This window comes from Deinococcus koreensis (genome assembly GCF_002901445.1).
Lineage (GTDB): Bacteria > Deinococcota > Deinococci > Deinococcales > Deinococcaceae > Deinococcus > Deinococcus koreensis.
Map to the genome: position 1 here is coordinate 1105001 of NZ_PPPD01000001.1, position 55642 is coordinate 1160642.

At 70.7% G+C, this 55642-nt stretch carries 55 protein-coding genes and 2 tRNA genes (2 of these 57 cut by a window edge); 32 read left to right on the top strand and 25 right to left on the bottom strand.

Annotated features, from left to right (window positions below):
- Positions 1–123, bottom strand: the beginning of a protein-coding gene (locus CVO96_RS05195; protein WP_103311096.1) for a GlsB/YeaQ/YmgE family stress response membrane protein. It extends 141 nt beyond the left edge of the window; only the first 123 of its 264 coding nucleotides appear in the window; the start codon lies at positions 121–123; its stop codon lies beyond the left edge, outside the window.
- Between the two features lie 680 nt (positions 124–803).
- Between CVO96_RS05195 and CVO96_RS21010 the strand changes: the two genes are divergently transcribed.
- The 10 genes from CVO96_RS21010 (at position 804) to CVO96_RS05245 (ending at position 10466) form a co-directional block, all read left to right on the top strand.
- Positions 804–950: a hypothetical protein gene (locus tag CVO96_RS21010; protein WP_165795210.1), complete on the top strand. Its 147-nt coding sequence runs from the start codon at positions 804–806 to the stop codon at positions 948–950.
- 136 nt (positions 951–1086) lie between these two features.
- Positions 1087–1995 carry a homoserine kinase gene (gene thrB / locus CVO96_RS05200; protein WP_103311098.1) on the top strand — a complete coding sequence of 303 codons (909 nt, stop codon included), beginning with the start codon at positions 1087–1089 and terminating at the stop codon, positions 1993–1995.
- Between the two features lie 218 nt (positions 1996–2213).
- Entirely contained in the window at positions 2214–3368 is a 1155-nt protein-coding gene (locus tag CVO96_RS05210) for a heparan-alpha-glucosaminide N-acetyltransferase domain-containing protein (protein WP_103311103.1), read from the top strand.
- A gap of 139 nt (positions 3369–3507) precedes the next feature.
- Positions 3508–4596 (top strand): hypothetical protein, encoded by a 1089-nt coding sequence (locus CVO96_RS05215; RefSeq protein WP_243398171.1) that lies wholly within the window; start codon positions 3508–3510, stop codon positions 4594–4596.
- Positions 4593–5792, top strand: coding sequence for a polysaccharide deacetylase family protein (locus CVO96_RS05220; RefSeq protein ID WP_103311106.1), 1200 nt, complete (start codon positions 4593–4595; stop codon positions 5790–5792). The genes CVO96_RS05215 and CVO96_RS05220 overlap by 4 nt, the downstream gene beginning before the upstream one ends.
- Before the next feature lie 44 nt (positions 5793–5836).
- Entirely contained in the window at positions 5837–6505 is a 669-nt protein-coding gene (locus tag CVO96_RS05225) for a response regulator transcription factor (protein WP_103311109.1), read from the top strand.
- A 17-nt stretch (positions 6506–6522) separates the two neighbouring features.
- The gene (locus CVO96_RS05230; RefSeq protein WP_103311112.1) at positions 6523–7923 is read left to right on the top strand and encodes a sensor histidine kinase; all 1401 of its coding nucleotides are present in this window, start codon (positions 6523–6525) and stop codon (positions 7921–7923) included.
- 92 nt (positions 7924–8015) lie between these two features.
- Positions 8016–8531 carry a cupredoxin domain-containing protein gene (locus tag CVO96_RS05235; RefSeq protein ID WP_103311115.1) on the top strand — a complete coding sequence of 172 codons (516 nt, stop codon included), beginning with the start codon at positions 8016–8018 and terminating at the stop codon, positions 8529–8531.
- A gap of 146 nt (positions 8532–8677) precedes the next feature.
- A complete protein-coding gene (locus CVO96_RS05240) occupies positions 8678–9322 on the top strand; it encodes a phosphatase PAP2 family protein (RefSeq protein WP_103311117.1) in 645 nt (214 codons plus the stop codon).
- Positions 9323–9425: 103 nt separating this feature from the next.
- Positions 9426–10466, top strand: a complete 1041-nt coding sequence (locus tag CVO96_RS05245; protein ID WP_103311120.1) for a PIG-L deacetylase family protein — start codon at positions 9426–9428, stop codon at positions 10464–10466.
- Here the strand turns inward: CVO96_RS05245 and CVO96_RS05250 are convergent.
- From CVO96_RS05250 to CVO96_RS05260, 3 genes are all read right to left on the bottom strand, one after another.
- On the bottom strand, positions 10420–11025 hold the full coding sequence (locus CVO96_RS05250; RefSeq protein WP_243398172.1) for a GNAT family N-acetyltransferase: 606 nt from the start codon (positions 11023–11025) through the stop codon (positions 10420–10422). The genes CVO96_RS05245 and CVO96_RS05250 overlap by 47 nt on opposite strands.
- Before the next feature lie 69 nt (positions 11026–11094).
- Positions 11095–12066, bottom strand: coding sequence for an aldo/keto reductase (locus CVO96_RS05255; protein ID WP_103311126.1), 972 nt, complete (start codon positions 12064–12066; stop codon positions 11095–11097).
- Positions 12067–12582: 516 nt separating this feature from the next.
- Positions 12583–12659, bottom strand: a tRNA-Pro gene (locus CVO96_RS05260).
- Positions 12660–12747: 88 nt separating this feature from the next.
- On the opposite strand from CVO96_RS05260, the gene CVO96_RS05265 reads away from it, so the two are divergent.
- The 3 genes from CVO96_RS05265 to CVO96_RS05275 all read left to right on the top strand — a co-directional run bounded on the left by CVO96_RS05265 (position 12748) and on the right by CVO96_RS05275 (position 15784).
- Complete coding sequence (locus tag CVO96_RS05265) at positions 12748–13536, top strand: AIM24 family protein (RefSeq protein WP_103311129.1); 789 nt, start codon at positions 12748–12750, stop codon at positions 13534–13536.
- Between the two features lie 140 nt (positions 13537–13676).
- A complete protein-coding gene (locus CVO96_RS05270) occupies positions 13677–14585 on the top strand; it encodes an AEC family transporter (RefSeq protein ID WP_103311132.1) in 909 nt (302 codons plus the stop codon).
- A 59-nt stretch (positions 14586–14644) separates the two neighbouring features.
- Positions 14645–15784, top strand: coding sequence for a DNA cytosine methyltransferase (locus CVO96_RS05275; protein WP_207795277.1), 1140 nt, complete (start codon positions 14645–14647; stop codon positions 15782–15784).
- 284 nt (positions 15785–16068) lie between these two features.
- Here CVO96_RS05275 and CVO96_RS05280 read toward each other — a convergent pair whose 3' ends face one another.
- Positions 16069–18486 (bottom strand): ATP-binding protein, encoded by a 2418-nt coding sequence (locus CVO96_RS05280; protein WP_103311137.1) that lies wholly within the window; start codon positions 18484–18486, stop codon positions 16069–16071.
- Between the two features lie 348 nt (positions 18487–18834).
- On the opposite strand from CVO96_RS05280, the gene CVO96_RS05285 reads away from it, so the two are divergent.
- The gene (locus CVO96_RS05285; protein WP_103311140.1) at positions 18835–19257 is read left to right on the top strand and encodes a bleomycin resistance protein; all 423 of its coding nucleotides are present in this window, start codon (positions 18835–18837) and stop codon (positions 19255–19257) included.
- On the opposite strand, the gene CVO96_RS05290 is transcribed toward CVO96_RS05285, so the two are convergent.
- Positions 19247–19717 (bottom strand): hypothetical protein, encoded by a 471-nt coding sequence (locus CVO96_RS05290; RefSeq protein WP_133161748.1) that lies wholly within the window; start codon positions 19715–19717, stop codon positions 19247–19249. The two genes, CVO96_RS05285 and CVO96_RS05290, sit on opposite strands and share 11 nt — an antisense overlap.
- A gap of 79 nt (positions 19718–19796) precedes the next feature.
- Between CVO96_RS05290 and CVO96_RS05295 the strand changes: the two genes are divergently transcribed.
- Genes CVO96_RS05295 through hemW form a run of 3 tightly spaced genes read left to right on the top strand, consistent with a single transcriptional unit; the run spans position 19797 to position 22273 of the window.
- Positions 19797–20540, top strand: a complete 744-nt coding sequence (locus CVO96_RS05295) for an SAM-dependent methyltransferase (protein ID WP_103311144.1) — start codon at positions 19797–19799, stop codon at positions 20538–20540.
- Between the two features lie 22 nt (positions 20541–20562).
- Entirely contained in the window at positions 20563–21051 is a 489-nt protein-coding gene (locus CVO96_RS05300) for a hypothetical protein (protein ID WP_165795211.1), read from the top strand.
- Positions 21052–21109: 58 nt separating this feature from the next.
- Positions 21110–22273 (top strand): radical SAM family heme chaperone HemW, encoded by a 1164-nt coding sequence (gene hemW / locus CVO96_RS05305; RefSeq protein ID WP_103311146.1) that lies wholly within the window; start codon positions 21110–21112, stop codon positions 22271–22273.
- A gap of 8 nt (positions 22274–22281) precedes the next feature.
- Here hemW and CVO96_RS05310 read toward each other — a convergent pair whose 3' ends face one another.
- Complete coding sequence (locus CVO96_RS05310) at positions 22282–22872, bottom strand: NADPH-dependent FMN reductase (RefSeq protein ID WP_103311148.1); 591 nt, start codon at positions 22870–22872, stop codon at positions 22282–22284.
- A 223-nt stretch (positions 22873–23095) separates the two neighbouring features.
- On the opposite strand from CVO96_RS05310, the gene CVO96_RS05315 reads away from it, so the two are divergent.
- Positions 23096–24328, top strand: a complete 1233-nt coding sequence (locus CVO96_RS05315; RefSeq protein WP_103311150.1) for a cytochrome P450 — start codon at positions 23096–23098, stop codon at positions 24326–24328.
- Here the strand turns inward: CVO96_RS05315 and CVO96_RS05320 are convergent.
- A complete protein-coding gene (locus CVO96_RS05320) occupies positions 24300–25421 on the bottom strand; it encodes an alpha/beta hydrolase (protein ID WP_103311152.1) in 1122 nt (373 codons plus the stop codon). The two genes, CVO96_RS05315 and CVO96_RS05320, sit on opposite strands and share 29 nt — an antisense overlap.
- 276 nt (positions 25422–25697) lie before the next feature.
- On the opposite strand from CVO96_RS05320, the gene lon reads away from it, so the two are divergent.
- Complete coding sequence (lon, locus tag CVO96_RS05325; protein WP_103311154.1) at positions 25698–28151, top strand: endopeptidase La; 2454 nt, start codon at positions 25698–25700, stop codon at positions 28149–28151.
- Positions 28152–28228: 77 nt separating this feature from the next.
- Positions 28229–28756 (top strand): YqgE/AlgH family protein, encoded by a 528-nt coding sequence (locus tag CVO96_RS05330; RefSeq protein ID WP_103313312.1) that lies wholly within the window; start codon positions 28229–28231, stop codon positions 28754–28756.
- Between the two features lie 158 nt (positions 28757–28914).
- Here the strand turns inward: CVO96_RS05330 and CVO96_RS05335 are convergent, their stop codons facing one another.
- From CVO96_RS05335 to CVO96_RS05360, 6 genes are read right to left on the bottom strand one after another with little or no spacing between them, the layout of a single operon-like run.
- Complete coding sequence (locus CVO96_RS05335; protein WP_103311156.1) at positions 28915–30342, bottom strand: alkaline phosphatase family protein; 1428 nt, start codon at positions 30340–30342, stop codon at positions 28915–28917.
- A 1-nt stretch (position 30343) separates the two neighbouring features.
- Positions 30344–31210 carry a UbiA family prenyltransferase gene (locus CVO96_RS05340; protein WP_103311158.1) on the bottom strand — a complete coding sequence of 289 codons (867 nt, stop codon included), beginning with the start codon at positions 31208–31210 and terminating at the stop codon, positions 30344–30346.
- Positions 31200–32399, bottom strand: a complete 1200-nt coding sequence (eboE, locus tag CVO96_RS05345; RefSeq protein WP_103311160.1) for a metabolite traffic protein EboE — start codon at positions 32397–32399, stop codon at positions 31200–31202. The genes CVO96_RS05340 and eboE overlap by 11 nt, the downstream gene beginning before the upstream one ends.
- 1 nt (position 32400) lies before the next feature.
- Entirely contained in the window at positions 32401–33231 is an 831-nt protein-coding gene (locus CVO96_RS05350) for a TatD family hydrolase (RefSeq protein WP_103311162.1), read from the bottom strand.
- On the bottom strand, positions 33228–33554 hold the full coding sequence (locus tag CVO96_RS05355; RefSeq protein ID WP_103311164.1) for a hypothetical protein: 327 nt from the start codon (positions 33552–33554) through the stop codon (positions 33228–33230). Before CVO96_RS05355 ends, CVO96_RS05350 begins: the two co-directional genes overlap by 4 nt.
- The gene (locus CVO96_RS05360) at positions 33524–34762 is read right to left on the bottom strand and encodes a 3-dehydroquinate synthase (RefSeq protein WP_103313313.1); all 1239 of its coding nucleotides are present in this window, start codon (positions 34760–34762) and stop codon (positions 33524–33526) included. The genes CVO96_RS05355 and CVO96_RS05360 overlap by 31 nt, the downstream gene beginning before the upstream one ends.
- 226 nt (positions 34763–34988) lie before the next feature.
- Between CVO96_RS05360 and CVO96_RS05365 the strand changes: the two genes are divergently transcribed.
- A tRNA-Asn gene (locus CVO96_RS05365) sits at positions 34989–35063 on the top strand.
- Between the two features lie 170 nt (positions 35064–35233).
- Positions 35234–36235 carry an MBL fold metallo-hydrolase gene (locus CVO96_RS05370; RefSeq protein ID WP_103311166.1) on the top strand — a complete coding sequence of 334 codons (1002 nt, stop codon included), beginning with the start codon at positions 35234–35236 and terminating at the stop codon, positions 36233–36235.
- Between the two features lie 61 nt (positions 36236–36296).
- Here the strand turns inward: CVO96_RS05370 and CVO96_RS05375 are convergent, their stop codons facing one another.
- On the bottom strand, positions 36297–39209 hold the full coding sequence (locus tag CVO96_RS05375; protein ID WP_103311168.1) for an insulinase family protein: 2913 nt from the start codon (positions 39207–39209) through the stop codon (positions 36297–36299).
- 554 nt (positions 39210–39763) lie between these two features.
- Between CVO96_RS05375 and CVO96_RS05380 the strand changes: the two genes are divergently transcribed.
- The 7 genes from CVO96_RS05380 (at position 39764) to CVO96_RS05410 (ending at position 45785) form a co-directional block, all read left to right on the top strand.
- Positions 39764–40714 (top strand): Ig domain-containing protein, encoded by a 951-nt coding sequence (locus CVO96_RS05380; RefSeq protein ID WP_103311170.1) that lies wholly within the window; start codon positions 39764–39766, stop codon positions 40712–40714.
- On the top strand, positions 40711–41193 hold the full coding sequence (locus tag CVO96_RS05385; RefSeq protein WP_103311172.1) for a hypothetical protein: 483 nt from the start codon (positions 40711–40713) through the stop codon (positions 41191–41193). The genes CVO96_RS05380 and CVO96_RS05385 overlap by 4 nt, the downstream gene beginning before the upstream one ends.
- Positions 41190–41933, top strand: coding sequence for a hypothetical protein (locus CVO96_RS05390; protein ID WP_243398173.1), 744 nt, complete (start codon positions 41190–41192; stop codon positions 41931–41933). Before CVO96_RS05385 ends, CVO96_RS05390 begins: the two co-directional genes overlap by 4 nt.
- Before the next feature lie 40 nt (positions 41934–41973).
- Positions 41974–42180 (top strand): RNA-binding S4 domain-containing protein, encoded by a 207-nt coding sequence (locus CVO96_RS05395; protein ID WP_103311174.1) that lies wholly within the window; start codon positions 41974–41976, stop codon positions 42178–42180.
- Entirely contained in the window at positions 42181–42717 is a 537-nt protein-coding gene (locus CVO96_RS05400; RefSeq protein ID WP_103311176.1) for a DUF1684 domain-containing protein, read from the top strand.
- A gap of 177 nt (positions 42718–42894) precedes the next feature.
- Positions 42895–44634, top strand: a complete 1740-nt coding sequence (locus CVO96_RS05405) for an HD domain-containing phosphohydrolase (RefSeq protein ID WP_103311178.1) — start codon at positions 42895–42897, stop codon at positions 44632–44634.
- Between the two features lie 68 nt (positions 44635–44702).
- Positions 44703–45785, top strand: coding sequence for a PP2C family protein-serine/threonine phosphatase (locus CVO96_RS05410; protein ID WP_103311180.1), 1083 nt, complete (start codon positions 44703–44705; stop codon positions 45783–45785).
- Between the two features lie 290 nt (positions 45786–46075).
- On the opposite strand, the gene CVO96_RS05415 is transcribed toward CVO96_RS05410, so the two are convergent.
- The 8 genes from CVO96_RS05415 to CVO96_RS05450 form a co-directional block, all read right to left on the bottom strand.
- Entirely contained in the window at positions 46076–47380 is a 1305-nt protein-coding gene (locus tag CVO96_RS05415) for an ammonium transporter (protein ID WP_423739359.1), read from the bottom strand.
- Positions 47381–47388: 8 nt separating this feature from the next.
- Positions 47389–47769, bottom strand: coding sequence for a P-II family nitrogen regulator (locus tag CVO96_RS05420; protein WP_103311184.1), 381 nt, complete (start codon positions 47767–47769; stop codon positions 47389–47391).
- Positions 47770–48049: 280 nt separating this feature from the next.
- On the bottom strand, positions 48050–49354 hold the full coding sequence (locus tag CVO96_RS05425; RefSeq protein WP_165795212.1) for an ammonium transporter: 1305 nt from the start codon (positions 49352–49354) through the stop codon (positions 48050–48052).
- 22 nt (positions 49355–49376) lie between these two features.
- Positions 49377–49748, bottom strand: a complete 372-nt coding sequence (locus tag CVO96_RS05430) for a P-II family nitrogen regulator (protein ID WP_103311188.1) — start codon at positions 49746–49748, stop codon at positions 49377–49379.
- A gap of 272 nt (positions 49749–50020) precedes the next feature.
- Positions 50021–50578, bottom strand: a complete 558-nt coding sequence (locus tag CVO96_RS05435) for a DUF4126 domain-containing protein (RefSeq protein WP_103311191.1) — start codon at positions 50576–50578, stop codon at positions 50021–50023.
- Positions 50579–50818: 240 nt separating this feature from the next.
- Positions 50819–51880, bottom strand: a complete 1062-nt coding sequence (locus CVO96_RS05440) for a M42 family metallopeptidase (RefSeq protein ID WP_243398174.1) — start codon at positions 51878–51880, stop codon at positions 50819–50821.
- A 5-nt stretch (positions 51881–51885) separates the two neighbouring features.
- Complete coding sequence (gene pth, locus CVO96_RS05445) at positions 51886–52557, bottom strand: aminoacyl-tRNA hydrolase (RefSeq protein ID WP_103311195.1); 672 nt, start codon at positions 52555–52557, stop codon at positions 51886–51888.
- Positions 52557–52976 (bottom strand): hypothetical protein, encoded by a 420-nt coding sequence (locus tag CVO96_RS05450; protein ID WP_103311198.1) that lies wholly within the window; start codon positions 52974–52976, stop codon positions 52557–52559. The genes pth and CVO96_RS05450 overlap by 1 nt, the downstream gene beginning before the upstream one ends.
- Positions 52977–53287: 311 nt before the next feature.
- Here CVO96_RS05450 and CVO96_RS05455 point away from each other — a divergent pair, with 311 nt between their 5' ends.
- Positions 53288–53560 (top strand): hypothetical protein, encoded by a 273-nt coding sequence (locus CVO96_RS05455; protein WP_103311201.1) that lies wholly within the window; start codon positions 53288–53290, stop codon positions 53558–53560.
- Positions 53561–53614: 54 nt separating this feature from the next.
- Here CVO96_RS05455 and CVO96_RS05460 read toward each other — a convergent pair whose 3' ends face one another.
- Positions 53615–54118 (bottom strand): DUF427 domain-containing protein, encoded by a 504-nt coding sequence (locus CVO96_RS05460; RefSeq protein ID WP_103311204.1) that lies wholly within the window; start codon positions 54116–54118, stop codon positions 53615–53617.
- A 90-nt stretch (positions 54119–54208) separates the two neighbouring features.
- Between CVO96_RS05460 and CVO96_RS05465 the strand changes: the two genes are divergently transcribed.
- Together CVO96_RS05465 and CVO96_RS05470 are read left to right on the top strand one after the other, a co-directional pair.
- The gene (locus tag CVO96_RS05465) at positions 54209–55348 is read left to right on the top strand and encodes an alpha-hydroxy acid oxidase (protein ID WP_103311205.1); all 1140 of its coding nucleotides are present in this window, start codon (positions 54209–54211) and stop codon (positions 55346–55348) included.
- Positions 55345–55620 (top strand): hypothetical protein, encoded by a 276-nt coding sequence (locus tag CVO96_RS05470; RefSeq protein WP_103311207.1) that lies wholly within the window; start codon positions 55345–55347, stop codon positions 55618–55620. The genes CVO96_RS05465 and CVO96_RS05470 overlap by 4 nt, the downstream gene beginning before the upstream one ends.
- A gap of 4 nt (positions 55621–55624) precedes the next feature.
- On the opposite strand, the gene CVO96_RS05475 is transcribed toward CVO96_RS05470, so the two are convergent.
- Positions 55625–55642: the 3' end of a DoxX family protein gene (locus CVO96_RS05475; RefSeq protein ID WP_103311208.1), read on the bottom strand. Its footprint extends 405 nt past the window's final position; only the last 18 of its 423 coding nucleotides appear in the window; its start codon lies off the right edge, out of view; it ends in the stop codon at positions 55625–55627.

Sequence of the window (55642 nt, forward strand, 5' to 3'; positions counted from 1 at the left end):
GACCGCGCCCACGATACCGATCAGGATGTTGGCGATGGCGCCCTGCTGACCGTCGGTCTTCATGATGAGGCTCGCGAGCCAACCACACAGTGCGCCGACCAGAATAGTGATGATAATACCCATGATTTCTACCTCCGTGTCTTGCTTTGTTGAGTGGCAACGATGCCTGTTGCTTGCTCGTTGTAGGGGCAGCATGAAACTGGGCCTGATCCCCTATTGTGCATATGCGTACATTCTCAAGGGCCGGCGAAGATGGGATGGATGTCCCGCAAACTCCATTTAAGAGCCGGATTGGAAAAGAGCCCGCCAGCTCTCATCTCTGACGCGCTCAGGCACCTTGGCCTAGCGCGGAAGCGCACGGAGAAGATGAGACCGCTTCGGGGTGAGCGGGCGCCAATGCGCCAGTCTCCGGGGGTCGGCCTCCACTGTCGAGACCGTCTCCACGACCTGTCGGCGTCCATCGCGCCGGTCTCCTGCCCCAGTCTCCGCGGTGGTGAGCCTGCCCGCGCTCCTTCTCAGGCCGGCCCAGGCCCCAGGATCGGGGAGTTGTCTTGATTTCCGGTTCCGACCACCGCCCCCCGGTCGCGTAGCATGACCCCCAGCCGCCCTGCGGGGCTCTCCCAAGGAGTGTGTATGCCTGGCATCATCGAAGCGGATCGAGCGCCCCTGCCTGTCACCGAATGCACCCCCGCGTTCACGCTGTACGAGGGGAAAACTTCTCTGAGCCATGCACCGGAACCGTCGGCGCTGCTGTTCCCGACCCACGAGGGCCCGAACCCATCCGCAGTTTCAGGGATCGGGGCATGCTGATGGCCGTGTCCAGCGCCGCCGAGAACGGCGCCGCCCCGGTGATCTGTGCGCCGATCGGCGGTACCTGCGCCATGCGCCACAGGCAGCCCCCAGTCGCCGTGGAGACCACCCTGGATGCGGTGAGGAAGAGCAGTCTGTGAGCGGCCAGATGGTCGAGGGCAAAGAGCTGAGGGCTGAAACGCACAGGCGTTCTCCACTTCGCCCTTGGCCTTCCACCTTTCGCCTTCTGCCCTCTACCCTCTGCCCTCTGACTCCAGCCCCCCGCCAGGGCCACCCATGACCTTCACCGTCCGCGCGCCGGCCAGCTCGGCCAACCTGGGGCCGGGCTTCGACAGCCTGGGCCTGAGCGTGCCGCTGTTCACCACCCTGCGGGTGACGCCGCAGGACACGACCGAAGTGGTGCCGCTGGGCGCGGAGCTGGCGGGCACGGCGGCCGACGAGAGCAACTACGTGTACCGCGCCATGCTGCTGGCGGCGAGGCGGGCCGGACGCGAGCTGCCGCCCGCCCGCATCGAGATCGAGACCGAGGTGCCGCTGGCGCGCGGCCTGGGCTCCAGCGCCGCCGCCCTGGTCGGCGGCATCGTGGCGGGCAACGAGCTGCTGGGCCGCCCGCTGGACGACGAGGCCGTGCTGGACGTGGCCGCCCGCGAGGAGGGGCATCCGGACAACGTGGCCCCGGCGCTGTTCGGCGGCATCGTGGTCGCCACGCTGGACAAGCTGGGCACCCACTACATCCGGCTGGAGCCGCCCGCGCACCTGGGCGTGACCGTGCTGGTGCCGGATTTCGAGCTGAGCACCAGCAAGGCCCGCGCCGTGCTGCCCAAGGAGTACAGCCGCGCGGACGCCGTGCACGCGCTCTCGCACTCGGCGCTGCTGGCGGCGGCCCTCAGCGTGGGGCGGCTGGATCTGCTGCGCCACGCCATGCAGGACTACATCCACCAGATCTGGCGCGCGCCGCTGGTGCCCGGCCTGAGCGACATTCTGGACGACGCCCACAAGCACGGCGCCCTCGGGGCCGCCCTGAGCGGCGCCGGCCCCAGCGTGCTGTGCTTCCACGACCGGCGCGAGGACACCGGACGCCTGCACACCTACCTGCACGGTGTCATGGCCCGCAACGGGCTGAGCGGGCGTGTGATGGACTTTTCCATCGACACCGCCGGCACCGTGGTCGAGCGGCTCACCTGAAGAAGGGCCTGGCCGCCGCCGGCGTGGGTGCCGCTGGCGGTTGCCCCTGGAGGGCGTGCGGGAGCTGCTGCGAGTGCCCGGCCACCTCTGGGCCCGGAATCCACCTCAGCCGCGAATACCCCTGAACCGCGGCGGCCATCCAGCGCGCCGCCAGCAGCGCAGGCATTTCATGTGTGCCTGAGCTGGTCTGCCTAGAGTCTGGGTGGAGCGCCCTGCCCATGACGATCCCCCGCCCCGATGCCCTGAGCCCCGCCCGCCTGCCCGCCTCGGGCGCCCTGTCCACCGGCGTTCCGGCCGGCGCCCGGCTGAGCGCCCTGGACGCCTGGCGGGGCCTGACCGTGCTGCTGATGCTGCTGGTGAACAACGTGGCTCTGGGCAACTTCACCCCGGCGCAGCTGCGGCACGCTCCCTTCGGCGGGGTCACGCTGACCGACCTGGTGTTTCCCTGGTTCCTGCTGTGCGCGGGCGCCGCCCTGCCCTTCTCGCAGGCGGCGCTGCAGCGCTCGGGCGTGCGCGGCTGGCCCCGGCTGCGCCGGCTGCTGACCCGCGCCGCGCTGCTGTATCTGGCCGGCGCCTTCCTGACCAGCGTGACCCAGCACGCCCTGACGCTGGGGCTGGGCGTGCTGCAGCTGATCGCGCTGGCCAGCCTGGGAGGTGCGCTGATGGCGCCGTGGCGGGGCCGCTGGCAGCTGCTGGCGGCGCTGGGGCTGCTGGCGGGCTACGCCGTGTTCCTGCGGGTCACGCCGCACGCCGGGGGCATCGGGGTAGTCAGCGAGACGGCCAATCCGGTGCAGCACGTGAACAACACGCTGCTCTCGGCCTGGGGGCTGCGCGGCCTGCTCTCGGTGGTGCCGACCACGGCGCTGGTGCTGCTGGGCAGCGCGGCCGCCCGGCCCCTGCAGCAGAAGTCGCCGCGGGCCCCGGCGCTGATCTTCGGGCTGGGGCTGGCCCTGGGCGCCCTGGGCTACGGCTGGGCGGCCAGCGGGCACCTGCCCCTGAGCAAAGCGCTGTGGACACCGCCCTACATCCTGTACAGCGCGGGGCTGGGCCTCCTGGGCATCGGGCTGTGCTGGCTGGTCGCCGACTGGGGCCGGGTGCCGGGCGGCGCGCGGCTGCTCTCGCCGCTGACCATTCCGGGGCGCAACGCGCTGGCCGGCTACGCCCTGCCCATCCTGGTCAAGGTCTGGGTGCTGCTGGACTGGCAGGTGACCTGGACGGGCCAGCCGAGATCCATCCTGGCCTCGCTGCTGGAACTGTCCCGCGGGGCGCTGGGGCCCCTGGCGGGCGGCTGGGTCTACACCCTGGGCTACGTGCTGGCGGTGTGGCTGGGGCTGGCCTGGATGGCGCGGCGCGGCCTGATCTGGAAACTCTGAACGCCGGGGTCAGCTGCGGCCCCCACCGGCACTGCCCACTGCTCCATACCCGCCCGCCGACACTCCCGCTCAACCCCTGCCAGCCCACACTGCCGGCCCACACTCCCAGCCCACTGGGCACCCCTGTCCCGAGGTCACGATGTCCAAGCCACCGCCTTCCCTCCTTCCACCCCCCGTCCTGCGCCGCCTCGCCGGCCTGGGCCTCGTGCTGATGCTGACTGTCCCGGTGGCCCACGGCGCCGCCGCGCCCGCCGACCTGAGCTTCGGCGGCCCGAACGTCCAGCGGCTGGCGGCCGAGTCCTATGCGCGGGCCGGCCTGAGCGGCCGCTTCCAGACCTGGCTGGAGACGGCCTACACGCGGGCCGGCGTGCCGCTGGCGGGCGGGGCCACGCTGAAGGCCGCCCTGGACGCCCGCCGGGCACAGCTGGCCGCCGCCCGGACGCCCGCGGCGCGCGACACCCTGGCCCGCGAGACCGCCGCCTGGGCGCACCGCTTCATCAAGAAGGCGGTGCCGAAGTTCAGCCTGGAACGCGGCTTCGAGTTCGCCAGCATTCCGCGCACGGGCGAGCGGCAGTGCCTGCTGCAGAGCGTGATCATCGCCGGGCTGCTGCAGCGCGCCGGGCTGGACGCCGGGCTGGTGATGGTCTGGAAGAACATGAGCGGCCAGGAGAGCAACCTGGGGCACGTGACCAGCGTGCTGCGGCTGCCCGGCGGCGCCGGCGACCTGGAGGTCGACGCCAGCGAACCCGAACCCTTCGCCACCCACCAGGGCGTGCTGGCCTGGGCGGCCGGCGGCGTGCGCTTCCTGAGCCCGGTCTTCGGCCCGGGGAACGTGATCACCGGCTACACCCGCGCCGACGGCCAGGGCCCGGCTCAGGGCACCCTGAAGCCGGCCGGGCTGAGCTTCCTGAGCCTGGGCTACGTGCGTTCTCAGTTCGACTACTACCGCGCCGAGCGGGCGCCCGGCGGCGTGCTGGGCACCGGCACGGGCCAGTCCACCCCGGCCGGACTGCAGGCCAGCGAGCGCGAACTGCGCCGGGCGCTGACCGAGGCGCCGGACAACGCGCTGGCGACCGGCGTGCTGGGCACGGTGCTCCGCAAACAGGGCCGGGTGGCCGAGGCCCGCGCCCAGTACCTGCGGGCCGCAAAACTCTATGCGGCGCAGGGGCACCTGCCGGCCGGCGTGCAGGCCAATCTGGCGTGGGCGAAAGGCCAGGGTCGCTCTTGAGAGCGCCGCTCCGTCCGCTGCTGCTGGCCCTGGCCGTGCTGGGCGCCTGCGGTCTGGCCCAGACGTCTGCCGCGCAACCTGTCCAGGTGGCGCCCGGCCAGCTGCCGCCCGGCGCGGTGCAGCCCGTGGCCCCCGGCACCCGCCCCGCGCCCGCGCCGCCGACCCTGACCCTGACGCCGGCCATCCCCGAGGTCAGAAGCGTGCAGTATCTGGGCAACGGCTTTATCGAGGTCGCTCACGCGGTGCTGACGGTCGAACCGGCCCAGCGCGGCCGGCTGCGCCCGCTGGTGCAGGAGGTGGCCCGGCGCGTGCTGGCCGCCCGGCCGGAGCTGAGCGAGGTCGATCTCAGCGTGTACGACCGGGGCGCCTACGCCAGTTTCGGGGGGCCGCTGCCGGTGCTCACCGCCTCGGTGCCGCGCCGCCGGCTGGACGACTTCACGGCCTGGGCGGGCGGCACCGGGGCCTACGAGCGGGTCTGGGTGAACCCCGGTACCATGAGCGCCACGCGCGCCCCCGATCAGGTGCGCGAGACCGGCCCGCGCCCCGCCGCCGGCCGCGAGAGCGCGCTGGAAGCGCGCGCCAGGAACCAGGGGGGCGTGCTGGATGGCCTGCTCTACCGGGGCCGCTTCCGCTCGCTGCAGGTCGCGGCGCTGACCTTCGACGACGCGCCCCACCCCCTGTACGAGCCGCTGCTGCTCGACCTGCTGCGGCGCAGCGGCGTGAAGGCCACCTTCTTCGTGATCGGGCGCAACGCCGCCGCCTACCCCTTTTTCATCCATGATCTGGCCGCGCAGGGGCACGAGATCGGCAACCACACCTACCACCATGTCCGGCTGCCGCCCCTGACCCCGGCCGAGGTCACCCAGGAGCTGCAGCTGACGAACCGCACCCTGCAGGCCCTGACCGGACAGCCGGTGCGCTATTTCCGCCCGCCCGGCGGGGACTACACGCCGCAGACCCTGGACGCCGCCCGCGCACTGGGCCTGACCACCGTGTTCTGGACGGACGACCCCGCCGACTTCGCCAACCCCGGCGACGCGGTGGTCGAGTCGCGCCTGACCTCCAGGCTGCGCCCCGGCGGCATCGTGCTGCTGCACGACAACGCGCCCGAGATGCTGGACGTGCTGCAGGGCTTCCTGAGGGTGGCCCGCCAGCGCGGCTACACCCTGACCACCCTGGGCGGCCTGCCGAAATAGGGCGCTTCCATCTGCGCCTGATCTGCAGCCCCTAAGCTGTGGCCATGCGCTTTCTGGTGGTGGAGGACGAGCCGGAGATCCGGCGTCCGCTGGTGGCGAACCTGCGCGAGGCCGGCTACGCGGTGGACGAGGCGGCCACGGCCGACGAGGCGCTGGCGCTGGCCGCCGCCTTTCCCTTCGACGCGCTGATGGTCGATGTGGGGCTGCCCGAGGGCCCGCTGGCCGGCTTCGAGCTGGTGCGCGAGCTGCGCGCCGGGGGGCTGCTGTGCCCGGTGCTGTTCCTGACCGCCCGCGACGCCGTGGAAGACCGGATCACTGGCCTGGACGCCGGCGGCGACGACTATCTGGTCAAGCCCTTCCACCTGGGCGAGGTGCAGGCCCGGTTGCGCGCCCTGGTGCGCCGGGGCCGCGCCGAGGTGCAGAGCGCCCGCAGCTGGCGCGACCTGCGGCTCGACTGGACGCAGCGCTCGGTGTCGCGCGCCGGCGTGCGGGTGGCGCTGACCGCCAAGGAGTTCTCGCTGCTGGAGGTGCTGGCCTCGCATCCGGGGCGGGTCTACACCCGCGAGGAGCTGATCGACCGGGTCTGGGACGGCCGCTTCGACGCCGAATCGAACGTGGTGGACACCTATGTCCGCAACCTGCGGCGCAAACTGGGCGACGACGTGATCCAGACCATGCGCGGCGTGGGCTACAGCTTCCCCGAGGGCGAGTAGCTGGCGGTGAGCCCACCTTGACCCTGCGCGCCCGGCTGACCCTGCTGACCTCGCTGGTGCTGGCCCTGACCCTGCTGGCCTCCCTGGGGGTGGCGGGGGGGGTGCTGTGGCGGGTCGAGCTGAGATCGATCGGGCAGCAGATCGACGCCCAGGCCGAGGCGCTGCTGGCGATCGCCACCACCACGCCGGAGCGGCTGGACGCCACCGCCCGCGACATCCTGCAGGAGAACGGCGTGACCGCCGCCGCCCGCGTCTACCGGGGCTCCACGGTCATCTGGACGGATGGGAGCCGCAGGTCGCTGCAGCCCGATCCCGGTGTCCTGCAGGGCCAGCAGACGCGGGTCGTGCGGCAGGTGGGAGATCTGCTGATCGCTTCCCAGCGCAGCGGGCCGCTGAGCGTGGAGGTCGGGCGCAGCCTGGAGCCGCTGGAGAGGCTGCTGCGGCGCTACGCGCTGATCGCCGGGCTGACCCTGCTGGCGCTGAGCGCCCTGGCCGGGCTGGTCGTGGCGCGCATGGTGCGCCGGGCGCTCAGCCCCCTGGAGGCCCTGGCCGGGCGCGTGCAGGGCCTGGAGTGGCAGAGCCTGAGATCCGCCGGGCCCCTGCCGGCCCTGACGGATGCCGGCGAGGTCGGCGCCCTGGCCCGCGCCCTGGACGGCAGCCTGAGCGCATTGCGGGCCGAGCGGGAACGCGAGACCCTGTTCCTGGCCAGCGCGTCCCACGAGCTGCGAACCCCCGTGACCGCCATGCTCGCCGACGTGCAGCACACCCTCTCGCGCCCCCGCCCCGAGGCGGAGCTGCGGAGCACGCTGGAGCGCACCGAGCGCACCGCCAGCCGCCTGCGCCTGCTGACCGGCAACCTGATCACCCTCACGCGGGCGCAGCGGCTCCCGGCGGCCCAGGACGCGCCGACCAGGGCGCTCGATCTGCTGCAGCTGGCCGGCGAGGCCGTGGATCTGCTGCAGCCCCTGGCCATGCGCCGGAGCCTGGATCTGTGGCTCGACGGCGCCGCCGTGTGGGTGCGGGGCGACCACACCCTGCTGGGTAGCATGGCGGAAAACCTGATCGGCAACGCCATCAAGTTCACGCCGCCCGGCGGGCGGATCACGGTCACGGTGCGGCCCGCCGGAGCACACGCCACGCTGAGCGTGGAGGACAGCGGGCCGGGGTTCCCCGCCGGCACCCTGACCGACGCCTTCGTGCGGGGAGCGACCCAGGTCGAGGGCCAGGTCGAGGGCTTCGGCCTGGGCCTGGCGGTGGTGCGGCAGGTGGTGGAGGCGCACGGGGGCACCCTGGAACTGGGCCGGGCCGGAGGATCGGACGGCACGGAGGAACCCGGCGCGCGGGTGGTCGTGACCCTGCCGGCGGCGCCCGAACCGGCCACCGATCGGGCGCGCAGCGGTGCTGATCCGGCGTCCTGAGTGCAGGCCGTTTCATGCGGCCTTGACCTGAGGGGCCTATCCCTGCAGGGAGCGAGGGCCCCGCAGTCGGTGGGCCGGCTCAGGAGACCCCTATGACGTTCCCCACCACCGCCAAGACCGCACTGAGCCTGCTTCCCCTGGTTCTCCTCGCCGCCGCCAGCCTGTCGGGCGCCGCTCCGGCCACCCCAACCACTGCCACCCCAACCACTGCCACCACCGCCAAGACCATCAGGATCGAGATGTCCGAGATGAAGTTCGCGCCCATGAACCTGACCCTGAGGGCCGGGCAGCCGGTGGTCATCCAGCTGTCGAACGCGGGCGTGGCGCCGCACGAGTTCCAGGCGTACGGCAAGCCGGGGGCCGCCCCGAAAGGCGAAGCCGCCTGGGACGCCTACATGGAGAAGCACACCATCTGGCTGCCCAGCAGGGACACCCGGCTGACCGTGAACGGCAAGGCCGTGAAGGGCCGTTTCATCGAGGTGCAGCTCAAGCCCGGCGAGAAGGCCACGCTGAGCTTCACGCCGACCCAGGCGGGAGCGTTCGAGATGGCCTGCGACTATCCCGGCCACTACGAATCGGGCATGAAGGGGCCCCTCACCGTCAGATAGGCTGGCCGGAGCGGGTTCGGCGGGAGGGGCTGGAGTCACGACCGTGGTTCCAGCCCCGCTGCGTGGCGTGACCCCTTCCCGCCTCCGCCTTGACCTTCCCCTTACGCTCCATCTTCTCCTGAACTCCGGGCCGCAGACTGTCCGGCATGTCTGCTCCGGTCGCCCTCCGTCCGCCCCATTCCCGCCACCTGATCCGCTGGCTGCTGGGCATCCTGGTGCCCCTGCTGGTGGTGGGATTCCTGGCCGAGGACGTGCTGGAGCGCGAGCGCTTCGCCTTCGAGACCCCCCTGATGGAGTGGATCCACGCCCACGCCGCCCCCTGGCTGACGGGCCTGAGCCTGGGCCTGCACACCTTCGGCGGCCCCTGGGTCATGACGGTACTGGCCGTGGCGCTGCCCCTGGGCCTGTGGCTGCGCGGCCGCCACCAGCAGGCCCTGTTCGCGCTGCTGGGCCTGGGCAGCGCGGTGGGCATCGCGTTCGCCATGAAGCTGATCTTTAACCGCCCCCGCCCGGAGCTGTGGACCCGCCTGGTCTCCGAGAACGGCGCCTCCTTTCCCAGCGGCCACTCCGCCATGGCGGCGGCGCTGGGCACGGCGCTGTGCGTCCTGCTCTGGCGCACCCCCTACCGCTGGCCCGTGGTGGCCCTGGCCACCGTCTACGTGCTGCTCAGCGGCGTGGCCCGGCTGGTGCTGGGGCTGCATTTCCCGACCGACGTGCTGGCCGGCTGGATGACCGGGCTGGCCTGCGTGCTGGGCGCCGCCCGCCTGACCGGTCTACCGCGTCCACGGTGAGTGATCCACTGGCTCATCCCTTCGGTGGCTGAACCCTCACTGGTCTGACCCGTGTGCTGGCCGAGGCCGACCCCGGCGGAGTCCGGTTTCCAGGACGTTCGATATGACTGCCCCTCCCCCACCCCGAAAGCCCTGGCTGGCCCAACTCCGCCGCTGGGGGCCGCCGGGCCTGCTCGCCGCGCTGATCGTGGGGCTGAGCGCCTGGATCAACCTGCCGGTGGTGGATCAGGTCTTCGGCGGCAGCGCCCGGCGCGTGGCGGGACTGCCGGCGCTGGAGGCCTTCCGGGCCGGTCAGCGGGTGCTGATCCTCTCGCCCCACCCGGACGACGAGACGCTGTGCTGCGCCGGGCTGATCCAGCAGGCCCGGGCCGCCGGGGCGCGCGTGTCTATCGCCTGGATCACGGCCGGAGACGGCTTCGAGTTCGACGCCGCCCTGACCCAGCGCACCCTGCGCCCCGGCGCGCGGAACCTGCGGGCCCTGGGCGAGACGCGCGTGCTGGAGGCCCGGCGCGCGGCAGCCGTGCTGGGGGTTCCGGCGGCGCAGACCTACATGCTGGGCTACCCGGACGGCGGCTTGCTGAGGCTCTTCACCCTGCACTACGCCACCCCCTACCGGGCGCCCCGCACCGACGCCGCCGCGGTGTATGTGAAGGGCGCCCTGAGCCCCGGCGCCCCCTACACCGGGCAGGCGCTGGAGGCCGACCTGCGCCGCGTGCTGGACAAAGTTCAGCCCGATCTGGTACTGGCCCCCGCCCCGCAGGATTTCCACAGCGACCACCGCACCGTGTCGTACCTCGCGCTGCGGCTGCTGGCCGAAACGCGTCAGGAAAACCGCCTGCGCTTCTGGGTGGTGCACGGCGGGCTGGAATGGCCGGTGCCCAAGGGCCTGCACCCCGAGCAGCCGCTGACCGTGCCCCCGCTGGCCTCGGGCCTGCCGTGGCAGCGCGCCAGCCTGACGCCGGAGCAGGTCGGGCGCAAGCTGGAGGCCGTGAACATCTACCGCACCCAGACGCGCATCCTGGGCCGCTTCATGCACGCCTTCGTGCGCCGCAACGAGCTGCTGAGCCCGGTGGCGTTGCCGCCCGATCCCGGCCACCTCACCCCTGAGCCGGAATCGGGCCCCCGTCCAGGCGCCGCGCCATAGCCAGGTGCTCGGCCTCATGCCTCAGCCAGGGCGTCCACAGCGGCGTGCGGCGCGAGGCGACCACCTCGAAGCCCAGGGTGCGGTAGAGCCCCAGCGCCGCGCGGTTCTCGGCGGTCGTGGAGAGCTGCACGCCGCCCACGCCCAGGCCCTGCAGCGCCGCCAGATGCGCCTCCAGCAGCCGCCTCCCCAGCCCCAGGCCACGCGCGGCGGGCAACAGGTTCAGGTGCAGGTGGGCCGGGAACGCCGCCCAGGAAGCGTGCGGCGAGGGAAAGCGTGCCACCCGCAGCAGGTAGCGCAGGCTGAGCAGCGTGCGCCGGGTGGGCCACGACGAACTCAGGCGCCGTGCCACCACGCGCCTCAGCGCCGCCTGATAGCGCTCATGTTCCGGCGCCCCCAGCACGTAGCCCAGCACCTCGCCCCCGGCCTCGGCGACATAGCAGCCTGCCCCCGCCCCCTGGAAGTACGGCCCGGCCCACAGGGCGGCGAACAGCTCCGAGTCCGGGAAATAGCGCGCCGCGCTGTCGCCGAAAAACCCGGTCTGATACGCGATTCGCCCCACCACCTCCTCATCGGACGGCCGGGTGGGGCGGATGACGTTCGACTGAAGGCTCGCGGGGCGGCTCACCTCCTACCAGGCGTAGGCCTCGGGCGCCTGCCCACCGGGGCCGGGCCAGATCTCGTCGAGCGCCTTCAGGGTGTCGTCCGTGAGCTTGAGCTGCGCGGCGTTCAGGGCGCCGCGGAGCTGCTCGGCGGTGCGCGGGCCGATGATGGGCGCGGTCACGCCCGGCTGGTGCAGCAGCCAGGCCAGCGCGACGTCGGCGGGTGGGTGGCCCAGCTCGCGGCACAGCGCCTCGTAGCGCTCCAGCTGCGGGCGGTGCTTCTCGATGTCCTGCTGGATGCGCTCGCTGGCGCGGCGGCCCTCCTGGGCCTTTTGCAGCACGCCGCCCAGCAGACCGCCCCCCAGCGGGCTCCAGGGGATCATCCCGACCCCGAAGGCCCGGCAGGCGGGCAGCACCTCCAGCTCGATGGTGCGGGCGTTCAGGTTGTACAGGCTCTGCTCGGACACCAGCCCCATGAAGTGCCGCTGCGCCGCCAGCGTGTTCGCCTGCGCGATGTTCCAGCCGGCGAAGTTGGAACTGCCGACATACAGCACCGAGCCCTCCCGAACCAGCCGCTCCATGGCCTGCCAGATCTCCTCCCAGGGGGTGGCGCGGTCGATGTGGTGCATCTGGTAGAGGTCGATACGGTCGGTCTTGAGGCGGCGCAGGCTGTCCTCGCAGGCCTTGCGGATGTGATAGGCCGAGAGCCGCTGGTCGTTGGGGCCCTCGCCCATCTTGCCGTAGACCTTGGTCGCGAGCACGACCCTGTCACGCTTGCCCGGGTTGGCCTCCAGCCAGCGCCCGATGATGGCTTCGGTCACGCCCTCGCCGAGCTTCCAGCCGTAGACGTCGGCCGTGTCGAAGAAATTCACCCCCTGCTCCAGCGCGCTGTCCATGATGGCGTGGCTGTCGGGCTCGCTGGCTTCCGGCCCGAAGTTCATGGTGCCCAGGCACAGCGGGCTGACCTGAAGCCCCGTGCGGCCAAGTTGGCGGTAGTCCATAGGGGTGACCCTACACCCGCCGCCCACCGCCTGACTCTTGCCGGAACCTTCAGCAACGGGTCGGCTCCGCCACTTCGGCCTCCAGGCGCGGCTGAGAGCAGCGCCAGACGGGCCCTGCCGGCCCACGTTGACGGCTCCTTCATGGAGCGGCCATACCTTCACCCGCCCTGAGGTTCAGCTCCTCGTGAGGGCCGGCCTGACATGCTCCGGCCATGTCCTATACGTCCGTTCCGCTGGCCCAGGTGCTACAGGCCCTGCCGCTGCACAGTGGCAAGCTCATCATGCGGGCCCTGCGCCGACAGATCCAGGTCGAGTGCGTGCAGCGCCAGACCCACCTGGGCGCCCGCTACACCCTGATCGGCCGCCTGGACAACGCCAACGTCCAGACCTCGCCCCACCCGGCCATCGCCCCGGCGCTGGTCGACGACCTGATGGCGCTGCTGAGCCCGCTCATCAACCCCCCGCAGCCTGGCGGGACAATAAAAAACCCCCTCCTTTCGGAGAGGGACTTTCTGCTGGTCGAGGCGGCGAGATTCGAACTCACGACCCCTACCACCCCAAGGTAGTGCGCTACCAGGCTGCGCTACGCCTCGCTGCCAGCCAGAGGACTATAGACGGTGGGGCTGGTGGGGTCAAGTGCGGGCCAGGGAACTCCGGCCGCGGGGGCACCGTATCCGGGGCATGGAATTCACCTGGCGGGCGACGATCGAGCGCGAACTGAGCGCGGGCAACGTCAAACTGGACGTACTGGAATACAGCGCCACTCCGATGGAGTCGGCCCTGAGCGGCTTTCACCAGACGCTCAACCGCCCCGAGCGCTGGCGGCAGCTCGCCGTGCATGTCGCAGGCGGCATCGCCACCCTGGAATCCGGCGCCCTGCAGTACCTGCGCGGCGAACTGGAGATGCAGGCGGTCTCGGCCTCGGGTTCCGGCGGCGGCCTGGGCGGCTTCCTGCGCGGGGCGGTCACGGCGGCGGCCACCGGCGAGGGCATGTACAAGACCGGCTTCAAGGGCTCGGGCACGCTGTACACCGAACCCACCCGCCTGCACCTGCTGCTGGGCGAGCTGCGCGGTGAATCGCTAATCGTCGACGACGGCGCCTTCGTGGCCTGCGTGGGCGACATCACCGTGGGCCGCCACGTCAACCAGGGCTTCGCGCAGATGGTCGGCTCCGGCGAGGGCCGCGTGCAGCCCAAGCTGACCGGCACCGGCCTGTTCGCCCTGCAGAGCCCCGTGCCGCCCGAGGAATTCCAGATTCTGGAGATGCAGAATGAGACCCTGAAGGTGGACGGCAATCTGGTGATCGCCTACACCGACGGCCTGCAGTTCACGGTGGAGCGCTCCGCGCGCGGACTGCTGGGCAGCGGCAAGACCGGCGAGGGCTTCGTGCAGGCCTTCCGGGGCACGGGCCGGGTCTGGCTGGCACCCACGCTGCCGCTGCACGCCGGGCCGGTGCGGGTCTCGGGCTGAGCCCCGCCTGCCCTCGGCCATCCGGCGCGAGCGAAGCGAGGGGCCGACACTCACCCTGGAGAGGCCCCTCTGCCGCGCAGGGAGAGCAGATCAGATGTGCTGCCCTGCCGCGCCCTGACCCATGACAACATGCCGCTCAGATGTTCCAGGCCCTCAGCAGCGTGTTGTTGCCCGTCATTCTCGTCGCGGGGCTGGGGGCGCTTCTCTCCTCGCGCTTTCCGGTCGACCAGGGCACGGTCTCGCGCCTGACCCTGTACCTGCTCTCGCCCGCGCTGGTGCTGGATGTGATCCTGCGAACCCCCGTGAAGGTGGGCGAGGCGCTGCACCTGGGCGGCGCGTACCTGCTGACCCTGGGGCTGTGCCTGGCGCTGGGCTGGGCCTGCGGCTGGGGCCAGCCAAACCTGACCCGGCGCTCCTACAGCGCGTCCGTGGGCATCTGGAACTCGGGCAACATGGGCCTGCCTATCGCCCTGTTCGCCTTCGGGCAGTCGGGCTTCGAGCGGGCCACGGTGCTGTTCCTGGCGTCGTTCGTGGGCATGTATCTGGTCGGCCCGGCGCTGTACAGCCTGGGGCGCGGCGGGGCGCACTGGCTGGACTCGCTCAGGGACGTGCTGCGCCTGCCCGCTCTCTGGGCGACCGGGCTGGGGCTGGCCCTGAGGCTGCTGCATGTGCCGCTGCCCGAGGGCCTGACGCGTGGGGTGAGCCTGCTCGCCCAGGCGACCCTGCCCATGATCCTGCTCACGCTGGGGCTGCACCTGGGCGCGGCCGGCTGGCCCCGGCTGACCCCCCGGGTGTGGCTCGCCAGCGCGGCGCGGCTGGTCGGCGGCCCGCTGATCGCGCTGGGCGTGGGGCGCGCGCTGGGGCTGGACGGCGCGAACCTGGCGGTGCTGATCCTCTCGGCCGCCATGCCGACCGCCGTGAACGCCCTGCTGATCGCCCGCGAATACGACGCCGACGTGGGCACCGTGGCCGACGTGATCACCCTGAGCACCGTGCTCTCGGTGGTGACCATCGCGGCGGTGGTCACGCTGCTGCCGCGACTGGGCTGAACTGGATGTGGGGCTGAACTGGATGTGGGGCTAGCCAGATGTGGGGTAGCCTGGAGCCGATGCCGGCCCCCACGCACCTCTCCCTCTTTTCCGGCGCGGGGGGGCTCGACCTGGGGCTGGAGGCGGCGGGCTTCGAGACGCGGGCGGTGGTGGAGATCGACCGGGCGGCCCGGGCGACCCTGGAGCACAACACGCGGCGGCTGGGACGCTTCCCCTTCATGGCCGCCGACATCACCGCCCTGAGCGTGGACGACCTGCTGGCCGCCACCGGCCTCAGGCGCGGCGAGGTCACGCTGCTCAGCGGCGGGCCGCCCTGCCAGCCCTTTTCCACGGCCGGGCGCCGGGAGGCCCTGAACGACCCGCGCGGCAGCCTCTTCCGCGACTTCCTGAGGATGGTCGAAGGGACTGCGCCGCGCTTTTTCATCATGGAGAACGTGCGCGGCCTGCTCTCGGCCACCCTGCGACACCGCCCCATCTCGGCGCGGAACGGCTCGCCCCCCAGCCCGGAGGAGGAACGCGGCTCGGCCTTCGCGGTGATCCTCGCGGAGTTCGGGCGCATCGGCTACAGCGTGACCGCCGGCCTGCTGAACGCCGCCGACTACGGCTGCCCGCAGGTGCGCGAGCGCGTGGTGCTCCTGGGCAGCCGCGACCACGAACGGGTGGCACTGCCGCCCCCGACGCATTCCAGAACCGGTGAACAGGGTCTCCCCCGCTGGCGCACGCTCAGGGATGGGCTGGCCGGCCTGCACGATCCGCAGCCGCAGTTCCAGCCGTACAGCGAGGCCAGGGCGCAGTACCTCCGCCTGGTGCCCGAGGGCGGTAACTGGCGCTCGCTGCCCCCCGAGCTGAAAGAAGACGCGATGGGCGGCGCGTACCGGTCGGGCGGCGGCAAGGTCGGCTTCTACCGCCGGCTGGCCTGGGACAAGCCCGCGCCCACCGTCACCACCAGTCCGTCCCAGAAGGCCACGGACATGTGCCACCCAAGCGAAGACCGCCCGATTTCCGTGCGCGAGGCCGCGCGACTGCAGGGCTTCCCCGACGACTGGACGTTCTGCGGCTCGGTGAGTGACCAGTACCGGCAGATCGGCAACGCGGTGCCCACGCAGCTCGGGGAAGCCATCGGCCGGAGCCTGACGTACACGCTGCGCGGGGACACCGAGCCCGCACCCGAAGGAATGCTGCAGAGGGTTCCGGCCTGAGGGCGCGGCCATCCGGATGCATAAGTTGACCTGGGCTGAATAGGACGCTATCTTATGCGACATCACCGCCCGTCGAGGCGGCTTTTTTATGGCCCGTCCAGTGCCGGGGCGGCTCCGCACCCCCGCCGACGGCTTATGCAGGGCATACCGGGACACGACGCGCCTGAGCCCGTCCAGGGCGACGTTTTTCAGACGGTCAGTATTGATTTGACGCCCGCCGCATAGCGCGCTATAGTTTTTCCATCACCGCCGCAGAGGGCGGCTTTTTTATTTCCTGTTTAGTTTCAGCCCTCCGCGCCCTCCCAGGCGGGGCTGAGCATGCCGTTCGCCGCCCGCCGGTACGGCAGCCACGCCAGCGCCACCAGCGGCACGCTGACATCGGTGCTCTTGGCCCGCACGTCCAGGGGCTGGATCTCGCTGCTGCCGGCATTCAGGGTCAGGGCGTCGACCTCGGTCTGCACCTGGGCTTCCAGCTCCTGCAGCTGCCGGGACAGGGCGGCGATGTCGGCCTGGGCGATCTGCACGTCCTGACCCTCGCGCATGGAGCGGCCCACGCCGGACACCCCGGCCCGCAGCGCGGTGGTCTTGCGTCCGCCGCCGAACAGGGCGCCCAGCACGCCCGCACCGACGCTCATGGCGGTCTGGAGCTGGGCCTGCTGCGCCTGCGACTGCTGCTGGCTCATCTTCAGCTGGGCACGCCCCAGCTTGTCCTGCAGGGCCGCGACCTTCGGCGCGTACTTGGCGCGCAGCTTCTGCACCGCCACGTCGCGCGCTTCGCGGCCCGCAAACGAGGCGCGCGTGCGGAAGTCGCCCTCGGACTCGCCGGGGGTGCTCAGCACGCCGCTGGCCGGATCCTGCCAGAGCGTCAGCGGCTTGCTGGCGACCACGAATTTCGCTGCCTCCTTGCCCCATTTCGCGTGGTTCTTGGGACTCAGCAGCGCGGCGGGCACCTCGGCGTAGCTTGCGCCCGCCACCCCCTCGCTGACCAGCGCGGCCGGATCGACCCGCAGCTCGGCGGCTTCCTCCCAGTTCACGGGAATCGGGCCGTCCGCGACCTCGGCGGCCAGCGGCAGGGTGCCCGCCACGTCCACCTTGTACTTCAGCGAGCTGTAGCGCACCTGCACCACGCTCAGCAGCTGCGGGTGGTACTGGACGTCCGTGGCCGACGTGGGCACGTAGACCTCGGTGATGCCGGGGGGGATGACCGGCTTCGCCGGGGCGGATGGTTGATGGTTGATGGTTGATGGAGCCGGGGTTTTTCCATCAACCATCGACTTTCCACCATCAACATCCTTCCTCCCCCCCATCAGCCGCTTGATCTGACTCCCGGTGATCGGCCCGGCCAGGTAACTCATCGTCCAGCGCGTGGTGAACAGCACCGGGCGGGATTCGTGGACGTTGTGCATGAGAAAGACGCGCTTGCCCAGGCCCGAGAGCAGGGCGTCGAGTTCGGTGCGGGTCATGGGATTCTGGCCGGAGGTGGCGCCCTCCAGCGCTTCGAGGACGCGGGCCTTGTCGTTCTCGGTCTGCAGGCGGCCGATCATCCAGGTGCCGGTATTGCTCAGGCCCTTGTAGTCCAGATCGACCGGGTTCTGGGTCGCCAGGGTCACCCCCAGGCCAAACGCCCGGGCCTGCTTGAGCAGCGTGAGCATCGGCGGTTTGGTGGGCGGGTTGCCGTTCGGGGGAAAGAATCCGGCGATCTCGTCCATGTAGAGCATGGCCCGCAGCGAACTCGTGCCCGGCTGGGTGCGCATCCAGGCCAGGGTGGCGTTGAGCAGCAGCGACACGAAGAACATCCGTTCGGCGTCGTTCAGGTGCGCGATGCTCATGATCGACACGCGCGGCTTGCCCTCCGGCGTGAACAGGAAACGGCCCACGTCCAGCGGCTCGCCCTGCGTCCAGATCTGGAAGCCCGGCGAGGCCAGCAGGTTGTTCAGGCTCATGGCGAGTTCGAAGCGCTCCTTGGGTGGATAAAACGAGTCCACCGGCATCACGCCGATCTGCGCGAAGGGCGGGCTCTGGATGCCGGCGATCATGCCCCCCATGTCCAGCGATTTCCCTTCGGCCCAGGCGCTGCTCAGCAGGTTCGAGAGCAGCACGTGCTCGCGCGAGCGCATGGGGTCGGCGTCGATGCCCAGCAGCCCCAGCAGGCCGGTCACGGTGCCCTGCACGCGCTCGCGCAGGGCGTCGGCGTCGTCCATGACCTCGGGTGGTGGGGCGTCGAAGCCCTTCAGGACGCTGACGGGCAGGCCCGCGCTGCCGCCGGGGGTATAGACCGCGAAGTCGGCCTTCTCCTTCAGGGTGCGGATACGCTCGCCGCCCTGGCCCCACTCCGCTAGGCCTTTTTGCCACGCCGCCGCCTTCTGCGCCGCCAGCTCGTCGGGCGTGACCTGCGCGCGGGTCGCCTCGGCCTCGTCCACCCAGGGACGGAAGTCGGCGGGCGCCAGATCGGGGAAGGTGAGCAGCAGGTTCGCCAGGTCGCCCTTGGGATCGACCGCCAGCACCGGCACGCCGTCCATCAGCGCTTCCTCGATGAGCCCCAGCCCCAGGCCGGTCTTGCCGCTGCCGGTCATGCCGATGATCACCGCGTGGGTGGTCAGGTCGGTCGAGTCGTACAGCAGCAGCTCGTCCGTGGCCTCTTTCGTGCCCGCGTCGACGACTTTCCCGAGGTAGAACGCGCCCAGCTTCTCGTAATCCGACATGACCCAGCATAAAGCTTTGGTAAAGAACCGTGATCTCAGGCGCCTATCCGCTTCCCCCACCGGCCCCCCCCCGCCTGACAGAACCCTGTCAGACCCCCTGTACACACTGAGGGCAATGCCCCAGCTAACAATGGTTCGGCCATGCTTTCGGAGTCTCCGGCAGGCAAAGGTCGAGTGGCGCGTCAAGTACGGCAGCCGGTGCAACGGCGGACGCACGGGCAGGCAGCGGATCAGGATTCCCAAACCGCATCGGCGCGGGGCGTAGGGGAGTGGGGCTGTGAGCTGTGAGCTCTGGGCTATGAGCAAGCAGGTTCAGAGCCCAGAGCCCCCGACCAGATAGCCTGCCCCATGACCACCGACAACCTCTCCCACGTCCCCGTGACCGAGTGGGCGCCGCTGGTGCCCGAGCTGACCGTGAGCGACCTGGCACGGTCGCTGGACATCTACACGCGCCTGTTCGGCTTCACGCTGAACTACACCCGCCCCGGCTTCGCGTACCTGAGCCTGGGGCGCGTGCAATGGATGCTGGAACAGGCGCAGGCGGACGGGGGCTGGCAGACCGGGCCACTGGAACGACCCTTTGGGCGTGGCATCAACTTCCAGATGGTCGTGCCCGACCTCGACGCGCTGCATGACCGGCTGGTGGACGCGGGATACAGGCTCTTCCGACCGCTCAGTTCGGAAACCTATATGGAGGGCGACACGCCGCACACGCAGCGGCAGGTGCTGGTGCAGGATCCGGACGGCTACCTGCTGCGGTTCACGGACTGACGCGCTGCTCCCCCACCAGGCGGCCCAGCCGCTCCAGACGGTCTCGCAGGCTGAGGATGTAGACCGCCGGGGGCACCTCCTCGCCCAGCGTCCAGGCACGCACGTCGCGCCGCCCGGCGACCTCCAGCAGCCGGTCGAGCACCCGCAGGGTCATGGCGCGGCCCTCGCGGTACTCGGCCAGCAGGTCGTCCAGCGTCATCTCGGCCAGCGCCCTCGTCTTGCGGATGGGCAGGTCGTCGATGTCAGCGCCCAGGCCGATCCGCATCTCCATCTGCGCCTTGCGCTCCATGCCGATGGCCCCGCGCAGGATCTCCTCGGCCCCGGCAGCCCAGCCCTGAGGAGCAAGCAGGGCGAAATGTCCGGCACTCAGGGTCTCCAGCGAGAGCCGGACGGCCTGGGGGGTGGTCGTCTGCGCTTCCTCGCGCAGCCGGTCGAGCGGGTGGGGATCGGGGGCGGTCATCAGGCCCTGAGTCTGCCGCATCCGGCCCGTAGGTGCTTTAGCCGATGTCGGCTGTGAAGGCTGACATTAGGCTCCAGACGTGGACTTCCTGGAATTCTTTGCGATCGTCGAGCGTGACCGCGACCTGCTCAACCCGTTCAGCCCGGAGAAGCTGGAGCGGATAGCGGGGTATGCAGATCTACAGGATGGCCTGCGGGTGCTGGATATAGGCAGCGGCAAGGGGGCGATGCTGCGCGCCTGGGCGGGCCGCTGGGCGATCACTGGGACGGGGCTGGAATTGAACCCGGCCTTTGTGCAGGAGGCGCGCGAGCGTGCTCAAAGGGAGGGTGTCGCAGACCGCCTGACCTTCGTGCCGGGCCGGGCGCTGGACTTCATTCCAGACCCGGCTGGCTACGACGTGGCGACATGCCTCGGCGCGACATTTGCGCTCGGCGGTTTCACCGAGTCTCTGGCGTGGATGCGCCCTCTGGTGCGGCCCGGTGGCGTCTTGATCGTGGGTGACGTGTTTCTGGGCCAAGCGGCCAGCCCAGATGAACTGGAACGCGAGGGCTGGAAAGAGTTACTCACCGTGGCGGAGCGCCATGCACAGATCGGGGCGGCGGGGCTGGAGGTGGTGGGTTTCGCGGCGTCCAGCATGGACGACTGGGATCACTACTCCAGCCTGATGTGGGCGGCTGTGGACGACTGGGCTGCCCAGTTCCCGGAGCACCCAGACCGCACGGAGGTGCTGGAACAGGTGCGGGCAGGCCAGGAGCGCTATTTCCGTTTCGAGCGGGCACACCTGGCCTGGGGCGTGTGGGTGACCCGACCCGCGACACCCTGAACCACGTTCTATGCTGGCCGGGATGCATCACACCCGCACCTGGACTGATATCTACGGCAGCGCCCGCGCGAGTTTCGAGGGCCGGGCCGGCGGGCACTCCTGGCTGGTGGCCGCGCCGCCGCAGCTGGCCGCCGCCGTCCCTGCCGCGCTGGAGGCCCTGGACGGCAAGGGCACGGTCGAGCTGCTGGTGCACGACGGCCTGACGCCCCTGCTGGCCGCCGCCCGGGAGCTGGCGCCGCGCGGGGTGCTGGTCGTGGCCGACCGGGCGCTGAGCGGTGGCCCGGCGGTGGACGTGGCGCCCCAGACCGTGACCGACGCGGGCGGTGTGGAATACGCCGAAGGCGGCGCGTTTCCCGCCTGGGAGGGGGCCGACGCCGCCACAGGCGAGCGCGGCGAGTGCCCGGCGGCGGGCGCGGTGGCCTCGCTCGACCTGCCCGTGGTGGTCGCGGACGCGGGCGGGCTGCGGGCGGCGCTGGAAGCCTGGCTGGATCGCACGCCACACGGCCGCTGAAGCCTCTCCGTGACCGGGGCGTCTGTCGGCCAGGGCCGGTGAGCGTAGACTTCCGCGCGTGAGTTCCGCGCCCGCCCTCGATCCGGTCATCCGGCACCTGTACGTGCATGTGCCGTTCTGCCCCAGCATCTGCCCGTACTGCGATTTCCACGTCCTGACGCGCCGGGCCGGGCTGGTCGAGCGCTATCTGGCGAAGCTGGACGAGGAGGCCGCGCGGCTGGCCGACACCTACGACACCCAGCTGGACACCGTGTATCTGGGCGGCGGCACCCCCAGCTTCCTGCGCGACGCCGAACTGGGCGCGCTGGTGGGCTCCGTGCAGCGGCACCTGGGCTGGGGCGCCCTGGAGAACACCCTGGAGGTCAACCCCGGCACGGTCAGCCCGGAGCGCGCGGCGCTGTGGCGGACGCTGGGCCTGGGCCGCGCCTCGGTGGGCGTGCAGAGCCTCGACGACGCCACCCTGAAGTTCCTGGGCCGCCAGCATGACGCGGCGCAGGCCCGGAGCGCCGTGAGCACGCTGGTGGACGCCGGCTTCCGGGTCAGCGGCGACCTGATCACCGCCGTGCCGGGGCAGCCGCTGGACGCCGATATCCACGGCTTGGTCGAACTGGGCGTGGGCCATGTCAGCGCCTACACCCTGACGGTCGAACCCGGCACCGAGTTCGCCCGGCGGGGAGTCACCGTGCAGGAGGACGACGAACGCGCTGGTTTCGAGCGCACCGAGGAGCTGCTGACGGCTCACGGCTTCGAGCGCTACGAGATCAGCAACTACGCCCGCCCGGGCGAGGGGTCGCGGCACAACCTGTCGTACTGGCAGGGGCGCACGTACCTGGGGCTGGGGCCGGGGGCGGCGGGGCATTACCCGGCTACGCCGGGTGCAGATGGTCGATGGCTGATGGCCGATGGAGAAAAGATTCTGAGCGTCCGGCGGACGAATCCGCATCTGCACGAGTGGCTGGCGGGGGCGGTGGGGGAAGATGAAGGCGTCGGCGCGGAGGACTACGTGACGGACGCGCTGTTCATGGGGCTGCGGCTGCGGTCGGGGATCGATCTGGCGGGACTGTCGCGGCGCAGTGGCATAGACGTGCGCGAGCGGTACCGCTCACCGCTCGCGCATAACGTCTCACGCGGCCTGCTGGCCCTGGAGGGCGATCAGCTGCGGGCCACACCCCAGGGCTGGTGGGTGCTCAACCGCGTGGTCACCGATTTTCTGGAGACGTAAACCTGCGATCAGTCGGCGGCGACCGGCACCGACGCCTCGCGCGCCGTCTTGAGGGCCTTCGTCCACCACGCCAGTTCGTCGAGCAGGCCCTTCACGCTGGGCTGCAGGTGATCCATGTCTTCCAGCGCCTTGCCCTGCTGCCAGGCCCCGAAGAAGTCGGCGCCCTGGATGTTCACCGAGGTGCGGATGGGGGCCATCTGCAGCTCCACCGCGATCATGCGGAGCTGTTCGATGGCGCGGGCGGCGCCGACCGAGCCGTAGCCGACGAAGGCCGCCGGCTTCTTGTTCCACTCGGGATAGGCGTTGTCCATGGCGTTCTTCAGCACGGCGGTGGGCGCGTGGTTGTACTCGGCGGTGATGAACACGTAGCCGTCGAACTCGGCCACCTTCTGCTGCCAGCGGGCCACCTCCGGGTGCTGGGTGGGGGCATACGCCGCCGAGGCCACGTCGTCGAAGAAGGGCATGGGGAAATCGCGCAGATCCACGACCTCGAAGTCCAGGTCGCTGCGTTCCCGGGCGAGGGCGTAGAACCAGGTGGTCGGCTTGTCGGCGAAGCGGGTCGGGCGGGTCGAGCTGATCACGATGGCGATCTTCGGCATAGGGCTCCTGGGCCGGGGTCGACGAGAGATGGCGGCGTGGGCGGCCGCTCCAGGCGCGAGATATTGAGGTGACCCCCGACTCTGTCCCGACGGTAGTCCCAGAGGCGACAGTTTTGTTTCTAAAGCCCTTTAGTTATTCAACATGTGGATCGATGTCGAACGGATCCGCTGCACCTCATCCCGACCTCCTGGGGACTTTCATCTGCAGGCGTCATGCTGGGGTATGACTGCTTCTGTGGGGACTCCCCAGCCGCCCGCTGTCGATCAGGCGATCCAGGCCCTCTGGCACCCGGACGCGGTGCCCGATCCCTATCCCGGCTACGAGCGGGTGCGCGCCCTGAGTACGGGCGGCGTCCTGCCGGTGACCTACCCGGACTGGCGGGGGGTGTTCCTGACAGGCCACGCGGCCTGCAGCGCCGTGCTGCGCTCCCCGGCGGCGCTCAGCGGGGGCGGGATGCCCGCCGAGGCCACCTCGGACGGCGCGCGGCTGGTTCAGTCGATGATGCTGTTCCACAACGGCCTCTCGCACCAGCGGCTGCGCGGGCTGGTGCAGGCGGCCTTCACGCCCCGGGTGGTGGAGGAACAGCGCGAACTGGTGCGGACGTTGCTGGGCACGCTGCTGGACGAACTGGCCGCCCAGGACGGCGGGGACATCGTGGCGGGGCTGTCGAACCCCCTGCCGGCGCGCGTGATCATGGGGATGCTGGGCCTGAGCGGCGAGGACGAGGCCCGCTTCGTGCGCTGGTCGCAGAGCGTGGCCGAACTGCTGGCCGGCGCGGGTCAGTCCCCGGAGCTGCTCGCCCGCATCGACGCCGACGCCCGCGAGATGAGGGCCTTTTTCCAGGGTCTGGCCGAGGAGCTGCGCGCCCGCCCCCAGCCCGGCCTGCTGAGCGCGATGGCCGCCGCCCAGGACGGCGGCGAACGCCTGAGCGGCGACGAGCTGCTCTCGAACGCGGTGCTGCTCCTCACCGCCGGGCACGAGACGACCAGCAACCTGATTCCCGGCGGCCTGCTGGAGCTGTCGCGTCAGCCGGAGGCGTGGGCGGCGCTGGTGGAGAACCCGAGGCATCCGGGCGTGGCCGACGAGCTGCTGCGCGTGGTCTCGCCCGTCCAGTTCGATGGCCGGATGGTGAGTGCCGACCTGCCCATCGGTGAACAGACGGTGCGGGCCGGCACCTTCGCCCAGCTCATGCTGGGGGCGGCGAACCGCGATCCGGGGGTGTTCGCCGACCCAGACCGCATCGACTGGGAACGCCCCAACAGCGCGAAGCATCTGGCCTTCGCCGCCGGGCCGCACTACTGCCTGGGCGCCAGCCTGGCGCGGCTGGAGATCAGCGAGACCTTCGCCGCGCTGGCCTCGCGGTTTCCTGGGCTGAAGGTCACGGACACGCGGCCGCCCTTCAAGGCCAACCCGGTGCTGCGCGGGGTCAGTCGGCTGGATGTGGCGCTGGGCTGAGTCCGGCCTCTCCCAGGCCCTCCAGCCACCACATCAGGAAGTCCGGGAAGCGCGCCCGCCACGCGGCCTCGTCGTGCCAGTGGCCTGGCGCGATGGTCAATTTCACCTCACGGACTTTCGGACGCAGGCGGGCCGCGAGGTCGTGGGTGATCGCCACGGTCTCAGCGGCCCCGGCCAGGCTGTCGCCCTCGTGGTCGCCCATGTCGAGCCAGACGCGGGTTCCCTGCGCGCTCCGGGACTCCATCCAGCGCAGCAGTTCGAAGTCGGCAGGAAAGATGGCGGGGCTGAACACGCCCAGCGTACCGTACTCGCCAGGGTCGCGCAGGCCGGCGTAGAGGGTGATCAGGCCGCCGAAGGAGGAACCGGCCAGGGCGGTTCGTGACGGGGAGAGCGGGCCGAAGCGCTGGAACAGGGCTGGTTTCAGGCTTTCAAGAATCCAGTCCAGGTACTCGTCGGCGCCGGGGTCGAAATCGTTCAGGTCGAAGGCGAAGGGCACGTAGCGGCGGCTGCGCTGCTCGTTCACGCTCAGGGCGGCGATCAGGCAGGGGTGGCCCTGATCGGCCAGCCTGGAGGCCGCGCCGGCCGCGTCCCAGCTCTCTCCGGCGAAGGTGGGCGCCTCGTCGAAGACGTTGTGGCCGTCGTGCAGGATCAGCCGGGGCAGCCCGGACGGGGCGGCACCCTGCGGCCACCACAGCCGCACCTCCTGCTCGCCCCAGGGGGCCGGCAGCGTCAGGGTCTCACGGGGCGGGGCGCTGCGCCGGGGACGGCCCTGGCCCCGCCGCTCGTCCTGCCAGCCGGCCAGTTCCAGCGTCAGTTCCGTGTCGCCCCGGATCACCGCCTGGTGCGCGGGGGCGCGGCCTCCCCACCGGTCACCCTCCTCCACGACCCGCCCATCCGGCTCCAACACGCGCACCTTCACCCCCAGCAGCGCGCCGTCGGGGAGTTCGGCGTCCAGCACGGCGCCCGGCCCCTGGAGCCGGAACGTCCAGCCGGCCGGGTCGCCGCTCCACCCCCGGTGGTCGCCGGTCAGGAACAGCGTGCCGGGGGGCGTGTGGGGCGGCCGCTCAGGGATCACGAACCGGACATGTGGCATACCGGCAGTGTGTCAGACGCGACCCCCGCCTGGGCGCGAGGTCAGTGAACATTCCGTCAGGTTGCGTGAGGTCTCTGTCAGGCCATCAGGCGTACACTTTCAGCGTGATCAACGGGTTGTAGGCCGTTTGGCGGACACCGAGAACTTGCTTGCCTCGCTCCACTAAACTTGATATACTCGCACTCAAGTTCTCCGGTAAAGCGCTTCGCTATTTAAAGCAGAACTGCTCCACCGGAAACCCGACCAGAGTTCCATCTGGGCGAAAGGAGTCCCGCGATGCCCACCGAGAATGTCACCCTCCCCAAGAATGTCCCCGTCTGCCCGGTGCGTGGCAGCGTGATCTACCCCACCATGGTTCAGCACATCGACGCCAGCCGCGCCCTGTCCATCGGCGCGATCGAGGCGGCGATGGCCGGCGAGAAGGTCATCCTGATCGTCTCCCAGCGCGACAAGGATGTCGACGACCCCAAGGGCAGCGACCTCTACGACGTGGGCACCGCCTGTAACGTGCTGCGCGTCCGCAAGAACCCTGACGGCACGGTGCAGATGCTGGTCAGCGCCGTGGCGCGCGTGAAGGCCACCGGCTACACCCGCGACGAGTTCCTGCGCGCCGATATCGCGCCCCTGGAAGCGGGGGGCGACAAGACCGTGGAGCTGCAGGCCCTGACCCGCGAACTGAAAGAGAAATTCGAGGTCATCGTGGCGGGCGGCAAGCTGAACGCCGAGAGCGTGCAGACCATCAACGGCAAGGACGACGTGGGCGAGATGGCTGACCACATCGCCTTCAACCTGGACTTCAAGCTGGAAGACAAGCAGGCGCTGCTGGAAGCCGCCAACGTAACGGCCCGTATCCGCAAGCTGCTGACGCTGCTGGACACCGAACAGGAAGTCCAGGCCGTGCAGGCCAAGATCCGCGCCCAGGTGAAGGAAGAGATCGACAAGAACCAGCGCGAATACTACCTGCGCGAGCAGATGAAGGTCATCCAGAAGGAGCTGCAGGGCGGCGAGGACGGCGAGGAGGCCGACGAGGCCGAGGCCTTCCGCAGCAAGATCGAGGCGCTGGGCCTGAAGCCGGAGATCAAGAAGGAGGTCGACCGCGAGCTGAACCGCCTCTCGCGGATGCACCCCGATGCCGCCGAGGCCTCGGTCATCCGCACCTACCTGACCTGGATCACCGAGCTGCCCTGGAACGTGCGTTCCGAAGACCGGCTGGAGGTCGAGGACGCCGCGCAGGTGCTCGACGACGACCACTACGGGCTGGACAAGGTGAAAGACCGCGTGCTGGAGTTCCTGGCCGTGCGCCGACTGCGCAAGGAACGCGCCGAGCGCGGCGAGCTGAGTGCCGAGGAAGTGAACAAGGGCCCGATCCTGGTGTTCACCGGCCCTCCCGGCGTGGGCAAGACCTCCATCGCGCAGAGCATCGCCAAGGCGCTGGGCCGCAAGTACGTGCGGATCGCGCTGGGCGGCGCCCGCGACGAGTCGGATATCCGTGGCCACCGCCGCACCTACATCGGCGCCATGCCGGGCCGGCTCCTTCAGGGCATCCGCAGCGCGGGCACCAAGAACCCCGTGATCCTGCTCGACGAGGTGGACAAGCTGGGCAGCTCCTACCAGGGCGACCCCAGTGCGGCGCTGCTGGAAGTGCTCGACCCCGCGCAGAACCAGCACTTCACCGACCATTACCTGGGCGTGCCCTTCGACCTCAGCGAAGTCATGTTCATCGCCACCGCGAACTACCCCGAGCAGATTCCGGCCGCGCTGATGGACCGCATGGAAGTCATCGAGTTCAACTCCTACATCGAGCAGGAGAAGCTGGAGATCGCCAAGCGCTACCTGCTGCCCCGGCAGCTCACCGCCAACGGCCTGAAAGCCAACCAGATCGCGTTCACCGACGCCGCGCTGGAAAAGCTGATCTCGCACTACACCCGCGAGGCCGGCGTCCGCAACCTGGAGCGCGAGATCGGCACGGTGGCCCGCAAGGTCGCCCGCCGCATCGCCACGGGCGAGGTCAAGCGCGTCAAGATCACCGACAAGGAACTGGAGCGCTACCTGGGCCAGTCGCGCCACAACCCCGAGACCGAGAACAAGGAAGACATGGTGGGCGTGTCCACCGGCATGTTCTACACGCCGGTCGGCGGGGACATCCTGTTCGTGGAGACCTCGATCATGCCCGGCAAGGGGCTGGTGCTGACCGGACAGCTCGGCGACGTGATGAAGGAGTCGGCCCGCGCCGCCCTGACCTACGCCAAGAGCAACGCCGAGCGCTTCCACATCGACAAGTCGCGCCTGGACGACTCTGAAATCCACGTCCACGTGCCGGCCGGCGCGATTCCCAAGGAAGGCCCCAGCGCGGGCGGCGCCATGGCGACCAGCCTGATCTCCGCCCTGGCCGGGATTCCCGCCCGCCACGACGTCGCCATGACCGGCGAGATGACCCTCACGGGCCGCTACCTGCCCATCGGCGGCCTGAAGGAGAAGGTGCTGGGCGCCCGGCGCGCGGGCATCAAGCACATCATCATGCCCAAGGCCAACGAGGCCGACCTGCGCGACATCCCGCTGCACCTGCGCTCCTCGATGCGCTTCCACCCCTGCGAGACCGTGGACGAGGTGCTGGACGTGGCCCTGGTCGGCGGCCTGAAGGCCCTGGAAACCCCGCGTGACGGCTCGGCGCTGGTCACCCCGCCCCCCACGCCCAAGCGCCGCGCGGCCCGCCGCAGCGCCAGCGCGTAAACCCAATCGTTCCTGAACCCCCGCCCCTGTGGTGGGGGTTTTCGTTGTACGCCCACCAGGCCGCTATCCTGTACGCCATGAGCGGGCCGCTGACCTTTCTCGTCGCCAGTCCCCACCTGCAGGGCGGGGTCTTCGGCGGCACCGTGATCCTGCTGCTGGAACACGACACGCGCGGCGCCATGGGCCTGATCGTGAACGCGCCCCTGCCCCAGACCGTCTCGGAGCTGATGGCCGAGGCCGAGGGCCAGGATCAGCCCGGCTGGCTGGGCGGCCCGGTCGACCCCACGCTGGGCTGGTGCCTGTACCGCGAGCCCACCGGCCTGGACGGCGAGGTGCATCTGGTGGACGGCTTGAACGTGAGCAGTTCGCTGGAGGTGCTGCGCGCCGTGATGAGCAGCGGCCAGCGATACATGCTGGTTCTCGGCTACGCGGGCTGGGCCGCGGGCCAGCTGGCCGACGAGGCCCGCGAGGGCGCCTGGGTCTGGGTCGAGCAGGACACCCCCGATCTGCTGTGGGACGTGCCCCCGGAGCAGCAGTGGGCCGAGGCCCTGCGTCGCCTGGGCGTGACGCCGGGGACGATCATGCCGGGAGGGGCGCAGGCGTGAGGAGCGGTGACGCTGCGGGCTAACCCCTCAGTCACCTTCGGTGCCAGCTCCCCTGGGGGGGAGCCAAGTAAACACCTTGCCTCCCCTTGAGGGGAGGTGCCCCGGAGGGGCGGACTCGCAGAGCTGCGAAGCAGAGGGGTTCACCCACAGCTCAACCGTCACCCCGCCGCTACCACTTCCCTCTCCCCCACCCCCAGGTGCGCCAGGATCACGCCGTACACATCGGTGGCGACCAGCGGGCGCTGGGGCAGCAGCTCGGGGCGGTTCGTGATCAGCAGCGGGCCGGCGGCAGGCGTCCCCGTGACCCGGCCGTGCGAGCCGCGCACCAGCGTGGCGTCGAAGCCGATCACGTCCAGCAGGTAGCGGAAGCCCAGCTTCTTCTTCAGCAGGGCCACGCCCGCCTTGAGCTTGGCGGGGCTGTGCGGGTCGAGGAACAGCTCCACCGGGTCGTAGCCGGGCTTGCGGTGGATGTCCACGGTGCGGGCGTAGTCGGGGGCGCGGGCGTCGTCGAGCCAGTAGTAGTAGGTGAACCACGCGCCGGCCTCGGCCACGACCACGAAGTCTCCGGCGCGCTCGTGCCCCAGGTGGTGGCGGCGTTTGCCCTCCTCGTCCAGCACCTCGGCCACGCCGGGCAGGGCTTCCAGCAGGGCGCGCACCTCGTCGCGGCGGGCGGGGTCGTTCACGTACACGTGCGCGACCTGATGGTCGGCCACGGCGAAGGCGGCGCTCACGCCAGCGTCCAGCTGTTCGCGGCCCAGTTCGTCGCGCACGGCGATCAGGCCCGCCTCGCGCAGGGCGCGGTTGATGTGGACGGGCCGCCACGCGCGCTCGATGCCGTATTCGGACACCACCATGACCTGCACGCCCCGCCGCTCGTAGTGGTCGATCAGGTCGCCCGCCACGCGGTCGATGTCGGCCAGCTCGGTCGCCAGCGCCTCCGGGTTGGGGCCGTGCTGCTGCAGGCCGTAGTCCAGGTGCGGCAGGTAGACCAGATTCAGGGTCGGCGCGTACGTCTCGTCGATGTGCTGCGCGGCCCTGGCGATCCAGGCGCTGGACGTGATGTTGGCGTTCGGGCCCCAGTAGCTGAACAGCGGGAAGGTGCCCAGCTTCTGCTGCAGTTCGTCGCGCAGCTCGTAGGGCTGGGTGTAGCAGTCGGGCAGCTTGCGGCCGTCGGCGGGGTACATCGGGCGCGGGGTGACGGTGTAATCGGCGCTGGAATACATCGCGTACCACCAGCAGATGTTCGCCACGGTAAAGCTGGGATCGTGCGCCCGCAGCGCGTCCCACAGCTTGGGGCTCTGGATGAGGTGGTTCGACTGGCGCCAGAATTTGATCTCGCACTCGTCGCGGAAGTACCAGCCGTTGCCCACGACGCCGTGCTCGCTGGGCCACCGGCCGGTCAGGTAGGTGGCCTGCACCGAGCAGGTCACGGCGGGCAGCATGGCTTCCACGGGCGAGACCTGTCCGCGCGTGGCGAAGGCCTGCAGCCTCGGCAGGTGCGGCAGCAGGGCGGGCGTCAGGCCGACGATGTTCAGCACGGCGAGGCGGCGGGGTTCGGGATGGGTGGAGAGAGAAGGATGGGTCATGTCAGGTTCCTTTGATGTGCCGCTGCCACCACAGGGTCAGCAGGAAGGCGGCGAGGGCCACGGGCAGCCAGGCCCAGGCACCCACGGAGGCGAGCACCACGGCGTCCAGCAGACACACGCCGGCGATCAGGCGTCCGATGGCGGCGCCGACGTTGCGCTGTTTGCCGTACACGAAGCTCAGACAGCGGGCGATCCAGGCGGCCAGCCCCAGGGCGATCAGGCCAACCGGCCAGGAAAAGGCGCCCACCAGCGCGTACACGACCGGCGCCGCCATCAGGGCGACCGGCCAGTAGCGGGCCATGCCGGGGCGGTTTTCGGTCTTGGCGAGGTAGGTCAGGCCGATGATGTAGGCGGCCAGCAGCCCCGCCCAGACGGTCAGGGCTGAACCGGGCGCAGATGTGAAAGTCAGCGCCGCCGTGACATAGACCAGCGCGCGGGTGGCGGCCATGATGACCGGGCTCAGCGGGTTGGTCTTGTGCCAGGCGTCGTACAGGACGATCAGTGCGGCCAGCACGAGGCCGCTGATAAAGGCGCCGCCCCCGGCCAGGGCCAGCAGCACGCCGCCCACGCCGAACAGCGCCGCCGTGACCACCCAGGCCTCGTTCACCGGGATCAGGCCCGAGGGCAGCGGGCGTTCGGGGCGCTCGCGGCGGTCGAGGTTCAGGTCGAGCAGGTCGTTCAGATACATGCCGGCGGTGTAGAACAGCACCATCGCCACGGCGACCAGCCCCATCCGGAGGCCGCCGCCACCGACCAGGGCGGCGCCCGCCAGCACGTTGGTCAGCACTGTGGGGGAGTTGGAGATGCGGGCCAGCGAGAGGTGCCCCCGCCAGCGGGGAGCGGACGTCCGCACGGCGCTAGAGGACATCCCGCACCCACCTCAGCTCGCGCTCGATGGAGTCCAGCAGCGGCCGTTTCAGCTCGGGCGGCAGGACGTCCCAGGTGTAGGTCTCGACCTCCAGATGCCGGCCCGCCAGCTCGGGGCGCAGCGCCTCCAGGGTGGCGCGGATGGCGGCCTGCGTGGAACCGAAGGCGCCCGCCTGCTCCAGAAAGACCGGCACGTGGAAATGCACGCGCCACTCGGTCACGTCGGGGTGGTGAATATCGACGAGCGCGGGGGGCAGGTCGGGGTACTGGAGTAGCGTCCCACCGCGCGTGCGAGCGATGACCTGATGCAGATAGGTGCCCTCGGCGTAGGGGGCGAGGGCCTGGGCGATCTGCTCCCGGCCCGCCCCATCGTCCGGCAAGGCCAGGCGCAGCGCGGAGCTGAGCTGGATCTTGCCGATCCGCAGTCCGGCGGCCCGGTACAGCTCGATGGCCTCGGCGGGTTCCTCATACATCACCGCGACGTGGCAGACGTCGAAGCAGACCTGGAAGTGGTCGCGCAGATGCTCACGAGCAGTGTCCACGCTCACGCCGAGGCTGACCGCTAGGGTCTCCGCCCCATACGTCATCAGATGATCCCGGAAGAAGCGGGCCAGGTCGTCGCTGCGCTGGAGCAGGCCGTCGGGCTCGGGCTCCATGTCGAGGTGGATGAACACGCCGCGTTCCTGGCGCAGCCGCACCAGCCTCTCCACGACCTGCACCACGTTCCCGGTGAGCTGAGTCCAAACGGTCGGGTCGGCCGCGTCCACCCAGGCGCCGTACGACAGCGGGCTGGTGCTGATGCTGCCCTCCTGGCCGTCGGGCAGCAGCGCGGCCAGGATGTCGATCAGTCGCCCGGTATAGGCCACCCGCTCCTCGTGGAGCCAGTCGGGGGCGTGCACCTGGGCCTTGACCGCCTGCCCGTGGAAGGGGCCGTAGGGAAAGCCGTTCAGGGTGAACACGTACAGGCCGCGCTCGTCCAGAAAGGCGCGGAGGTCGGCCAGGGCGGTTCCCTCCAGCACCTCCACGCTCTCGGCCCCGGACAGGCGCAGGCCCACCCCGAAGGGCGCGTCCGGCGAGAGGCGGGCTTTCAACTCGGCGGCATACGTCTCCAGGCTCTGCCGCACCTCGGCCATTCCGGTCGAGGGGTGGATGTTCGTGCAGTACGTCAGGTGGGCGCCGTGGATCTGCACGCTACACCTGCGCCAGACGCGGCTCGCGGGTCGGCGGGACGAACTTCGGCGACTGACCCAGAAAGCGCTGCGGGTTCTCCAGCACGATCTTGCGGATGGTCGCTTCCGTGTGGCCGCGCCGCCGGGCCTCGAAGATGAACTCCGGGATGGCGAGGGGCTGGCTGGGGCCCCAGTCGCAGGCCGAGGCCACGATCAGCCGCTCGGAGCCGTACATCTCGATCATGTCGATGGCGCGGGCGGGCGAGGCCTTGGTCTTGGGGTACAGCGTCAGGCCCGTCCAGAAGCCGTGGTCGAGGATCATCTGGACGGTGTGTTCCTCGGCGTGGTCGATCATCACGCGGCCGGGCTCGATGCGGCCGTCGGCGGCCAGGGCGTCGACCATCACGCGGGTGCCCTTGTACTTGTCCTCCAGGTGCGGCGTGTGGATGTGAATGAGCTGCTGGTGCTCCAGCGCCAGTTCCACGTGGTCGAGGAAGGTCGCCAGTTCGTTGCGCGTCACGCGGTTCAGGCCGATCTCGCCGATGCCCAGCACGGTCGGGCGGCTCAGGAACTCGGGGATGATCCTCAAGACCTGCCGGGTCAGCTCGCGGTCTTCGCCTTCCTTGGGGTTCAGGCACAGCCAGGCGTAGTGCGCGATGCCGTACTCGCGGGCGCGGGCGGGCTCGAAGGTGGTCAGGTGGTCGAAGTAGTCCGCGAAGGCCTCGGAGCCCAGCCGGTCGCGGCCCGACCAGAAGGCCGGCTCGGTGACCGCCAGGCAACCGCTGAGCGCCATCGCGTGGTAGTCGTCGGTGGTGCGCGAGACCATATGCGCGTGCATGTCGATGTAGTTCACTGTTCCGCTTCCTGCTGTTCGTGTGGGCGGCGCGAGGCCCCGAAGGCACTCTGCGAGTCGCGCAGGTCGAGCAGTTCCAGGTTCTGGTCGCTCAGCCGCATCTGGGCGCGCACGACCCGGCCCGGTTCGGGCGAGGTCAGCTCGTGCAGGGCGCTTCGCAGCGCCTCCAGGCGGAAGTCCTGCGGGGCGCCGGCGGCCCCCTGCGCCCGCTCCAGGCGGTCGAGAAAGGCCGCGATGGCGAGCAGGTGCGCCCGGTGCTCCATGAACGAGAGGTCGAGGAGTTGCGTCTGGGTCAGGAGACAGGTGTCAGCGTGGGCAGCCATGCGGCGTCCTCCCTGGTCGTGAGATTGCGGATCGTGAGATTGCGTGTGTGGATGTCGGCCAGAATGCCGATGCTGCGGCGCAGGGTGTCGTGATCCATCTCGTGGACTTCCGTCGCCTGCCCGATCCCCAGCAGCAGCGGGATGGTCAGGCGGCCGCCCAGATGCTCGCGGAATTCGTTCAGGCCGGTCAGCACCGAGCGGGGGTCGCGGTCGTCCTGCCGCGCCGTGCCCAGGTCGGGCACCCAGACGGGTAGCCGCAGCCCGAGCAACGTGCCCAGGACGCGGCGCCAGTCGGCCTCGGGCAGCATCCCCCTCAGCGCCGCGTAGGTGCAGTCCAGCGCGATGCCCACGCCCACCGCCTCGCCGTGCCGCAGCTCGTAGCCCGACAGGCTCTCGAGCTTGTGCGCCGCCCAGTGCCCGAAGTCCAGCGGGCGCGAGGAGCCCTGCTCGAAGGGGTCGCCGCTGCTGGCGATGTGCGCCAGGTGCAGCTCGGCGCAGCGGTAGACGGCGTGATCCATGGCGTTCAGGTCACGGGCCCGCAGCGCGGCCGCGTTCGCCTCCAGCCAGTCGAAAAACACGGCGTCCTTGAGGAGCGCCACCTTCAGGGCCTCGCTCAGCCCGCCCCGCCAGTCGCGGTCGTCCAGGGTGGTCAGGAAATTCCGGTCGTTCAGCACCGCATACGGCGGGGCGAAGGTGCCCAGCCAGTTCTTCTTGCCGAAGGCGTTCACACTGTTCTTGACCCCCACCGCCGAGTCGTTCTGAGAGAGCACGGTGGTCGGCACGCGAATGAGCCGCACGCCCCGGTGCGCGGTGGCGGCCGCGTAGCCCACCATGTCCAGCACGGCGCCGCCGCCAATGGCGAGCACGTAGGCGTGGCGGTCGATGCCGTGGGCGTGGATCGCCTCGTGCACACGCTCGACCATGCCCGGATCGCGCTTGACCTGTTCTCCACCGGGCACGCTCAGGGGCGGGGCCACCAGCCACAGGGCGTCGTCGTGTGCGGCGAAGTAGGCGCTGATCTGTGCCGCCAACTCCGGGAACGCTGCGAGCACTCCATCGTCCACCACGCACAGCACTTTGGCGCGCTCTCCCCCGCCCGCAGCCAGCGTGCCCCGCAGCAGGGGCTGAGCCGGGTCGAACAGCCCCTCGCAGAAGTGGACGGGGTAGCGGAAGGTCACCGGTACGACCTGCTGGATGGTGCGGCTCATGGTGTCCCACCCGAGGGCCACGGGCGCCTGAAATTTCTCTCTCGCATCCGGCTATCCTGCGCCCACACGCATAAAAGGAACGCTAAGCGCCTTAAGCCGCCTTCATGGAGCCCCCACGGAACCCTGGGAAACCGCGCGGCGGCCTACCCTTGCGCGCATCCGGCACCCGTGCTACTATCCCTCCTGCACTGGAAACGGTGCGCCACAGCGCTTCAGCGCACAGTATTCGGCAGTAGCTCAGTGGCAGAGCGTTCGACTGTTAATCGAATGGTCGCTGGTTCGACCCCAGCCTGCCGAGCCAGACACAGACCCCCGCCCCGCGCGGGGGTCGTTGTTTATCGGTCTTCCCTGGGCGACCTCATCAAGGTGACTTGAATGAAGTCAGGGTGAAGGTCAAACTGAGAGATCGCATCCCAGACGATCCTGGAAATCATTCAATATGGAGTGATTTAAAAATCCAGGAGGTACGGTATGAGTGATCGCAAGGACACAGGTGCTCAGGTCTCCCCCTCGTTCGGCCGACGGGACGCCCTGAGGCTGCTCGGCGCAGTGGGAGCGGTGACCGCCGCCGCGCCGCTGGCCCGGGGGCAGGCGACACCCGCCGCGCCCGCAACGCCAGCCAATCCGGCCGATACTGGGCCCATGAACGGGAACGGCTTCTACCGGCAGAAGATCGGCGACATGACGGTCACGGTCGTCAGCGACGGCACGGCCCCGCTGGCCGCGCTGCTGCCCACCTGGGGCGCCAATCCGGATCGGCAGGCGGAATTTACCGCCACGCTGGCGGAATACAGCGTGCCGGCCGCGAACACGGTGAACCACTTCAACCCGGTGCTGATCGAGATCGGCGGCAAGCGCACGCTTCTGGACACCGGACGCGGCGGCGCGAACGGACAGCTGGTCGCCAACCTGCGTCGGGCCGGAGTCGATCCGGCCAGCATCGAGACGGTCTTCATCACCCACGGACACGGGGATCATATCGGCGGGATCACCACGAACGGTCAGCTCACCTTCGCGAACGCGCGGCACGTCATGGGCGCCGCCGAGTTCCAGTTCTGGACGACCCAGGCGACCCCCAACGACGCGGTGAAAAACAACCTGATCGCGCAGAAGGACAAGTTCACGCTGATCCAGCCGGGTGCCGAGATCACCGCAGGTCTGACCAGCGTCGCCACGCCGGGGCACACGCTGAACCACCAGAGCGTCCTGGCCCAGAGCGGCGGCCAGGGCATCATGGTGCTGGGCGACGCTGGAGGGCACTTCCTGCTCTCCCTCAAGCACCAGGGCGCCTATGTGGGCTTCGACACCGACGGCGCGCAGGCCGCCCAGACGCGCCAGACCGTCTTCTCGCGGATCGTGGACGAGAAGCTGTGGGTCACGGGCTACCACTTCCCCTTCCAGGCGATCGGACACCTGCGGCGGCTGGCGGCCGGTTCCTTCGAGTACGAGCCGACGGTGTGGAACTGGAGCTGACCTGAAGCGTGAGGAAGGAGGCGGGCCACCTTGAGCGGCCCGCCTCCTCATCTCGTGCGGGTCAGATCGCCTGGACGTCGAACTCCAGGCCCAGATCCCGCACCTCGTCGTTGGGGTTCTGTCCGGCGACCAGCCCGTAGGCCGCGTTCCCGGCACTCAGCCAGGTGTCCATGACCCGGCGCAGGTCGTCCAGCGTGACGGCGAGCAGGCGGGCCTTGTACGCCTCCTGCACCTCGGGCGTGTATCCGGCCTGATCGCCGAAGAAGCGCAGGCGGCCCGCCGTATCGGGGCTGGTCAGCGGATCGAGGATCTTGCTGGACGACAGGATCGCCTCGGTCAGCTCGCGTTCGCCCAGATCGGTGTCCAGGAAGGCGCGGGCGTCCCGGAAGACCTCGAAGGTGCGGCGGACGTTCGGGTCGCGGTAGGAACTCATGGAAAAGACGCCCTCGCGGGTGTCGAAACTGGCGCCGCCCCCGTAGGCCCCGCCCTTCTCGCGGATCTCCTTGAGCAGGTAGTTGCTCCTCAGCAGCCGCGAGAGCACCAGCAGCGCCGGGCTGTCGGGGTGCGTGTAGGGCACGGTTCTGAAGGCGACCGCGTTGTAGGCCACGGGGGAATCGGTGGTGCGCGCCTGCGGGCGCTTCGCGGCCAGTTCCGGGTGCGGGCGCCCGACCGGCGCGTCGCCCTGGAAGGCGGCGGTGACCGGCTGCAGGTCGAGGCCCAGGTCGTCCGGGGTGGCGGTCAGGCACAGCACCGGCGTGCCGGCCAGCACGAGCTGACGCACCCGCTCCAGGCGCGCGAGCAGATCGTCCAGCCCGCCGCCCTCGACGATCTCTCTGAGGGCCGCCAGCGCGCTCAGGCCGCTGAACTGCTCGGTGATGAGCCCGGCCGGGCTGACCTGCGCGGCGGCCAGCCGCTCGGCGTAGGCGTTGCCGCTCTGCAGCACGCTGGCCTTCAGGCCTGCCAGACGCTGCTTGAGCAGCTGCTCCAGCCGGTCACGGGTGAATTCCGGCGTCTGGATCACGCTCCGCAGCACCTCCACCAGCGCGGGGGCGTTGCGGGCCAGCGCCTTGCCGGAGAAGGTCAGGCTCAGCCGCAGGGCCGCGAGGTCGTCCGGACGGGTGCCCACGCCCACCGAGGCGCTGATGCCGCCGGTCACGGCCTCGATGCGGCGGGCCAGCGCCGCGTAGTCCAGCCCCGCCGCGCCGCTGCGGGTGACCGCGAAGGCGTAGAGCGGCAGGGTGCCCAGCAGGTCGGCGGGCACCTCGGGCAGGCGGATCTGCACGTCCAGATAGGTCAGGCCGCCGGTGGGCTGGGGCACCCGGGCGACCGTGGCGCGCCCAGGGTGCTCGGTGCCGTACTCCACGCGCGCCACACGGGGCGGCACGTCGGACAGCGCCAGCGTGGGCAGCACGTCTGGGTCGCTCTCCTGCCCCTGCAGCTCCTTGAGGCGCAGGCTCTCGGCCACGATCCGGGCGCGGTCGTCGTCGGTGAAGTCGGCGCTCAGGCGCTCTACCAGGGCCTGCTCGTCGGCCTCGGCGCGCTCGGCCAGCCCGGGATCGGGGGCGAGTTCCAGCGTGACGCGGTGGGGGTTGGCCAGCAGCTCGCGCTCGATCATCGGCTCGAAGACCGGCCCGGCCGCCAGATCGGCGCGCAGCTTCTCCAGCTCGGCGTCCAGCCGCAGCCCGGTCAGGGGATCGCCGCCGTAGAGCCATGGCCCCAGCAGCCGGAACATGACCTGCAGGGCGTAGGGGTAGCCCGAGTTGCTGACCTCCTTCTGCCCGATCTCGAACTGGTGCAGGCTGCTCTGGATGAGTTCCGGGTCGATGCCCTGCTCAGCGATACCGCGCAGGGTCTCGAGCACCATCGCCTCGACCTCGTCCGCCTTGCCGGCGGGCAGGCCCTTGAGCCCCGCCGCGAAGGCGCCCTCGCGGAACGAATCCCGGTAGCCGCTGAGGTCGGCCAGGCCCGCGCCCAGCCCGGACTCGATCAGCGGTCTCGTCAGGGGCGCGGCCGGATTGCCCAGCAGCACGTCGCTCAGCACGCTCCAGCGCAATCCCGCGTCGGCGTTGCTGGTGTGGCCCAGCTTCCAGGCCACGCTCACCTGGGCGCCGCGCTCGGTGTCGGAGCCCGGGTAGGTGACGGTCTCGCGCCGGGGCTCGGGGAAGGCCGGCTGATCGGGAATGGAGACGTCCAGCACCTGCGGAGAGAAGCGGCTCATGACGTGCGCCTCGATCTCGTCCAGGATGCGCGCGAGCGGCAGCTTGCCGTAGGTGTAGAAAAAGGCGTTGCTGGGGTGGTAGTGCGCCGCGTGGAAGGCCCGCAGCTGCTCGTAGCTCAGCCCTGGGATGTCCGAGGGCGCCCCGCCGGAGTTGTTGGCGTAGGTCAGATCCGGGTACAGCGCCTTGCCGAAGGCCCGCCACATCACGGCGCCGGGCGCGGCCATCGCCCCCTTCATCTCGTTGTAGACCACGCCCTGCAGCTTCAGGTCGCTCTTGGGGTCGTCCGGGGTGGCGAATTCGAAGCGGTGGCCGTCCTGCCGGAACGACTCGTAGCGCATCAGCGGGAAGAAGGTGGCGTCCAGATAGACCGAGAGCAGGTTGAAGAAGTCCTGCTCGTTGCGGGTCGAGAAGGGGTAGGTCGTCCAGTCGTTGCTGGTCATGGCGTTCATGAAGGTGTTCAGTGACCGGGGCAGCATGGCGAAGAAGGGGTCGGCCACCGGATACTTCTGGCTGCCCATCAGGACGATGTGCTCCAGGATGTGCGCCACGCCGGTCGAGTCGCGCGGCACGGTCGGGAAGGTCACCCCGAAGGCGGAGTTGTCGTCGTCACGGATCACGTGCGCGTGGCGCGTGCCCAGGTCGTGGCTCAGCAGGATCAGCGTGCCCTGCATCTCGGGCAGGGCCTCGACGCGCTCGACGGTGTAGCGGCCCAGCGATTCGCCCACGCGGGGCAGGGCGGGTGCGGTGGAGGTCATGGGGCGAGTGTAAAGCAGCCTTCCAGGGATGAATGCTCCAGGCCGCACAGGGATCGCCCGGTGGAGTCGTCCAGCGTGGCGGCCCGCTCAGACCCCACGCGGATAGAGGCACTCGGGGAGGGCCCTGGCCACCTCCTGAGCTTCCGATACCTGCCAGGGCTCGAGCCCCCTGGAAAAGTTGATACGCCGGAAGAGGCGTTCCATCCCTCGACTCACCGCCGACTGCTCCCGACCGCGAAGCGCGCGGGCCTACCACGTCACGGTACTCGTGGAGCCGCGAAGCAGACGGTGGCGCCCTGGCCGGACACGTCGGCGTCTACCCCAGATCCGCCGCGCCAGTCAAAATCCTGCACTCCTCTGCTCCCTGGGGGCCTCGGATGAGCCGCGCCGAGAGGGGCTGGGGGTCGGAGGGGCTGGGGGCCGGGCCGCCCGCCGCCGGCGCCCACCCACTCCAGCCCGCCTCTCCACCGAATCCCGGCATCCACCCCCCTCCGCTCCGACTAATCATCCCTCCCTCACCGGACTCTCCTGACCTTCCGCGTACACTGCCGGGTATGTCATCCCCGCCTCTCTTGCACCTGTCGGGCCGTCCTCTGGGACGCGCGGCGCTGGCCCTGCTGCTGGGCGTGTCCCTGGCGGCCTGTGGCCAGCAGGTCACGGGCACCTCGGCGAGCACCGGCAAGGACGTGCTGTACTTCGCCGACTCGCCCACCGGCCTGCCCCCCATGTACGTGAACGAGACTTACACGGCCACCTTGCCCGTGGCCGGCGGTGTGGGTCCCTACACCCTGAGGGTGACCGGCGGAACCCTGCCCCCCGGCCTGAGCCTGAACGGATCGGCCCGGCAGCTGAGCGGGAAGCCCACCAAGACCGGCACCTACAAGTTCACGCTGGAGGTCACGGACTCCACCCTGAGCACCAAGACCAACGAGTACACCGTGAACGTGCAGGAGTTGCCCCCCCTGGCCCTCACGCCGACCCTGCCGACCGGCGAGATCCGCGGCGAGACCCGCATCCCGCTGACCATCACGGCCCCGCGGGGTGCGCGCGCCGCCCACCTGAGCTGGGAACTGCCGGAGAACGTCAAGGTGACCCGTATCCAGAGCGCCGAACAGGGCGGGCTGCTGTTCTGGCGCCAGGAAGGCCGCATGGTGCTGCTCGACGTGGGCTTCAAGACGGTGCCCCGCAGCGGATCGCGCATCGCCCTGATCAGCGTGAAGCCCAGCAAGGCCGCCACGCTGACGGCCGCCAAGTTGACCTTCGAGGCGCGTGACGCCGAGGGCAGGGTCGTGGGCGCTCCGCCGCCCGCCGTGTCCACCCCGACGGCCCCGACCGCGCCGGCGGCCCCTGCCACGCCGGCTGCCCCAGCGCCCACCAACACGGCGCCGGCCACCGCGCCCGCTCCCGCAGCACCGGCCACGGCCCCAGCCACAGCGCCCCCCACCGAGGGTGAGCCCCCCAACCCGCCCAGCAGCACGCCACCCGGGCCGGGAGGTGCGCCATGAACGCCCGGCTGCGTGCCCTGACGCTGGCTGCGCTGCTCCCCCTGGCGCTGGCGCCCGCAGCTCAGGCGACCACCGCCCCGCCCCTGACCCTGGAACAGCAGGCCAGGAAGGCGGACGTGATCGTGCGCGCCACCCTGGGCGCGGTCACGAACGTCACCGAGGGCGGGGTGAGCTATCAGGTCTACCCGCTGACCATCACGGAAACGCTGGTCGGAGACGCGGCCAGCCTCCCGCAGTCGGGGGGCCGTCCCGCCCTGTTCTTCCTGCAGGGGCTGGCCGACCTGCCCGCCCTGACGACCGGCCAGGACGTGATCGCGCTGCTGTATGCCCGGCGGCTCGACAGCCCGCTGGTGGGCTTCAACCAGGGGCTCTACCCGGTCACGAACGGCGCCGTGAAGGCCAAGACCGCCGCCGGGGCCGATATCACCGACCCCGCCAAGCTGCGGGACGCGATCCGCGCCGCCCGGGAGGCCAGATGAAACGCACCCTGATCCGCAGTGGCCTGCTGGTGGGCACGCTGCTGGCGAGCGCCACGCTCTCGCTGGCAGACGCCGCGACCATCAAGCTGCGCCCCCAGGGCGCGGCCCTGACCAAAGTCGTGCAGGACGCGGTGGCCGCGCTGAGCACCAGGGACGTGCCGGTCACGCTGGACACCCGCAGCGGCCCCCTGCTGCTGCTGGGCGGCAGCGGCGCGAGCAACGCCCCCTTCAGCCCGGACGTCGCGGCGCGGGTGGTCACGGTGGGCGCCGAACGCCGGATCGAGTTCAACCCGCAGGGGCCGTTGCCGCTGGCGGAAGCGGTGCGGGCCGAGCTGGCGCGTGAGCTGGGGCTGAGCGCCTGGACGGCCGAGGCCGCCCGCACCCGCCTGGGCGGCGCCGACCTGAACGGCGACGGCAAGATCACGCTGGCCGACCTGGCGATCCTGATGGGCAACTACGGCAAGCCCGGCGCCCTGGCCGGCGACCTGAACCAGGATCAGAAGGTGGACGACGCCGATCTGAGGCTGTTCAGCGCCCAGTATCGGCCCAGCGAGCCGGTGACCACGCCCGCGCCGGCAGCCCCGGCCCCAGCCGCTCCGGCTCCGACCGCGCCGTCACCTGCCGCGCCGTCACCTGCCGCGCCGACCCCGGCCGCGCCAGCTCCTGCCGCCCCCCCGGTGACGCCGTCGCCGGCCCCCACCCCACCCGGGCCGACGCCGCCCACTCCGCCCAACCCGTGAGGGGGCCCGGCCCGGCGCACTCGCCCCGTACACTCCTGCCATGACCCCTCCATCCGACGACACCACCATCGATCTGCAGGACTTCCTCAAGCTGCGCGGGCTGGTCGAGACCGGCGGCGAGGCGAAGTTCCGCGTGCAGGGCGGTGAGGTGCGCCTGAACGGCGAGGTCGAGACCCGGCGCCGGCGCAAGCTGCGGCGCGGCGACATCGTGGAATACGCCGGGCAGCGCCTGAAGGTGGACTGGTAGGTGGCCTACGGCGAGGCGGTCGAGGAGTTCCGGCGCCGCAAGGACGAGCACTTCGCGGCCGGCAGGGGCCCGGTCTCGCCCGAGACGTTCCGGGGGCTGAGCTACTACCCGCCCGATCCCACCTGGGTGTTCCAGGTCGAGCTGGAGGCCGGGCCGGAGTCGCAAACGGCGTTCACGCTGGACACCAACACCGGCGACACCCGCACCATGACCCGCTTCGGCAGTGTGACCCTGGACTTACCGGAGGGCCCCCAGACCCTCAGCGTCTTCGCGCCCCTGGGCGAGGAGCGGCCGCAGCGGGTCTTCATTCCCTTCCGGGACGCCACCAGCGGCAGCGAGACCTACGCGGCCGGGCGCTACCTGGACGCCCCGCTCAGCCCTGGCCCCAACGGGCTGGAGGTGCAGGTGGATTTCAACCTGGCCTACCACCCGTACTGCGCCTATGGCGAGGGCTGGACGTGTCCGCTGCCCCCCCTGGAGAACCGGCTAGCGGGCGCCGTCCGGGCTGGAGAGAGGCTGACCCCCGAACGTTCCTGAGCGCCGGGCTCCGGGAACGGGCGGCGCGGCGGGGGGAGATGGGGGCACCCGTCGGAGGGTCGCAATCGGGGCTGGACTGCGCTCTGATAGAGCCCAATGACCAGCCGGCCTGCCCCCCGCCCGAGCAGCCCACCGGGGAGTGGCTGCCCGCAGCCGGCGGCCCCAGGGTGGCCGCAGGTGCTGGACGCTGCCCGACACGCGGAAATCGAGGCCCGGCAGACCGGCGACGACCGCAACCTGGCCCTGGCGCTGTGGGAGTGCGGCCGGGCGCTGAACCACCTGGCCCGGCCCCGTGAGGCTCTGAGCGCGCTGCTGGAGGCGGTGGCCTTCCTGCCCCCCGACGACCGGGCACTGCAGGCGCGCTGCTGGCATCAGGCCGCCTGGGCCCAGCACCACCTGGCCTGCGACACCGACGCCCAGGAGTACCTGAGTCTGGCCCTGCGACTGGCCCGCGAGGCCGCCGACCACGCCACCGAACTGGACGTGCTGGAGGATCTGGCCGAGTTCCAGGTGGCCCGCGGCCACCCCCGCAGTGCCCTGGAATCGCTGGAGGTCTACGTGGCCGCGCGCCGCGCCCTGCCCGGCCAGGCGGGACTGGCGCGGGCGCTGGTGCGGCTCTCGCAGGTCAAGCTGCTGGGGCTGCGCGCCGATCCGGAGGAACCGGGCGGCCCGCAGGAGGTGCGGGGCTGGCTGACCGAGGCCCTGCGCCGATTGCCGACCGAGCGCGCCCTGAACCCGGACGAGGCGCTGGACACCCTGGCCGGCGAGGCCCACGCCTGTCTGTCGGTCACGTGTCTGCTGCTGGGCGACGCCGCCGAGGCCCGCACGCAGGCCGAGCGGGCCCTGGGCTTGCTGCGCGGCTGCGGCGCCCAGCGCGCGGCCCTGCGGGTGGTGCCCCAGCTGGCACGCGCGACCCTGGCGCTGGGAAACCCCGCCCTGGCCCTGAGCGAGCTGGACGCCGCGCTGGCTGCGGCGGCGGCCCTGGGCGCCGGGCCACGGCTTCCACAGGACGCCGGGGAGGCGCCGGGATACGGCCCCCAGGGGGCCGGCAACCAAGCGGACTACCGGGCCGAGCGCGCCGCCCTGCACCTCGCCGCCTGTGAGGCCCACGAGGCGCTGGGCCAGTCCGCCCAGGCCCTGACCCACCACCGCGCCTATCACGCCCTGGACGCCCAGCAGCGGCAGGCCCAGGTGCATGAACGCAGCCAGGCCGCCCACGCCCGGGTGGGCCTGGACGCCACCCGGCAGGAGGCGCGGCTGCAGCGCGAACGCGGCGACGCCCTGGAACAGCTGGTGCAGGCCCGCACGGCCGAGGTGCGCCGCAACCAGCGGGCCGTGATCGACCTGCTGGCCGGGGCCGCCGAGTTCCGCGACGCCCCGTTGGGCCCCCACACCCGCTGGGTCGGCGAGGCCGCCGCGGCGCTGGGCCGTGAGCTGGGACTGGACACGGTGCAGTCCGCCGAACTGGGACTGGCGGCGCGCCTGCACGATGTCGGCAAGATCGCCATTCCAGACTCCATCCTGCTCAAGGAGGGGCCACTGTCCGAGGAGGAGTGGAGCGTCATGCGAACCCACGTGGCCCTGGGCGCCCGGCTGCTGACCCAGCCCGGAGCCACCGAGGGCGGCGGGCCGCTGCTGGAACTGGCTGCCCAGATCGCCCTGACCCACCACGAATGCTGGGATGCCAGCGGCTATCCGGCGGGGCTGAGCGGCGAGAATATTCCGCTGCCGGGCCGGATCGTGCGGGTGGTGGACACCTTCGACGCCCTGCTCACGCACCGCCCCTACAAATCCGCCTGGAGCGAGGCCGAGGCCCTGAGCTACCTGCGCGCCCACGCAGGCACCCTCTTCGATCCGGCCTGCGTATGCGCCTTTGAGGCGCTGTACGGGCGCAGGGCCCTTCCGGAGCGACGGTGAAGGTGGGGAGGCAGACAGCTTGAAGATGATGTGGAGAGCTGTAAGAGAGCTTGACTTATATTGACCTCATGCGCGCCCAAGCGACGCCTTCCATGTCGTCAGGTCTCCTGACGGATGTGGGTCGTCAGCGGCAGGGGGGGGTCAACCAGGATGCAGCTCTGGCCCTCGATCTGCCGCAGGGCGGTCTGTATGCCGTGGCAGACGGCATGGGCGGCCACGCGGCCGGCGAGCTGGCGGCGAACCTGGCCCTGGACGCCCTGAGCCAGCACTACCTGGAGGGCCGCAGCCCGCCGCCCACCCGGCTGGCCGAGGCGGTGCAGGCCGCGAACGTGACCGTGCTGCGCCACGCGGTCGGTGAATACGTGGGCATGGGCACCACGCTGCTGGCCGCGCTGATCGACCGCGGCGCCGTGACCATCGCGCACGTGGGCGATTCCCGCGCCTACCTGCTGCGCGCCCACGAACTGTTCCGCCTGACCGAAGACCATTCCTGGGTGGCCGAACAGGTGCGGCTGGGCCACATGACCGAGGCCGAGGCCCGCGACCACCAGTGGCGCAGCGTGGTCAGCAACGCCCTGGGCGGCGAGGAACGCGTCCGGATGGAGCTGTTCGGGCTGCCCCTGCGGGCCGGCGACCGGCTGCTGCTGTGCAGCGACGGCCTGAGCGGGGTGATCGGCGATCAGGAGATGCTGGAAATGCTGGCCCGGCCCCTCGATCCTGAGGCCACCGCGCGGGTGCTGGTCAATGCCGCCAACGACGCGGGCGGCCCGGACAACATCACCGCCCTGGTGGTCGATGTCCACCGCGACGCCCGGCTGCCCAGCTACACTCTCCCGCAGCGCCAGGAGGAAGGCCCCACCTACGTGGACGTGCTGCTCAGCGCCCAGCGCGGCAACAGCCTGATCACCTACCTGCTGCTGATGATCGCCTACTTCACCCTGCTGGGGGTCATGCTGATCCCCGAGCGCCGCGCCCTGATCGGGCTGGTGGGCACGACCCTGCTGGTGGTGATCCTGATCTCCCAGCGGGTGAACGTGACCCGCCGCGCCGGCACCGTGCTGAGCCGCCCCAGCGCCGTGCTGGCAGTCACCGCGCAGCGTCTGGCCGGCACGCCTGGGCCCAAGGCCTCGGCGGGCGATCCCCACCACTGAGACGGACTGCGCTCCATTTCCGTACCATCCGGGAAGGCGCCGGATGTTCCTCCAATTCCCGGAAATCCGTCCTCTTTCCTTCTCCCTGGGCCCCGGATTCCGGATGACCGGCCCCGCGGGAGCCGGGCGCGGAGAACCCTCCGGAAGCCGCTGGAGCTTCGTGCGGGCAGACAGGCGAAGCTCGCTCAGACGGCCGCCGACCCTCCGCCGCTCTCCTGGGGGTCAGGGCGGGGCAGCGGGACGCGCGGAGCCGAGTGGGCGGGAGCAGCCCGGAGACGCACCGGGCTCTCTCAGTCGCCGCCGACGAAGACCGGGGCGGCCAGCGGGCTCTCGGCCTCCTGATACCCCTCCTCCTGGTGGGCGGCGAGGTCGATGCCCTGGGTCTCCTGGCGCTGGGTCATGCGAAGAGGCGTGACCAGCGCGACCAGCCGGAGTAGCGCGAAGGTGCCCAGCCCCGCCAGCGCGGCGGCGGCCAGAATGCCGACGAGCTGGATGCCCAGCTGCCCGCCGTTCCCGGCGATCAATCCGCGCCCTGCCGGGTTGATCAGCGGGCTGGCGAGCACCCCGGTCAGCAGCGTGCCCACCACGCCCGCCGAGCCGTGACAGGCGAAGACGTCCAGGGCGTCGTCGGGCAGCAGGCGGCGCTTGTTGGCGACGATGAGGAAGCTCACGGAGCTGGCGACCACCCCGATCAGCAGCGCCCCGACCGGCGTGACGAAGCCGCAGGCCGGCGTGATGGCGACCAGCCCGACCACAGCCCCGGTGGCGGCGCCCACGGCGGTGGGTTTGCCCGTCCGCGTGCTGTCCCAGAGCATCCAGCACAGCAGGGCCGCGGCGGCGGCGGCGTTGGTGTTCAGCAGGGCGTAGGCGGCGGTCTGGCCCGCGGCCAGCGCGGAGCCGGCGTTGAAGCCCAGCCAGCCGAACCACAGCAGGCCGGTGCCCAGCAGCACCAGCGGCACGCTATGCGGAATGCTGGCGAAGCGCTGATAGCCGAAGCGCGGCCCGATCACCAGCGCCGCGACCAGCCCGCTGACCCCGCTGGCGACCTCTACCACGGTGCCGCCGGCGAAGTCCAGCAGGCCCAGCCGGTACAGCCAGCCGTCGGGGCTCCAGACCCAGTGGGCCAGCGGCGCGTACACGACCAGAAGCCACAGCGCGCCGAACAGCACGAAGGCCCCGAAGCGCATCCGCTCGACCACGCTGCCGCTGATCACCGCCAGGGTGATGGCCGCGAACAGGATCTGGAACACCGCGAACAGCGGCGTGGGGATGGTGCCGCTCAGCGTGCCGGCCATGTGCTCCAGCCCCAGCCGCGAGAGGCCTCCGACCAGGGCGTTCCCGCCCGGCCCGAAGGCCAGGGAATAGCCCACCAGCACCCAGGCCACCGAGGCCACGCCCAGCGCCGCGAAGCTCATCATCATGGTGTTGAGCACCGAGCCGGCGCGCACCAGACCGCCGTAGAACATCGCCAGGCCGGGGGTCATCAGCAGCACCAGGGCTGAGCACAGCAGCACGAAGGCGGTGTCGGCGCCGTTGAAGGTCGGCGCGCCGCTCTGGGCGGAGGCCACCGAGCCCAGCAGCAGCAAGAGGGGCAAGCCCCGCCTCACAGACTGCCGTCGGGGGTGAGCTTGGTCTCGGTGACGGGGGTCAGGGCCGCCGTGTCCTGCTCGCCCGTACGGATGCGGACGACCCGTTCCAGGGGCTGCACGAAGATCTTGCCGTCCCCGACCTCACCCGTGCGCGCGCCCCGCAAGACGGCGTCGATGGCCGCCTGCACGAAGGGCTCGCTGACCGCCATGCGGATCTCGACCTTGTCGTGGAATTCGACCATCACGCGGGTGCCACGGTAGTGCTCGACCACGACCTGTTCGCCGCCGTGCCCGGAGACCCGCGAGAGCGTAATCCCGCTGATGCCCGCCTGGAACAGCGCTTCCTTGACCTGCTGAATCCGTTCGGGCCGGATCACCGCCGTGATCATCTTCATGGCCGCACCTTAACGGATTGTCAAGGCTAAACCGGATATTTGTCCAGAAAGTGAGAGACAAGCCGCACGGGTACAGGATGCAGATGGACAGATGGTGGTCGGGCAGTCCCGGTTGTCCTGCAGATACAGCACAGCCTGCCACCGGGGATGCAGTCGGTGGCAGGTGGACGTGGAGGTTCGGGGGGAAGTCGAACGGTCGAACCGTCTCAAGGTCTAAAAGGGTGTCGGCATTTTTTGTTCGACCTTTCGACTTTTAGACCTTCAGACCTTTTGACCCTGCTCAGTCGCCGCCGACGAACACCGGGGCGCCCAGGCCGGTCTCGGAGTCGGAGTAGCCCTGCTCGGAGTGGGCGCTGACGTCGATGCCCACGATCTCCTGGTTGGCGGGCACGCGCAGCGGCATGACCAGCGAGACCAGCTTGAGCAGGATGAAGGTGCCCAGGCCCGTGAACACCACGGCGGCCAGCACGCCCAGCGCCTGGATCAGCACCTGATCCACCCAGGGTTTGCCGGAGCCGGTGGTGAAGGCCAGCGCCCCGGTGAGGAGGGCGCCCACGATGCCCGCGACGCCGTGGCAGGCGAAGACGTCCAGCGAATCGTCGGCCTTCATGCGGGTCTTGTACTGCACGGCGGCAAAAGACGCGGCGGCGCCCAGCGCGCCCACCAGCACGGATGCCAGCGGGCTGACCCAGCCGCAGGCGGGCGTGATGGCGACCAGCCCGACGACCAGGCCGGTGGCGGCGCCCACGGCGGTGGGTTTGCCGTTGCGCAGGCTCTCCAGGCCCAGCCAGGTCAGCATGGCGGCGGCGGGCGCGATCAGGGTGGTCATGAAGGCCAGCGCGGCGGTCTGGTTGGCGGCCAGCGCGGAGCCGGCGTTGAAGCCCATCCAGCCGAACCACAGCAGCCCGGCGCCCAGCAGCACGAAGGGCACGTTATGCGGGACGTGCGCGGTGCGCGGGAACCCGATCCGGCTGCCCAGCACCGTGGCCGCGACCAGCCCGCTGACCCCCGCCGCGATATGGATGACCGTGCCACCCGCGAAGTCCAGCGCGCCCAGCTTGAACAGCCAGCCGTCGGCGTTCCAGACCCAGTGGGCCAGCGGGGCGTAGATCAGCAGGCTCCACAGCGCGCCGAACAGCACGAAGGCCCCGAAGCGCATGCGCTCGATCACGGCGCCGCTGATGAGGGCCAGGGCGATGATGGCGAACATGGCCTGGAAGGCCGCGAACACGTACGAGGGGATGGTGCCGGTGAGCTGCCCCGCCAGGCCGTTGAAGCCCGCGTTGTCCAGCGACCCGACGATCGGGTTGCCGCCCGGCCCGAAGGCGATGGAGTACCCCGCGACCATCCACAGGATGCCCACCAGGCCGATGGACACGACGCTCATCATCATGGTGTTGAGCACGCTCTGGGTGCGGCTCAGGCCGCCGTAGAAGAAGGCCAGGCCAGGGGTCATGAGCAGCACCAGGGCGGAGGCGACCAGCATCCAGGCGGTGTCGCCGGTGTTCAGCTCGGGGGTGGCGGTCTGGGCCAGGGCCGCGCCGCCCAGCAGCGGGGCGAGGGGAAGGGCAGACTTCAGCTTCATCATGGCGGACTCCTTCCCGCGCTCAGGCCGGGGTGAGGCGTTTTTCGGTGACGGGGGTCAGGGCGGCGGTGTCCTGCTCGCCGGTACGGATGCGGATGACGCGTTCGAGCGGCTGCACGAAGATCTTGCCGTCCCCGACCTCGCCGGTGCGCGCCCCCCGCACGACGGCGTCGATGGCTGCCTGCACGAAGGGTTCGCTGACCGCCATGCGGACTTCCACCTTGTCGTGGAACTCGACCATCACGCGGGTGCCGCGGTAGTGCTCCACGACCTCCTGCTCGCCGCCGTGCCCGCTGACACGCCCCAGCGTGATGCCGCTGATGCCCGCCTGGAACAGCGCTTCCTTGACCTGCTGGACGCGTTCGGGCCTGATGACTGCCGTGACGAGTTTCATGGCGTCTCCTTGTAACGCTTCAATTTGCAGTGTTTGCATCCCTGCATGCCATGAGCTTAGGCGGATGAGTGCAGGATGTCAAAAACTTTCTGGCTATCTGGCTAGATTTGTTCGGACATTCTGCACAACGGCCACCGATTCGCGCCGCTTGTCAAGGCCAAAACGACATCCCGGCAACAGGAGATGGGGCAAGTTGCACGGAGGGAACGACAGTGGAGGAGAGGCGCCCTGACCTCTCCCCTACCGGCCCAGCTCCGGAGAACCCGCCGGGTCTACAGCGCCCGGCGCCGCCCCAGCCGTGACCACAGCCGGAAGCCCACCACGCCCACCGCCGCCAGCAGGATCACGGCCAGCACGGGCACGAACACCGCGAGCACGCTGAGCAGCAGGCTCGTGCCGTCCTCGACCGTGCTCACCAGGGGGTTGCCCAGGCCGCCCGTGGTGGCGGTCGCCACGGGCCGCACCGCCGTGCGGGTGGCGTGAACCCCGCCGGCCACGAGGAGGCCCAGCGCCATGCTCAGCGCCGGGGGCACATCGGCCACGCCGGTCTGGGCGGCGAAGAGCACGGCCCCCGCCGCCGTGTTCACCACGCCGCCCAGCAGATGCAGCGCGTGATCCACACCCGGAATCTTGTCGCCCACGAAATCCAGCGCGCCCAGCACCCCGATCCCGACCAGCACCCAGGGGTTCATCAGCAGGTCGAAGGGCCCCGACAGCTGCATCACGCCAGCGCGCGACAGCAGCCCCACCAGCAGCAGCGGAATATACGCGTTGAGCCCCGCCGCGCCCGACAGGCCCAGCGAGGACAGCAGACCGGAGAGGAGTTCCATACGGCCATCATTACGGTTCAGGCCAGCGGAAGGTTGCCCCCGCGCCAACCCGCATCCCTTCCCGCGCACTCTGGAGAGATCGCAGACGGCCACCCACCAGCATTCATAGGGCGCAGTGGAGACCCTGCACGGCGTTCAGGGTGACAGGAAGGCTGGACGGTCACGGCGCGGCCCCAAGCCGGCACCGGCCTCCTGGCCCCGGTGTCCATCACCCATCACCCATCTTCCATCCTCAGCCTCTCACCGCAGGTAGGCACACAGCAGATCGATCCCGGCGCGCAGGTCGTCCACATGCACCGACTCCACGACCGTATGGATGTAGCGGGTCGGCAGGCTGAGGGTCACGCTGGGCACGCCGTCCCGGCTGAGCTGGATGGCGGCGCCGTCCGTGCCGCCCAGGGACAACACCTCCAGCTGGGCGGGGATGCCCTCCTGCTCGGCCAGGTCGGCGAACTGATCGACCAGGGCGCGGGTCGAGATCATGGTGGAGTCGAAGACCTTGATGCCGATGCCCTCGCCCAGGCGGGTCACGGCTTCCTCGGGCGAGGCGCCGGGGGTATCGACCGCCAGGGTCACGTCCAGGCCGATGCCGACCGTGGGCTGCGCGCCGTAGGCCGCCACCACCGCGCCGCGCAGGCCGACCTCCTCCTGCACGCTGAACACGGCGATCAGGTCGTGCCGGGGGCGCTGGCCGCGCATCTGGCGCAGCACCTCCAGCAGCATGAAGACCGAGGCGCGGTCGTCCATGGCCTTGCCGCAGATGAGGCTCCCGACCTGCCGGGCGGTCTGCTCCAGCGTAACCATGTCGCCGACCCGCACGCGAGCTCTGACCTCATCGGCCGGCAGGCCCAGATCGATGAAGAACTCGCGGATCTCGGGCACCTTCTTGCGGTCTTCGGCGCTGGCGATGTGGATGGGCCGCCCGCCGGGGGTCAGGATGCCGGGCAGGGCGCCCCCCCGCGTGTGCACCACCACGGTGCGCGCGAACAGGTTGCGGGGGTCGAAGCCGCCCAGCGCCTGAAGGCGCAGATACCCCTTGTCGTCGATGAAGCGCACCAGGAAACCGATCTCGTCCATATGGGCGCTGACCATCACGCGCTCGGGGCGCTCGCCCTTCTTCGGTTTGCGGCCCGCACGCCGGGCGATCACGTTGCCCAGGGCGTCCACCCGCACCTCGTCCACCAGCCCCTGGAGCTCGCGCAGCACGAAGTCGCGCACGGCGTCCTCCTGCCCCGGCACCCCCGGCAGGTTCGAGAGCTGCATCAGCACGTCCAGGCGGAGTTCGGGAGCAGAGGGGGGCATGGCGGTCAGGATAGGGGTTCGGGAACCTCCGCGGTTGACCGGGCGTTCAGTTCATTCGGCCCGTCTGGGACGACCGGGGCGGGCGCCGGGGGGGCGGGCCGCAGGTCGGTGCCGTTGAACCGCAGCTGGGCCTCCGCCAGCCCGGAGTCGGCCCACACCGCCACCGCGTCGGCGCCCAGGCGCACGAGTTCGGCCAGGGTCGCCGCTTCCTCCGGGCGCCAGCGGCTGAGTACCCAGTCGCTGACCTCCCAGCCCGCCGGGGGCCGTGAGATGCCGATCTTCAGGCGCGCGAAACCCTCGTGCCCGAGCAGCCGGATGATGTCGCGCACGCCGTTCTGCCCGCCGTGCCGCCCGCCCAGCCGCAGCCTGAGCAGCCCGAACGGACTGTCGAGGTCGTCCTGCACGGCCAGCAGCGCGTCTGCCTCCAGCTTGTAGAAGGACACCAGCGGCGCCACCGCCTTGCCCGCCGCGTTCATGAAGGTCTGCGGCTTGACCAGCAGCACCTTCACGCCGGGGGCCGCGCCCAGGCGCACCTCGGCCACCTCGGCGTCCTTGCCCTCCCGGCGCCACGCCGCCCCGGCGCGCCGGGCGACCTCGTCGACCACCAGCCAGCCCACGTTGTGGCGGGTCTGCGCGTACTGGCTGCCCGGATTGCCCAGGCCCACCACGACCCGCATCAGGCCTCCAGGCTGCCCTGCAGCACCTCGCGCCAGCGCGCCTCGGTCTCGCGCACGCGGGGGTCGCCCTTGGCCCGCGCGTAGCCGGCCCGGAACTCGGCGAAGCGCGTGTCGGTCTCCGCGAACAGCAGGCCCAGCGCGCCGCGCACGTCGGTCACGTTGCGCTCGCTCAGGGTGGTGTCCTTGGCGTCCAGCACCTCGTCGAGGGTCGCCATGATGCCCGACAGGGGCCGCAGCCACTGGAACGCCGGATCGTTCATGACCAGCGAGTAGAGTGCGAAGGGGCCGGCGACCGGGCCGTGCAGGAACTCGTACTCGCCCTTGGCGAAGTCCAGCAGCGCCGAGTGGAAGTGCCGCAGCGCCGGCACCAGGGCGCTCAGTTTCGCGCGGATCGGGGCGTCAGGGGCAGAGGCAGTCATGGGCGCAGGGTATCAAGGCCGGCCACGCCGCGGACGATCCTTCCTTTGCCCAATCCTTCCGTTGCCCCGCTGAGCCCGAAGGCCTGAGCCGGGCAAAAAGGCATATCGCCCAGGGGGTCGGGGCTGATCTCGCTGCCGGGTTCGGCGCCGGGCCTGTCCAACACCCCTCCGTTTCAGCCCATCTCCATCAGCGGTGGGGGCCGCCGTGACGGTATCCTGCCCCAGCACTCCAGCGACAGGCAGCACGCCCGCCCCGCGGCCCCCGGGGTTCGACCTCCCCCAGCCCCACAGGACGACCCAGTGAAGACGGCATGGTGATGTCCAGACCGGATCAGGAGAGCGGCGTGGTGTTGCCGACCCTCCCCGAACGACCCGTGGGCCAGGGCGCCCACACGGCCGGCGACGCCTCGCGGTTGGGCGCCCACCCCCTGAGCTGGAAGCTGTGGCTCACCCTCACCGCCCTGACCGTGGCGACCCTGGCCCTGCTCGTCGTCTTCTCGCCCAGGCTGCATCCCCCCTTCGATCCGGATCGGCTCTGCACGGCCATCCCGGCCCGCGTCTCGCCGCCGCAGCGCTGCGCGTAAGCCCTGAGCCTGCCCGCCCCCTGCCGATCCAGACGACCTCCCAGACCAGACGACCTACCAGCCCATGCTGCCGGGGCCACCCTTGAACGGCCCGACCACGGTGGACGTGATCCAGCCCCCGTAGAAGCCGCCCGGCTGCGGCGTGACCACCTCGCCGCCCACCCGGCACTCGTCCATGGGGCCGGCGTAGACGGCGACAAAGCCGGTCATGGGGACGAACGCGGGCGTGGGCGCTTCGTAGCTCCAGCCCGCCGCCTCGGCCACCCGGCCGCCCGCCGCGAGCGTCCAGTAGGTCGCCGGGCCCTTCCACTCGCAGACGCTGCGGCCCGGAGCGGGGCTGAGGACGCCGGGCACGAACGCCTCCCTGGGCAGGTAGTAGCTGGGCGGATGGCTGGTCTCCAGCACCCGGAAGGCCTGATCGGTGTCCGCGATCCTCACGCCCCCCAGGACGATCTCGATGCGCTGCCGGGCCCGTTCCAGGCGCGGCGGACGCGGGTAGTCCCAGACGCTCTCCTGGCCGGGAGCGGGCGGGGTGGGCTGGGGTCGGGAGCGGAACATGGCGCAGTGTCCGCCGCCGGACGCCCCCGGGCCGTCAGGGCGCTTACGGTTCGCGGCGCCCCCAGGCCCGCCGCTGTATTACCCTGATCCATGACCACCACAGACCGGACGACGCCGGGCCAGACCGGCCGGGACACGCACGCCGAGGCCCTGTCGCTGGACACGGCCGTGAATCTCGCGGAGATCGAGGTGCTGGGGCGCGCGGCGCTGGATCGCAACGCGCTGGAATACTACGCCTCCGGCGCCAACGACGGCCACACCCTGCGCGCCAACCGCGACGACTTCGCGCGGCTGCGGCTGCGGCCCCGCATGCTGGTGGACGTCTCGAGCGTGGACACGCGCACCGAGGTGCTGGGCCTGGAACTGCACAGCCCGATCGGCGTGGCGCCCAGCGCCTTCCACGGGCTGGCACACGAGCAGGCCGAGAAGGCGACTGCTCGCGCCGCCGCCGGCATGGGCAGCGTGATGACCCTGAGCACCTTCTCCAACACCCCGATCGCCGAGGTGGGCGAGGCCGCCTCCGGGCGCTTCTGGTTCCAGCTGTACCTGCTGAGCGACCGCGAACTCAGCAGAAGTGTGATCCAGCGGGCCGAGGCCAGCGGGGCCCGCGCGCTGGTGTTCACGGTGGACGCCCCCTACCTGGGCCGCCGCGAGCCCAACGAGCGCCACCGCTTCGCCCTGCCCCCGCACCTGAGCGCCCCGAACGTCAGCACCCGCGCCGAGCTGGCGCAGGTCGAGACCGACACCGGCTCGCAGCTCGCCAACTACTTCGCCAATCTGGTGGACAAGACCTTCACCTGGAACGACCTGGACTGGCTGCGCGCCCAGACGAAGCTGCCGATCGTCCTGAAGGGCATCCTGACCGCCGAGGACGCCGTGCTGGCGGCCGAGCATGGCTGCCACATCTGGGTCAGCAACCACGGCGGGCGGCAGCTGGACACCGCCGTGAGCAGCATCGAGGCCCTGCCCGAGGTCGCGGACGCCGCCGCCGGGCGCGTGGAGATCTACCTGGACGGCGGCGTGACCCGTGGCACGGACGTGCTGAAAGCCGTGGCGCTGGGCGCGAAAGCCGTGTTCCTGGGCCGCGCCGCCCTGTGGGGGCTGGCGGCCGGCGGAGAGGGGGGCGTGCGCCGCACCCTGGAACTCCTGCAGAACGAATTCCGTCTGGCGATGGCCCTGAGCGGCAAGCAGACCGTGGGGCAACTGGGGCGGGATCTGATCAAGCGGTGAGCTTACTCGACGACCATCAATTGGAGCGCTACCGGACGCTCTGGAACGGTGACCTCCGCCGGCTGGCCAACCAAGCCATCGCAGACGGGCTCAGCACCATGACAACGATCTATCTGCTCCGCGTTGTAGGCGCCGCCGATATAACGACTGCCAAGACCGTAGCCATCGAAGCCAGCCCGGACGTGCTGGCGTTTTACGAGCGCATTGCCGCTGAGGCCGATGAGCTTGAACGGCACGACGCAGACGAGTTTTCTGGCCCTGCACCCAGTTGAACAATCAGCGCCTCTTCGGCCA

Bases quoted from the DNA above. Each gene is read 5' to 3' on its own strand.
- CVO96_RS05355 (WP_103311164.1), bottom strand. From the start codon at position 33,554: ATGGCTGCCCACGCTGACACCTGTCTCCTGACCCAGACGCAACTCCTC.
- CVO96_RS05285 (WP_103311140.1), top strand. From the start codon at position 18,835: ATGACCACCGACAACCTCTCCCACGTCCCCGTGACCGAGTGGGCGCCG.
- CVO96_RS05310 (WP_103311148.1), bottom strand. From the start codon at position 22,872: ATGCCGAAGATCGCCATCGTGATCAGCTCGACCCGCCCGACCCGCTTC.
- lon (WP_103311154.1), top strand. From the start codon at position 25,698: ATGCCCACCGAGAATGTCACCCTCCCCAAGAATGTCCCCGTCTGCCCG.
- thrB (WP_103311098.1), top strand. From the start codon at position 1,087: ATGACCTTCACCGTCCGCGCGCCGGCCAGCTCGGCCAACCTGGGGCCG.
- CVO96_RS05395 (WP_103311174.1), top strand. From the start codon at position 41,974: ATGACCCCTCCATCCGACGACACCACCATCGATCTGCAGGACTTCCTC.
- CVO96_RS05435 (WP_103311191.1), bottom strand. From the start codon at position 50,578: ATGGAACTCCTCTCCGGTCTGCTGTCCTCGCTGGGCCTGTCGGGCGCG.
- CVO96_RS05300 (WP_165795211.1), top strand. From the start codon at position 20,563: ATGCATCACACCCGCACCTGGACTGATATCTACGGCAGCGCCCGCGCG.
- CVO96_RS05440 (WP_243398174.1), bottom strand. From the start codon at position 51,880: ATGCCCCCCTCTGCTCCCGAACTCCGCCTGGACGTGCTGATGCAGCTC.
- CVO96_RS05420 (WP_103311184.1), bottom strand. From the start codon at position 47,769: ATGAAGATGATCACGGCGGTGATCCGGCCCGAACGGATTCAGCAGGTC.
- CVO96_RS05270 (WP_103311132.1), top strand. From the start codon at position 13,677: ATGTTCCAGGCCCTCAGCAGCGTGTTGTTGCCCGTCATTCTCGTCGCG.
- CVO96_RS05240 (WP_103311117.1), top strand. From the start codon at position 8,678: ATGTCTGCTCCGGTCGCCCTCCGTCCGCCCCATTCCCGCCACCTGATC.
- CVO96_RS05235 (WP_103311115.1), top strand. From the start codon at position 8,016: ATGACGTTCCCCACCACCGCCAAGACCGCACTGAGCCTGCTTCCCCTG.
- CVO96_RS05275 (WP_207795277.1), top strand. From the start codon at position 14,645: ATGCCGGCCCCCACGCACCTCTCCCTCTTTTCCGGCGCGGGGGGGCTC.
- CVO96_RS05425 (WP_165795212.1), bottom strand. From the start codon at position 49,354: ATGAAGCTGAAGTCTGCCCTTCCCCTCGCCCCGCTGCTGGGCGGCGCG.
- CVO96_RS05460 (WP_103311204.1), bottom strand. From the start codon at position 54,118: ATGTTCCGCTCCCGACCCCAGCCCACCCCGCCCGCTCCCGGCCAGGAG.
- CVO96_RS05455 (WP_103311201.1), top strand. From the start codon at position 53,288: ATGGTGATGTCCAGACCGGATCAGGAGAGCGGCGTGGTGTTGCCGACC.
- CVO96_RS05390 (WP_243398173.1), top strand. From the start codon at position 41,190: ATGAAACGCACCCTGATCCGCAGTGGCCTGCTGGTGGGCACGCTGCTG.
- CVO96_RS05430 (WP_103311188.1), bottom strand. From the start codon at position 49,748: ATGAAACTCGTCACGGCAGTCATCAGGCCCGAACGCGTCCAGCAGGTC.
- pth (WP_103311195.1), bottom strand. From the start codon at position 52,557: ATGCGGGTCGTGGTGGGCCTGGGCAATCCGGGCAGCCAGTACGCGCAG.
- CVO96_RS05210 (WP_103311103.1), top strand. From the start codon at position 2,214: ATGACGATCCCCCGCCCCGATGCCCTGAGCCCCGCCCGCCTGCCCGCC.
- CVO96_RS05370 (WP_103311166.1), top strand. From the start codon at position 35,234: ATGAGTGATCGCAAGGACACAGGTGCTCAGGTCTCCCCCTCGTTCGGC.
- CVO96_RS05320 (WP_103311152.1), bottom strand. From the start codon at position 25,421: ATGCCACATGTCCGGTTCGTGATCCCTGAGCGGCCGCCCCACACGCCC.
- CVO96_RS05340 (WP_103311158.1), bottom strand. From the start codon at position 31,210: ATGTCCTCTAGCGCCGTGCGGACGTCCGCTCCCCGCTGGCGGGGGCAC.
- CVO96_RS05450 (WP_103311198.1), bottom strand. From the start codon at position 52,976: ATGACTGCCTCTGCCCCTGACGCCCCGATCCGCGCGAAACTGAGCGCC.
- CVO96_RS05335 (WP_103311156.1), bottom strand. From the start codon at position 30,342: ATGACCCATCCTTCTCTCTCCACCCATCCCGAACCCCGCCGCCTCGCC.
- CVO96_RS05375 (WP_103311168.1), bottom strand. From the start codon at position 39,209: ATGACCTCCACCGCACCCGCCCTGCCCCGCGTGGGCGAATCGCTGGGC.
- CVO96_RS05280 (WP_103311137.1), bottom strand. From the start codon at position 18,486: ATGTCGGATTACGAGAAGCTGGGCGCGTTCTACCTCGGGAAAGTCGTC.
- CVO96_RS05255 (WP_103311126.1), bottom strand. From the start codon at position 12,066: ATGGACTACCGCCAACTTGGCCGCACGGGGCTTCAGGTCAGCCCGCTG.
- CVO96_RS05315 (WP_103311150.1), top strand. From the start codon at position 23,096: ATGACTGCTTCTGTGGGGACTCCCCAGCCGCCCGCTGTCGATCAGGCG.
- CVO96_RS05410 (WP_103311180.1), top strand. From the start codon at position 44,703: ATGCGCGCCCAAGCGACGCCTTCCATGTCGTCAGGTCTCCTGACGGAT.
- CVO96_RS05290 (WP_133161748.1), bottom strand. From the start codon at position 19,717: ATGACCGCCCCCGATCCCCACCCGCTCGACCGGCTGCGCGAGGAAGCG.
- CVO96_RS05465 (WP_103311205.1), top strand. From the start codon at position 54,209: ATGACCACCACAGACCGGACGACGCCGGGCCAGACCGGCCGGGACACG.
- CVO96_RS05360 (WP_103313313.1), bottom strand. From the start codon at position 34,762: ATGAGCCGCACCATCCAGCAGGTCGTACCGGTGACCTTCCGCTACCCC.
- CVO96_RS05330 (WP_103313312.1), top strand. From the start codon at position 28,229: ATGAGCGGGCCGCTGACCTTTCTCGTCGCCAGTCCCCACCTGCAGGGC.
- CVO96_RS05380 (WP_103311170.1), top strand. From the start codon at position 39,764: ATGTCATCCCCGCCTCTCTTGCACCTGTCGGGCCGTCCTCTGGGACGC.
- CVO96_RS05245 (WP_103311120.1), top strand. From the start codon at position 9,426: ATGACTGCCCCTCCCCCACCCCGAAAGCCCTGGCTGGCCCAACTCCGC.
- CVO96_RS05265 (WP_103311129.1), top strand. From the start codon at position 12,748: ATGGAATTCACCTGGCGGGCGACGATCGAGCGCGAACTGAGCGCGGGC.
- CVO96_RS05215 (WP_243398171.1), top strand. From the start codon at position 3,508: ATGTCCAAGCCACCGCCTTCCCTCCTTCCACCCCCCGTCCTGCGCCGC.
- CVO96_RS05385 (WP_103311172.1), top strand. From the start codon at position 40,711: ATGAACGCCCGGCTGCGTGCCCTGACGCTGGCTGCGCTGCTCCCCCTG.
- CVO96_RS05225 (WP_103311109.1), top strand. From the start codon at position 5,837: ATGCGCTTTCTGGTGGTGGAGGACGAGCCGGAGATCCGGCGTCCGCTG.
- CVO96_RS21010 (WP_165795210.1), top strand. From the start codon at position 804: ATGCTGATGGCCGTGTCCAGCGCCGCCGAGAACGGCGCCGCCCCGGTG.